This window comes from Nostoc sp., from assembly GCF_036917755.1.
Lineage (GTDB): Bacteria > Cyanobacteriota > Cyanobacteriia > Cyanobacteriales > Nostocaceae > Nostoc.
Map to the genome: position 1 here is coordinate 230,686 of NZ_JBALFC010000009.1, position 50,782 is coordinate 281,467.

General features: G+C 41.8%; 42 protein-coding genes and 2 pseudogenes (1 of these 44 cut by a window edge). 21 read left to right on the plus strand and 23 right to left on the minus strand.

The annotated features are described in order from the left end of the window. The 4 genes from V7L05_RS03320 to V7L05_RS03335 all read left to right on the plus strand — a co-directional run. A protein-coding gene (locus V7L05_RS03320; RefSeq protein WP_335161752.1) for a methyl-accepting chemotaxis protein crosses the window boundary here: on the plus strand, window positions 1-2,538 show its 3' portion. It extends 336 nt beyond the left edge of the window; the window shows 2,538 of its 2,874 coding nt (coding positions 337-2,874); the start codon falls outside the window, past its left edge; its stop codon occupies window positions 2,536-2,538. Window positions 2,539-2,814: 276 nt separating this feature from the next. Beyond that, on the plus strand, window positions 2,815-5,832 hold the full coding sequence (locus V7L05_RS03325) for a hybrid sensor histidine kinase/response regulator (RefSeq protein WP_335161754.1): 3,018 nt from the start codon (window positions 2,815-2,817) through the stop codon (window positions 5,830-5,832). A 201-nt stretch (window positions 5,833-6,033) separates the two neighbouring features. Beyond that, a complete protein-coding gene (locus tag V7L05_RS03330; RefSeq protein ID WP_335161755.1) occupies window positions 6,034-6,474 on the plus strand; it encodes a hypothetical protein in 441 nt (146 codons plus the stop codon). Window positions 6,475-6,543: 69 nt separating this feature from the next. Further along, window positions 6,544-9,462 carry a HEAT repeat domain-containing protein gene (locus tag V7L05_RS03335; protein WP_335161758.1) on the plus strand — a complete coding sequence of 973 codons (2,919 nt, stop codon included), beginning with the start codon at window positions 6,544-6,546 and terminating at the stop codon, window positions 9,460-9,462. Between the two features lie 549 nt (window positions 9,463-10,011). Here V7L05_RS03335 and V7L05_RS03340 read toward each other — a convergent pair. Together V7L05_RS03340 and V7L05_RS03345 are read right to left on the minus strand one after the other, a co-directional pair. Next, window positions 10,012-10,308, minus strand: a complete 297-nt coding sequence (locus V7L05_RS03340; RefSeq protein WP_335161760.1) for a DUF5615 family PIN-like protein — start codon at window positions 10,306-10,308, stop codon at window positions 10,012-10,014. Next, window positions 10,305-10,535 (minus strand): DUF433 domain-containing protein, encoded by a 231-nt coding sequence (locus V7L05_RS03345; protein WP_335161762.1) that lies wholly within the window; start codon window positions 10,533-10,535, stop codon window positions 10,305-10,307. The genes V7L05_RS03340 and V7L05_RS03345 overlap by 4 nt, the downstream gene beginning before the upstream one ends. A gap of 498 nt (window positions 10,536-11,033) precedes the next feature. On the opposite strand from V7L05_RS03345, the gene V7L05_RS03350 reads away from it, so the two are divergent. Further along, complete coding sequence (locus V7L05_RS03350; protein ID WP_335161764.1) at window positions 11,034-12,083, plus strand: PEP-CTERM sorting domain-containing protein; 1,050 nt, start codon at window positions 11,034-11,036, stop codon at window positions 12,081-12,083. A gap of 142 nt (window positions 12,084-12,225) precedes the next feature. Here V7L05_RS03350 and V7L05_RS03355 read toward each other — a convergent pair whose 3' ends face one another. After that, a complete protein-coding gene (locus V7L05_RS03355; RefSeq protein WP_335016871.1) occupies window positions 12,226-12,510 on the minus strand; it encodes a DUF427 domain-containing protein in 285 nt (94 codons plus the stop codon). A 481-nt stretch (window positions 12,511-12,991) separates the two neighbouring features. Here V7L05_RS03355 and V7L05_RS03360 point away from each other — a divergent pair, with 481 nt between their 5' ends. After that, a complete protein-coding gene (locus tag V7L05_RS03360; protein WP_335161766.1) occupies window positions 12,992-13,165 on the plus strand; it encodes a hypothetical protein in 174 nt (57 codons plus the stop codon). 187 nt (window positions 13,166-13,352) lie between these two features. Here V7L05_RS03360 and V7L05_RS03365 read toward each other — a convergent pair whose 3' ends face one another. Both V7L05_RS03365 and V7L05_RS03370 read right to left on the minus strand, forming a co-directional pair. Next, window positions 13,353-15,548: a lytic transglycosylase domain-containing protein gene (locus V7L05_RS03365; RefSeq protein ID WP_335161768.1), complete on the minus strand. Its 2,196-nt coding sequence runs from the start codon at window positions 15,546-15,548 to the stop codon at window positions 13,353-13,355. A 279-nt stretch (window positions 15,549-15,827) separates the two neighbouring features. Beyond that, window positions 15,828-16,061: a hypothetical protein gene (locus V7L05_RS03370; protein ID WP_335161769.1), complete on the minus strand. Its 234-nt coding sequence runs from the start codon at window positions 16,059-16,061 to the stop codon at window positions 15,828-15,830. A gap of 286 nt (window positions 16,062-16,347) precedes the next feature. On the opposite strand from V7L05_RS03370, the pseudogene V7L05_RS03375 reads away from it, so the two are divergent. Both V7L05_RS03375 and V7L05_RS03380 read left to right on the plus strand, forming a co-directional pair. Continuing rightward, window positions 16,348-17,148 (plus strand): annotated as a pseudogene (locus V7L05_RS03375) (RNA-guided endonuclease InsQ/TnpB family protein); the annotation flags it as partial. Window positions 17,149-17,256: 108 nt separating this feature from the next. Beyond that, on the plus strand, window positions 17,257-17,469 hold the full coding sequence (locus V7L05_RS03380) for a hypothetical protein (RefSeq protein WP_335161771.1): 213 nt from the start codon (window positions 17,257-17,259) through the stop codon (window positions 17,467-17,469). A 108-nt stretch (window positions 17,470-17,577) separates the two neighbouring features. On the opposite strand, the gene V7L05_RS03385 is transcribed toward V7L05_RS03380, so the two are convergent. The 7 genes and pseudogenes from V7L05_RS03385 to V7L05_RS03415 all read right to left on the minus strand — a co-directional run bounded on the left by V7L05_RS03385 (window position 17,578) and on the right by V7L05_RS03415 (window position 25,667). Further along, complete coding sequence (locus V7L05_RS03385) at window positions 17,578-19,569, minus strand: MASE1 domain-containing protein (protein WP_335161773.1); 1,992 nt, start codon at window positions 19,567-19,569, stop codon at window positions 17,578-17,580. A gap of 282 nt (window positions 19,570-19,851) precedes the next feature. Further along, on the minus strand, window positions 19,852-20,706 hold the full coding sequence (purU, locus tag V7L05_RS03390; RefSeq protein WP_335161775.1) for a formyltetrahydrofolate deformylase: 855 nt from the start codon (window positions 20,704-20,706) through the stop codon (window positions 19,852-19,854). Between the two features lie 26 nt (window positions 20,707-20,732). Then, on the minus strand, window positions 20,733-21,356 hold the full coding sequence (locus V7L05_RS03395; protein WP_335161777.1) for a DUF4340 domain-containing protein: 624 nt from the start codon (window positions 21,354-21,356) through the stop codon (window positions 20,733-20,735). 231 nt (window positions 21,357-21,587) lie between these two features. Continuing rightward, on the minus strand, window positions 21,588-23,297 hold the full coding sequence (locus V7L05_RS03400; protein WP_335161779.1) for a GldG family protein: 1,710 nt from the start codon (window positions 23,295-23,297) through the stop codon (window positions 21,588-21,590). A 64-nt stretch (window positions 23,298-23,361) separates the two neighbouring features. Then, window positions 23,362-23,735 (minus strand): annotated as a pseudogene (locus V7L05_RS03405) (four helix bundle protein). A 108-nt stretch (window positions 23,736-23,843) separates the two neighbouring features. Beyond that, on the minus strand, window positions 23,844-24,656 hold the full coding sequence (locus tag V7L05_RS03410) for an ABC transporter permease (RefSeq protein WP_335161781.1): 813 nt from the start codon (window positions 24,654-24,656) through the stop codon (window positions 23,844-23,846). After that, entirely contained in the window at window positions 24,657-25,667 is a 1,011-nt protein-coding gene (locus tag V7L05_RS03415; RefSeq protein ID WP_335161783.1) for an ABC transporter ATP-binding protein, read from the minus strand. A 255-nt stretch (window positions 25,668-25,922) separates the two neighbouring features. On the opposite strand from V7L05_RS03415, the gene V7L05_RS03420 reads away from it, so the two are divergent. After that, window positions 25,923-26,252, plus strand: coding sequence for a flavoredoxin (locus V7L05_RS03420; protein WP_335161785.1), 330 nt, complete (start codon window positions 25,923-25,925; stop codon window positions 26,250-26,252). A gap of 13 nt (window positions 26,253-26,265) precedes the next feature. Further along, window positions 26,266-26,526: a hypothetical protein gene (locus tag V7L05_RS03425; RefSeq protein ID WP_335161787.1), complete on the plus strand. Its 261-nt coding sequence runs from the start codon at window positions 26,266-26,268 to the stop codon at window positions 26,524-26,526. 526 nt (window positions 26,527-27,052) lie between these two features. Here the strand turns inward: V7L05_RS03425 and V7L05_RS03430 are convergent. From V7L05_RS03430 to V7L05_RS03450, 5 genes are all read right to left on the minus strand, one after another. After that, window positions 27,053-28,789 (minus strand): diflavin flavoprotein, encoded by a 1,737-nt coding sequence (locus V7L05_RS03430; protein WP_335161850.1) that lies wholly within the window; start codon window positions 28,787-28,789, stop codon window positions 27,053-27,055. After that, window positions 28,771-28,899, minus strand: coding sequence for a hypothetical protein (locus V7L05_RS03435; RefSeq protein WP_335161789.1), 129 nt, complete (start codon window positions 28,897-28,899; stop codon window positions 28,771-28,773). The genes V7L05_RS03430 and V7L05_RS03435 overlap by 19 nt, the downstream gene beginning before the upstream one ends. Window positions 28,900-28,964: 65 nt before the next feature. After that, window positions 28,965-29,477 (minus strand): phosphate-starvation-inducible PsiE family protein, encoded by a 513-nt coding sequence (locus V7L05_RS03440; RefSeq protein WP_292791117.1) that lies wholly within the window; start codon window positions 29,475-29,477, stop codon window positions 28,965-28,967. Between the two features lie 124 nt (window positions 29,478-29,601). Continuing rightward, window positions 29,602-29,724: a hypothetical protein gene (locus tag V7L05_RS03445; RefSeq protein ID WP_335161791.1), complete on the minus strand. Its 123-nt coding sequence runs from the start codon at window positions 29,722-29,724 to the stop codon at window positions 29,602-29,604. Between the two features lie 14 nt (window positions 29,725-29,738). After that, window positions 29,739-31,469: a diflavin flavoprotein gene (locus V7L05_RS03450; RefSeq protein WP_335161793.1), complete on the minus strand. Its 1,731-nt coding sequence runs from the start codon at window positions 31,467-31,469 to the stop codon at window positions 29,739-29,741. Between the two features lie 225 nt (window positions 31,470-31,694). Here V7L05_RS03450 and V7L05_RS03455 point away from each other — a divergent pair, with 225 nt between their 5' ends. The 3 genes from V7L05_RS03455 to acsF all read left to right on the plus strand — a co-directional run bounded on the left by V7L05_RS03455 (window position 31,695) and on the right by acsF (window position 35,950). After that, a complete protein-coding gene (locus V7L05_RS03455) occupies window positions 31,695-32,654 on the plus strand; it encodes a 1-aminocyclopropane-1-carboxylate deaminase/D-cysteine desulfhydrase (RefSeq protein WP_335161795.1) in 960 nt (319 codons plus the stop codon). 108 nt (window positions 32,655-32,762) lie between these two features. Beyond that, window positions 32,763-34,541 carry a GmrSD restriction endonuclease domain-containing protein gene (locus tag V7L05_RS03460; protein WP_335161797.1) on the plus strand — a complete coding sequence of 593 codons (1,779 nt, stop codon included), beginning with the start codon at window positions 32,763-32,765 and terminating at the stop codon, window positions 34,539-34,541. A gap of 353 nt (window positions 34,542-34,894) precedes the next feature. Then, complete coding sequence (acsF, locus tag V7L05_RS03465) at window positions 34,895-35,950, plus strand: magnesium-protoporphyrin IX monomethyl ester (oxidative) cyclase (protein ID WP_335161799.1); 1,056 nt, start codon at window positions 34,895-34,897, stop codon at window positions 35,948-35,950. Window positions 35,951-36,109: 159 nt separating this feature from the next. Here the strand turns inward: acsF and V7L05_RS03470 are convergent, their stop codons facing one another. The 3 genes from V7L05_RS03470 to V7L05_RS03480 form a co-directional block, all read right to left on the minus strand. Continuing rightward, on the minus strand, window positions 36,110-36,472 hold the full coding sequence (locus tag V7L05_RS03470) for a hypothetical protein (RefSeq protein ID WP_335161800.1): 363 nt from the start codon (window positions 36,470-36,472) through the stop codon (window positions 36,110-36,112). 327 nt (window positions 36,473-36,799) lie between these two features. Then, entirely contained in the window at window positions 36,800-37,513 is a 714-nt protein-coding gene (hetL, locus tag V7L05_RS03475; protein WP_335161802.1) for a heterocyst differentiation pentapeptide repeat protein HetL, read from the minus strand. Between the two features lie 87 nt (window positions 37,514-37,600). Next, on the minus strand, window positions 37,601-38,347 hold the full coding sequence (locus V7L05_RS03480; protein ID WP_335161804.1) for an NAD(P)H-dependent flavin oxidoreductase: 747 nt from the start codon (window positions 38,345-38,347) through the stop codon (window positions 37,601-37,603). 528 nt (window positions 38,348-38,875) lie between these two features. On the opposite strand from V7L05_RS03480, the gene V7L05_RS03485 reads away from it, so the two are divergent. The 3 genes from V7L05_RS03485 to V7L05_RS03495 all read left to right on the plus strand — a co-directional run bounded on the left by V7L05_RS03485 (window position 38,876) and on the right by V7L05_RS03495 (window position 42,109). Next, entirely contained in the window at window positions 38,876-39,913 is a 1,038-nt protein-coding gene (locus tag V7L05_RS03485) for an NADP(H)-dependent aldo-keto reductase (RefSeq protein WP_335161806.1), read from the plus strand. A 335-nt stretch (window positions 39,914-40,248) separates the two neighbouring features. Next, window positions 40,249-41,370 (plus strand): aryl-sulfate sulfotransferase, encoded by a 1,122-nt coding sequence (locus tag V7L05_RS03490; RefSeq protein ID WP_335161808.1) that lies wholly within the window; start codon window positions 40,249-40,251, stop codon window positions 41,368-41,370. A gap of 73 nt (window positions 41,371-41,443) precedes the next feature. Further along, complete coding sequence (locus V7L05_RS03495) at window positions 41,444-42,109, plus strand: glutathione S-transferase family protein (protein WP_335161810.1); 666 nt, start codon at window positions 41,444-41,446, stop codon at window positions 42,107-42,109. Between the two features lie 189 nt (window positions 42,110-42,298). Here V7L05_RS03495 and V7L05_RS03500 read toward each other — a convergent pair whose 3' ends face one another. After that, complete coding sequence (locus tag V7L05_RS03500; RefSeq protein WP_335161812.1) at window positions 42,299-43,885, minus strand: NCS2 family permease; 1,587 nt, start codon at window positions 43,883-43,885, stop codon at window positions 42,299-42,301. Window positions 43,886-43,996: 111 nt separating this feature from the next. Beyond that, the gene (locus V7L05_RS03505) at window positions 43,997-44,908 is read right to left on the minus strand and encodes a LysR family transcriptional regulator (protein ID WP_335161814.1); all 912 of its coding nucleotides are present in this window, start codon (window positions 44,906-44,908) and stop codon (window positions 43,997-43,999) included. 155 nt (window positions 44,909-45,063) lie between these two features. On the opposite strand from V7L05_RS03505, the gene V7L05_RS03510 reads away from it, so the two are divergent. The 3 genes from V7L05_RS03510 to V7L05_RS03520 are packed head-to-tail and all read left to right on the plus strand — an operon-like array spanning window position 45,064 to window position 46,622. After that, window positions 45,064-45,840, plus strand: coding sequence for a class I SAM-dependent methyltransferase (locus V7L05_RS03510; protein ID WP_335161816.1), 777 nt, complete (start codon window positions 45,064-45,066; stop codon window positions 45,838-45,840). 55 nt (window positions 45,841-45,895) lie between these two features. Next, on the plus strand, window positions 45,896-46,444 hold the full coding sequence (locus V7L05_RS03515) for a hypothetical protein (RefSeq protein ID WP_335161818.1): 549 nt from the start codon (window positions 45,896-45,898) through the stop codon (window positions 46,442-46,444). A 10-nt stretch (window positions 46,445-46,454) separates the two neighbouring features. Next, window positions 46,455-46,622, plus strand: coding sequence for a histidine kinase (locus V7L05_RS03520; protein WP_335161820.1), 168 nt, complete (start codon window positions 46,455-46,457; stop codon window positions 46,620-46,622). On the opposite strand, the gene V7L05_RS03525 is transcribed toward V7L05_RS03520, so the two are convergent. Then, a complete protein-coding gene (locus V7L05_RS03525; RefSeq protein ID WP_335161822.1) occupies window positions 46,612-47,790 on the minus strand; it encodes an extracellular solute-binding protein in 1,179 nt (392 codons plus the stop codon). The two genes, V7L05_RS03520 and V7L05_RS03525, sit on opposite strands and share 11 nt — an antisense overlap. 357 nt (window positions 47,791-48,147) lie before the next feature. Between V7L05_RS03525 and V7L05_RS03530 the strand changes: the two genes are divergently transcribed. Next, complete coding sequence (locus V7L05_RS03530) at window positions 48,148-48,519, plus strand: hypothetical protein (RefSeq protein WP_335161824.1); 372 nt, start codon at window positions 48,148-48,150, stop codon at window positions 48,517-48,519. A 376-nt stretch (window positions 48,520-48,895) separates the two neighbouring features. After that, window positions 48,896-50,728: a hypothetical protein gene (locus V7L05_RS03535; RefSeq protein ID WP_335161826.1), complete on the plus strand. Its 1,833-nt coding sequence runs from the start codon at window positions 48,896-48,898 to the stop codon at window positions 50,726-50,728. Window positions 50,729-50,782: the final 54 nt, after the last annotated feature.

The following is a 50,782-nucleotide window of genomic DNA, read 5'->3' on the forward strand; positions in this document are numbered from 1 at the left end:
TTGGAACGCTACGGGGATATTCGGGTAATATCAAATTTGCCATTTCTGACAAGTCCCCAAGCTAGTATCAGTACCACTACTCAAGAAAAGCAAGCAGTCCTAAATCGCGTTGTTGAAGCTTACAAAGCTTATGACAGCGTTGCTGTTTTTAATCGCCAAGGTAACTTGATTGTGCAATCTACAGGCGAACCTCTGGACAATCAAAAAGACCGTAACTATTTTCAAGATGTTTTGCAAAAAGATGCTCCGATAATCAGCAAACCGGAAGCAGCAAAAAAGACTGGTGTAGTGAGTATATATATCGCTGCACCCGTGAAAGAGTCCAGGACAGGGCAAACTATTGGCGTGGTACAAGCACGTATGCCCGTAAAATCTTTAGAGGAAGTAATCAAAAACTACGTAGCCAATGGACAACAATATTATTTGCTCGATGCTTCGGGAACAGTTTTTTTGAGTCCCCAAAAGCAATTATTGGAGAAAGAAGCAAAGGGAGAGTATTCTAGTTTACCTAAACTGCTGGCAGCCAAGAAGGTAGATAGTTTTATAGAAGTAGCCAAAACTGACAAAAAACAAAAATTAGTTAGTTACGTACCAGCTAGTAAGTTAGATGGCTTGCCTGATTTAAACTGGCAGGTACTTTTATCTACAGACACAGCAATTGTATTTGAGCCGCAAAGACAATTATTGTGGACTATAGCCATCGGCACAGCACTGACAGCATTTATTGTCGGCGCGATCGCATCTCGGTTAGCTAAACTGACTACACAGCCAATTCTGAATGCAAATGCGGCATTAGCGAAGCTAGGTCAAGGTAAATTTAATACCCGTCTGGAAATCGAAACAGAAGACGAATTAGGGTTATTGAGTGCAAATATCAACCAGATGGCCGAACAATTGCAGGTCTTAGTTAAGGAACAAGAACTGGACTTTGAAGGGGCAAAAATACTGGCAGATATTACCTTACGAATTCGGAAAATACTCAAAACTGAAGATATTTATCACGCAGCAGTGAGGGAAGTTCAGCGATCGCTAAAAACAGACCGGGTAATCATTTATAGTCTGAATCCAAATACTTGGGATGGCGTTGTCGTTGCGGAATCGGTAACTGATAATTGGCCGAAAATGCTCGGTGTGCAAATTGACGATCGCTATTTTCGGGAACGTTATATAGAAACTTATCACGATGGACAGGTGCAAGCGATCGGCAAAGTCCTTGCCGTTGGCGAAGCCTCTCGTAGAGAAGGCATCGCCAATATTTCTCAAGACGAAAGTCTGAAAAATGCCGACGGTTACATCAAATTGCTGGAAAAATTTGCTGTTAAAGCTAATTTAATCGTACCGATTTTTGCCCAAGAACAACTTTTAGGCTTATTAATTGCTCATCAGTGCGAAAGTCCTCGTATTTGGCAACAGCCGGAAATTGACTTGTTTCAACAGATAGCAACTCAAATCGGTTATGCCTTAGAACAAGCCAAGTTATTAGAAGAGATTGAAAAATCTAGAAATGTTGGCGTAATCGGTTCAGACGAAGAACGGCAACAAAAAGAAACTCTGCAACAGCAACTTTTAGAACTGCTCAGTGATGTAGAAGGTGCCGCTAGAGGCGACTTGACAGTGCGTGCAGACGTGACTCCTGGGGAAATAGGCACTGTTGCCGACTTTTTCAACTCCATTGTGGAAAGCCTCCGGGATATTGTTACCCAAGTTAAACAAGCTGCTACCCAGGTGAATACTGCCATTGGCTCTAACGAAGGAGCCATCCGCGACTTAGCAGAGTCAGCACTCACACAAGCTGCCGAAATCAACCGCACCCTTGATGCTGTTGACCAAATGACCCAATCCATGCAGGCTGTAGCCCAAAGTGCCGAAAAAGCTGCCTTGATTGCCAACCATGCGACTCACACCGCTACCAAGAGTGGACACGCGATGGATTTGACAGTCCAAAATATCCTGTCTTTGCGAGAAACCGTTGGTGAAACTGCTAAAAAAGTCAAACGTTTGGGAGAGTCTTCTCAACAAATTTCCCGCGTGGTATCCTTGATTAACCAAATCGCCATTCAAACCAACTTATTAGCTATTAACGCTGGCATTGAAGCAGCGCGTGCAGGTGAAGAAGGTCAAGGTTTTGCCGTAGTTGCTGAAGAAGTCGGCGAATTAGCAGTACGCAGTGCCGCAGCAACCGAAGAAATTGAACAAATTGTTGAAAATATCCAACGAGAAACCAGTGAAGTGGTGCAGGCGATGGAAATAGGAACCACCCAAGTAGTAGAAGGTACTCAGATTGTGGAGGAAGCTAAACAAAGTCTGAGTGAAATTTTGGATGTATCCCGTCAAATTGACTCCTTAGTACAGTCTATTTCCACTGCAACTGCATCTCAGGTAGAAACATCGCAAAGTGTTAGCCAATTGATGAAAGATATTGCAGCTGTATCAAAACGTACCAGCGATTCTTCTCGCCAAGTTTCTGAATCTCTGCAACAAACTGTGGAGATTTCCCAGCAGTTGCAAGAGACTGTTGAGACTTTCAAAGTTAGTTAAGTTTGCCATTTGTCATTTGTCTTTTGTCCTTTGTTAATGACTAATGATGAATGACTTTTGTTAACGTGAGTTGATGAACCTCTCCCTCTCCGAAACGGAAAGGGAGGAGCAACGAAAAATTCAGCTTTTTGCTCCCCTCTCCGCGTCGGAGAGGGGCTGGGGGAGAGGTCAAATAAAACTTGTCGAACTCACGTTTTGTTATTTGTCCGTTGTCATTTGTCTTTTGTCCTTTTACTAATGACTAATGACCCATAACCAATGACTAAGGAAAAAACTATGTTAGAAGACAAAGAATTAGAAATCCAGATGCAGTTTCTGGAAGAAGCAACTGATTACTTGAATACTCTAGAAGGGGTATTGCTGGAAATCGATACTACTAACCGCATCGATTTAGATAAAATTAATGCTGCACTCCGGGCGACTCATTCTATCAAAGGTGGCGCGGGGATGATGGGATTTAGATCGTTAAGTGATTTAGCTCACCGTCTGGAAGATTCCTTTAAAGTTTTAAAAACTAAAAAAAATTCTCTAGAAATTGATACTCAGTTGCAAAGTTTATTGCTATCTGGAGTTGACTGGCTGCGTCAGATTGTCGAATTGCTTGCAGAAGGAAATGTTGTTGAAGATCAGTGGTTAGAAACCTTTTGTTACCCCATTTTTGAGGAGTTGCACGATCGCTTGGGCGACCCCAACCCGGAAGATGCATCAACCATGCTATCCCCAGAAGATGGACAAAACGTTATCCCCTTGCTATTTGAAACAGAGGTAGAAGAGTGTTTGCAGCGTCTAGAATCTATATTGGCAGATAGCGAACAGCCCGGATTGCATGAAGAAATTGTGATGATGGCAGCTGAATTGGGCGGTTTGGGGGAAATGCTCCAATTGGCAGCTTTTACCAAGCTTTGTGAGTCAGTAACGCAGCAATTGGAAACTGTTAGCAACAATCGCATTCCCGAAATTGCCCAGTTAGCATTGCAAGCATGGCGGCGATCGCAAGCTTTGATACTGACAAATCAACTAGATAACTTGCCTACAGAAATTGACTTCAGTAGTTATACGCAATCCCAGCCACGATTGCAAGCAGAAGTAATACCACAATTTAGCGCCACAGATACAGCTGATACAGAAGTAGCGTCAACATCTATTTGGCAACCAAAAATAACTCCAGAAACTTGGACTAAAGATGAAGCGATCGCAGCTAATTTTACATTTGTGGATGCTGAAGTTACAAATGATGTAAATACTGTCAATGTCACCGAGCAAAATCCAATATTTGCTAGAGAAAATAATCCTAAAGATGTCAGACTTGGCGAAAGTAAAGTCGAGGCAGTTGGCGTTGGTAAAGAACGGGATATTCATGAAAATAGCGTCCGAGTTCCTAGCAAACAACTAGAGCAAATTAATGATTTATTTGGTGAACTTATTGTTCAGAGGAATGGTTTAAACTCGCAACTAGAAAAATTACGCAAACTCGTTCGGAACCTCAACCAGCGAGTCCAAGTTCTCGACCGAGAAAACCAGGAACTACGTACAGCCTACAAGAGAATTTCTCCTCAACCTGGTGTGCGCGTGCGATCGCAAGCTGAAAATGGCCACCAAAGCCAAGATACAGAGAGCAAAATTGATGCCTTAGAAATGGAACGCTATAACGAATTAAACCTGCGATCGCAGGAAGTTATGGAAACCATTGTTCAGGTACAGGAAGTCACAACTGATGTGCAACTCAGTGTAGATGATACAGACCAAATTGCTCGTAAACTAAACAAAACATCGAAACAGTTACAGACTAAACTAAATCATATTCGGATGCGGCCTCTGTCCGATTTAATCGAACGTTTTCCTAGAGCTTTGCGCGATTTAAATGTAGAGTATGGAAAAAATGTTCAGTTAAAAATTGAAGGTGGTAACACTTTAATTGAACGCAGCATTTTAGAAGCATTAAACGAACCTTTAATGCACCTGTTAAGGAATGCCTTCGATCATGGTATCGAAGATTCAGCCACCCGCCGCCTTTTGGGTAAACCAGAACAAGGATTAATTGAAATTAAAGCTACCCACCGCAGTAATCGTACCCTAATTACCATACGTGATGATGGTTGGGGCATTTCTCTGGAGAAAATTCGCATCCGCGCCCTAGCTATGGGATTGGATGCTTCTCTACTTGCTAATGCTAGTGATGAAGAACTATTATCACTAATTTTTGAACCAGGTTTTACCACCTCCGAGCATGTGACAGCATTATCTGGTCGCGGTGTCGGTATGGATGTAGTTCGTAACAACCTGAAACTGATTCGAGGTGATGTGAAAGTTGATACAGAACCAGGAGTTGGTACTACTTTCACCCTATCAGTACCATTTACACTTTCTGTTGCGCGAGTTCTGCTAGTAGAAATTAACAAAATGGTATTGGCATTTCCCACAGATGTCATTTCAGAAATATCTTTACTTCAAAACGATCAAATTTTCCAAATGGCAGGTAGCGAAGTTTTAAATTGGCAAGGAACCATGCTGCCACTGATTCGCCTGACTCGTTATTTAGAGTTTAATTGCCTGCGCTACGATAACCCAGAATTGGAAAGATCGCCAGCAATTAATACTAGCAGCGTGTTAGTAGTCAAAGGTAATAATCAGCCAGTAGCAATCCCAATAGACCGTTGCTGGGGTGAACAAGAAGTTGCTATTCGCCAAGTCGAGGGAAATATACCTTTACCTGAAGGCTTCAGCAACTGCACAATTCTCGGTGATGGTCGAGTAGTGCCACTAGTTAATGTCAATGAGTTGCTGTATTGGGTTGCTACGAATCGGCGGAGTCCCAAAGGTACTCAATTACCATCAGCAAGGTTAAAAACACCGTTCCTCATATTTGATGAAGACAAAATATCAGCAGCGTCTGTTAAGCAGAAAGGCACAATTTTGATTGTCGATGACTCGATTAATGTTCGCCGCTTTTTAGCGTTGACTCTTGAAAAAGGAGGATATCAAGTAGAACAAGCTAAAGATGGTCAAGATGCTTTAGAAAAACTCCATAGTGGATTGAGAGTTGAGGCAGTAATTTGCGATATTGAAATGCCTCGCCTTGATGGTTATGGCTTTTTAGGTAAGGTAAATTCAGACGCGGATACAAAAAATATCCCAGTTGCGATGCTGACTTCTCGTAGCAGCAGTAAGCATCGGCAACTGGCTATGCAATTGGGTGCTAGGGCTTACTTTTCTAAACCTTATAACGAGCAAGAGTTACTGCAAACGCTGGAGGAAATAATTCATCCTGTAGCAGGAAAGGGCGCGTCTAATTGAATTCATAATTAGGTTTCAGATATTTTCGTAGGGTGCGTTAGCAAGTGCCTTGGCGATTAGAAATCGCGGCTATACAAACAAAACCCGCCTGCGCGGGTTAAAACGACTGAGTTATATTCAGTAATAATTGCCTAGCTTTTGCGTCATACTATTTGTGTCAATTGAAATAATTTCTACATAAACTCAATTTATAGTGAATTTATGGTAACTGTAACACTGACGGCTGTTGCTACTGCGATCGCAACTACACTTTGGACTAAAGCACAAGAGAAAATCGGCGAAAACATTGGTGGTGCTTTATGGACGGCTCCTGGTAAGTTAATCGGATTACTCCGCCAGAAGAATAAATCGCCATTACTCACCAGTGCTGTTGAGGGAAATGAACCGCAGCGATTAGATTATGGTCAAGCAGTGCTGGAACTAAAAGCAGCAGCAGACCAAGACCCAGAAATTGCTCAAGCTGTTGTGGAAGTGGAAGCAGCAGCAAAAGCAGAACCAAAACTCACTCAAAAAATTCAAGAAATAGAAAATACTCTCAAGTCTCAACAGCCAACCATTCAAAATCTGACGCAGCTAGCAGAAAAAATTGGGGTTGTAAATCAAGGACAGATAAATAACCAAACTAATAACTTCACCTTTTGACTACAGCCGTCTCAAGGGGAGGATGAGACAAAGTTAACTCCTGATGACTGGCGTAAAGTCTGCCGTGAAATGCTGACAGAACGGCAAAAGCTGACTACAAATCCTCTGACATCAACTGAAGGGGTAGCCTTGCAAGTTGATGATGTTTACGTACCATTGGGATTAGTTGAGCGTAAAAAACAATCTAAGCGTCAAGGTGATATTTCTCCAGAACAGGGTTCAGAACTGTACAAGGAGACAGAAATCACCAAAACATTTGAGCATGATGCTTTTCTTGAAGAAGTTCTCAAACAAAAGAACACGCCTAAAAGTCAAGGTAAGCGAATTGCAATTATTGGCGAACCAGGAGCAGGAAAGACAACACTATTACAGCAGATTGCTGATTGGGTATCTCGTGAGATTCACCAGTCGATTGTCATTTGGGTATCTTTAGCAGATTTGCGAGAGAAGGAACTAAAATCTTATCTGTCTGAGACTTGGTTAACTCAGGTAGCGGAGAAAACAGGTAAAGCTGAAGCCACTAAGCAACTGAAGGATAATTTTGTTGCTCTATTTAATCAAAATAATGTGTGGCTGCTGCTAGATGGGTTAGATGAAATGTCCGCATCTTCAGGTAATCCTCTAACAGAAATTGCCAAGCAATTCCGTGAAGCAGGGTTAATTTCTCAAGCGCGGATTGTGCTGACCTGTCGGGTTAATCTGTGGGATGGCAGCAGTAATGCACTTAATAATTTTGATATCTATCGCACCTTAGATTTTTCTTATCCAAAAAATGTAGAGAGATTTATTAATAAATGGTTCAATAAAATTGAAATTCCCGAAACAGGGAAGCGGTTATGCATTGCGTTGAAAGAATCAGGTAATAAACGGATTCAGGATTTAGTAAAAAATCCTCTGCGGTTGACGCTGCTGTGCTTGAATTGGCAATCAGGAGATGGCAAATTACCGGATACTCAAGCGGGACTCTATCAGCAATTTGTTGATGACTTCTACAAGTGGAAAAAAGAGGAAATTGCTACAAACTATAACCAGCGTCAGCAACTCAATGTCAAATTGGGGGAATTAGCTAAAGAAGCAATAGACAAAGAAGCAACCCGTTTTCGCTTGCGGCAGGATTTTGTTACTCAGTTCTTGGGTGATGCTGATGATGAAAATTCGCTGCTGAAACTGGCACTAAATCGCGGCTGGCTGAACTGTGTAGGGATAGATACAAATAGAAAACCTTTTTACGCTTTCTTTCATGCCTCGTTTCAAGAGTACTTTGCGGCTAAAGCAATTGATCACTGGCAATTCTTTCTCAAGCACAATCCTAAAAATCCCAGTCAAGGAACTTATCGCATCTTTGAACCACAATGGAAGCAAACAATATTACTTTGGTTAGGACGAGATGAAGAAAACCTCAAACAGCAAAAGCAAAAGTTTATTGATGCTTTGGTGAACTTTAAAGATGGATGTGGTAAGTGGGATAGAGAAGATATAGATAAAGGCTTTTATGAATATCGCGCCTATTTTTTAGCTGCCGCAGGAATTGCAGAGTTTAAAGGTTATTCTAGAGCCGATGAAATAGTTAAGCAAATTGTCAAATGGACAATTGGTTTAAGTTCAATCAGAGAGGAAGCTAGGTCAGCACTGCAACAGACAGACCGTATAAAAGCGATCGCCGCCTTGGTGCAACTGCTGCAATCAACTAATCTGGATGACTACACCCGTTGGCAGGTAGCAGAGAGCTTAGGGAAAATCGACCCAGGCAATGAAATTGCGGTCGCCGCCTTGGTGCAACTGCTGCAATCAACTAATCTGGATAACGACACCCGTAGGTGGGTAGCAAAGAGCTTAGGGAAAATCGGCACAGGCAATGAAATTGCGATCGCCGCCTTGGTGCAACTGCTGCAATCAACTAATCTGGATAACCACACCCGTTGGTGGGTAGCAGAGAGCTTAGGGGAAATCAACCCAAGCAATGAAATTGCGATCACCGCCTTGGTGCAACTGCTGCAATCAACTAATCTGGATAACCACACCCGTAGGTGGGTAGCAGAGAGCTTAGGGAAAATCGGCACAGGCAATGAAATTGCGATCGCCGCCTTGGTGCAACTACTGCAATCAAGTAATCTGGATGACTTCATCCGTAGGTGGGTAGCAGAGAGCTTAGGGAAAATCGGCACAGGCAATGAAATTGCGATCGCCGCCTTGGTGCAACTGCTGCAATCAACTAATCAGGATAACGACACCCGTAGGTGGGTAGCAGAGAGCTTAGGGGAAATCAACCCAGGCAATGAAATTGCCTGTGCCGCCTTGGTGCAAATGCTGCAATCAACTAATCTGGATGACTTCATCCGTAGGTGGGTAGCAGAGAGCTTAGGGAAAATCGACCCAGGCAATGAAATTGCGATCGCCGCCTTGGTGCAAATGCTGCAATCAACTAATCTGGATAACGACACCCGTTGGTGGGTAGCAGAGAGCTTGGGGGAAATCAACCCAGGCAATGAAATTGCGATCGCCGCCTTGGTGCAACTGCTGCAATCAACTAATCTAGATAACGAAACCCGTTGGTGGGTAGCAGAGAGCTTAGGGGAAATCAACCCAGGCAATGAAATTGCGATCGCCGCCTTGGTGCAACTGCTGCAATCAACTAATCTGGATAACGACAACCGTTGGCGGGTAGCAGAGAGCTTAGGGAAAATCGGCACAGGCAATGAAATTGCGATCGCCGCCTTGGTGCAACTGCTGCAATCAACTAATCTGGATAACGACAACCGTTGGCGAGCAGCATATAGCTTAGAAAAAATTCTACAAAATAATAAGCATCGCTTTGCGGTAGCCAAAGCTTTAAGTGGTTATTGGCGATTGAATAATGATTACTACGATTTAGCTTGGGAATGTGCCCAAAATATGCCTTACCCCGATTTCTATCAAGCTTGGCATCAGCATAATGTTGCTACTCGTGTGATGCAAAGCTTAGTGAAAATCCTCTTTACAAAAATTTGAGCAATTTTGCAGCACCAACGTTACAAATTAAGTTGCCGTGATAACAACAGCTTGTCCACTCGTTACAAAGACAGACGCAGACTTTACAAATATTTGTCTGTTAGCAACAACAGCTTAAGCATTTATTATAAATGGATACTCATTTGCTGCGATCGCGTACTCATCCATAACTAATGCTTAAAATTTAAGCTAACAAATTAAGCATTTATTATAAATGGCTACTCATTTGTAGCGATCGCTGTCTCATTCATAACTAATGCTTAAAATTTAAGCTAACAAATTAAGTATTAATTATAAATGGCTACTCATTTGTAGCGATCGCATACTCATTTGTAGCAATTGCGTACTCAGTTATAGCGATCGCTTATGTATTTGTTATGAATGCTTGCACCTTAGTAACGACAGCTTGTTTATTTGTAGCAAATGCTTATGTTGTTATCAACAAGCAATAAACGCCAGAATCAAAGCTCCTGACTATTCACGTATAATTGGTAAAATACGCACCCTCGATTGAGCTTGGTCAATAGTGACCAATGCGCCTGACTCTAGTTAAGACTCAAACTGATTCAGCGTTGAAATAACTAGATTTTCGATAGTGTTCGGCAAAATATCCTGAGTGCGAACTTGAATTACACTGGGGGTATCAGCACCTGTTGCAGCTAACAAGGAGCCGAAGTCTAAATCGTGAGTAAAAACGATATAACCATTAGTACTCGCCCACTCCATAATTATTGAATCCTTCTCACGGGGGTCGCCAATGGTAGACCAGTGGACAGATGAAATACTGTTCCTCTCAAAAACTGCAACCCAATCAGGGGAAAGGTTCATATCAATTAAAATTTTCATGCACTTCTTAGAGGCACTTCAATTTCTTCAACTCGCCATGCAGCATAGGCAAGCGCCTCATAAATATCAGCTTCTTCGAGGTAGGGATATGCTTTGAGGATATCGCTATTGCTGTGTCCAGATGCCATTAAACCAATGATAGTACCAACAGTGACACGCATTCCTCGAATACAGGGTTTGCCGCCCATCACTTCTGGATTGCGGGTAATTCTGGTGATATTTTGCATGGTTGTTGCCTCGCTATGTGGGTTTACCTACTTTAAGTAACTACAGCTTGTCCATTCATTACAAAAATAGAAGCCGTTGTTACAAATGCTTGAACCTTAGTAACAATTGTTTGTTTATTTCCAGCAAATGCTTATACCTTTGTTGCAAATGCTTAACCAAAGCTTATCAATACAGAAGTTATCGTCACAAATGGTGCTACTTGTTTTTTTAGGTCATGCCTTTTGCTTGTTAGCTTTAATTATCCTGTAGCAGTAGGGTGTATTACGGCTTTGCTATTACGCACCATGTTACAGCGATCACACAATTTTGCTGCTTATTGAAGCCTTTTTAGGAAGACAGGCAAGATTTCACAGCCTTTTGAAAATTCTTCAATTAAGTTTTGAATCTGTGAATTATCAAAACCCGCTTTGCGGATTAAATTTGAATATTATGATGTATTTATAAACTGTACAAGTGGCTTTTTTTATTTTTTAAAAAATTAATACGAGGAGTTTTAAGTGACAAAAAACAATAAAAAAAAGGCTGTCGCTCAAGCTATTTCCACAGCCGTTGCTCTGGGCTGGGTAATAATGCAAGTGGAATCAGCACAAGCTGCTACCTTGGCGGTTAACAATCTCAATGACAGTGGGGTTGGCTCATTGCGAGATACTATCAACATTGCAACTAGCAATGACGTGGTAGAGTTCTTATTGGGAAGTCATCCTAGTACAATTAACCTGACGAGTGGGGCACTTGCGATCGCTAAAAACCTAACTATTAATGGCCCAGGCGCTAACTTACTTACCATCAGTGGCAATAATCAATTTCCTGTGTTTGACATTAACGCCGCCGATGTTACACTTTCTGGGCTAGCGATCGCTGGTGATATCTCTGGGCTAGCGATCGCTGGTAATATCAAGGCTTACAATTCTAGTAACCTAACGTTTACTAATAGCACCATCAACGGCCACTATGTGAATATAGATAGTAACCTAACACTTATCAATAGCACTATCAACAGCCAGGATTTGGAGATCAATGGTGGACTAACAGGAATCGATGATAGTAATGTAACGGCTCTCAGTAGGATCACCATTGGCGGCAATTTAACTAGTCCTAGCGGCAATTTAACTATCTCTACTGGTAGCCTGTATATTAACGGTGGTAACATTATTAATTTAAAAGCAGGAGGCAACATAACTGTTACAGCCGATAGCCTTGTCGTCACAGGTGGTAGTCAGGTAACGATTCCTAATAGCACTAGCGGCAATTCTGGGCAAATTAACGGTGGTAGCAATAGTTCAGGAGCAGGAGGCAACATAACTGTTACAGCCAGTGACATTTTACTGAGAAGAGTACCCGAACCAAGTGCGATCGCTGATGATAGTAATAATTCAGGACTAGGAGGCAACATAACTATCAACTCTGGCCCTTTGATATTGAGACCCGGTGCTATTATATCAAAACCAGTACCCGAACCAAGTGCGATCGCTGGTAGTATACTTGCTGGTAGTCTGGCTTGGCTGGCGAAAAGAAAGCAAGCAGCATTTCGCAAGGCGAAGGTATAATTACGCCTTAGAATAAATTTGCTAAATTGTTTAAATACGAAGCCCGCTCAGACATCTGTCTGCGCGGACTAATTATTTTATGGGCAATTAGGCGAACATAATATTAATGTCCCTGAAACTAAAATACTTCCAGGAACCTTTATTAAGCCTCAACTTTTACACCCTTCCAGAAGGCCACATAACCTTCAATATTCTTAGCCTTCTCCTTGGCGCTGGGATAGTACCAAGCAGCGTCTTTATTGATTTGCCCATCAACGTCAATACTGTAGTAGCTAGCGACGCCTTTCCAAGGACAAGTGGTGTGGGTGTTACTTTCTGTGAAGTACTGCTTGTTAATGGTGTCAACAGGGAAATAATGGTTGCCTTCCACAACTACGGTATTATCACTCTCGGCTAAAACTGTTCCATTCCAAATTGCTTTCGGCATAAATGACTTTGTAAATAAACTATACACATAACATTTTGACACTATCAGCTTATTTGTAGTGAATTTATGGAATATGTGACGCTGACGGGTGTTGTAACTGCGATACCTGCGGTGGACTGCGCCAACGCTACCATCTGAGAGTGCTAAGTAAGCTCAAAAGCATTAATTACAATCACTTTTATTTATGTATTTAAGAAACAAAAACATTTGCTTCTATCAGAAATACTTTCTAGCATATTGGTATGCAAACTTAATTAGCCAAATTCCCAATTTATAATATTTCGTTTAATTGGATTCAGCCGTTTGTGTAATTAACAAATAAAGCGTTCAGATGAACTGAGTATAGGATATTGAGATTTATAAAACAGTGGACTCTCTTCTAGAGATCATTGACTAATTGTACTTTGTTCTAGTTGAGGATAACTCTATGAAACTTACAAACTTGATAAATTCTGCACATATTGTTCCTTGGATTAATTCTATGTCTAAAATCATTAGCCTTCATACAGCTAAAAATAACAATAGTGGCACATCGATAAATACAGCCGTCAACTCTGACGTTTTACCTAGTGATTCCACGAATGTTAATTACCTCAAACCCTTTGATACTGCTTTTATTGCTTATCACATGATGGGTCTTAGTAATTTTGAATGATCTAAATTACCTCTGTGCTTTTGAGTTGTATTTTCAGGTAAATAGACCACGCGGGTAGGGGCACAGCAGTGCTGTGCCCCTACGACGGATGTGGTTCAAATACATGAAAACTGCTGTAACGTGAGTTGTGAACTTGGAATTAAAAAATTGCTTTAATTCAACACTCACAACTCATAACTTTCTCAGATTATCGCGCCGGTAGTTGTGGGTGTGTAGTCGAGTACTTTGTCACTATGCCAGAAATCTCAGGGTTATAAAGCCTCAGATAATTCCAGTAGTTGCCAAATACTTGCCGCACATAATTTTTGGTTTCATCAAAGGGAATTTCTTCAACAAACTCATCTGGATCTTGTGTAGCTTGAGTTTGCAACCATTTGGAAACATTGCCAGGGCCAGCATTATAACTGGCGATCGCGAGCAGCGAGTTATTGTTATATTGCTGATGAGTATGATCCAAATACCATGTACCCAGCATGATGTTATCGTTGGGATTTTCTAAGTTTATGGTTTTGATATCCACCTTGATTTGTGGGGCAATCCATTGAGCTGTACTCGGCAACAGCTGCATTAAACCAGTGGCGTTAGCAACGGATTTGATTTTTGGCTCAAACCGTGACTCCTGACGGATTAAGGCAGTGACTAACAGAGGATTGAGTTTACGCTCAGTAGACCACTTTTCAATCTCCCGGAGATAGGGAAATGGATAACGGGCTTGCCAGTAGATGATTTGCTTGCTTAAAGTTTGATATTGGGCAAGTTCAGCTGGTATTTCCCGATCTTCCAATTTAGAAATTTTGTCAATTCCGATGAGATTTTCGCCCTTAGCCTGCCGTACCAATCCTTCAGTAAATTGCTCTGCTACCGTTGGCTGAATTTTGTTCTGAAATTCTGTTTGCCATTGTAACCAAGCATCGCGGTCTTGACCCAGCAGATATAATTCTTTGAAAGTCTCAGAACCAGCAGGTGGTAATGGACGCTCTTGTGCGATTACTTCGGGGTTCATCACGCGCACATTGTCAAAGTTGCCAACATTTAGTCCCAGCATCGTCGCGGCTCGCCATGCATAGTAAGAGTAAGGAAACTGGCTAATCACATACTCATAAGCAGTTTGAGATTGCTGCTGTTTCCCTAGCAAAGCTGCCCATTTTCCTACCCAAAAGCCTGCTCTCGGAGCCAAAATACTGTTGGGATTGTTGGTGATAATTGGTTCTGCCCATTGCCAAGCACCGACGTAATCTTTAGCTTTGGCTTTGTCTTGGGCGATTTTCCAGCGATACTCTGCCGCCTCGTCAGAATTGCCGTATTTGGCTATGAGTAATTGCCACGCTTGGCTAGCTGACTTTTGATTATTCGTGGCTTGGAGAATTTTGGCTTTTTGTGCCAGTGCAGTACCAGCTTGTTTCGGAAATTTACTAATTACCTGCTCAAGATAGGGTAAGCCGTCTTTAGGTGTTTTTGCAATTTCTGCTAAACGCAGTAGTGCATTCCCAGTTTCTTCGCTATTTGGAAATTGCTGCACTAATTGTTTATAGGTGGCGACCGCTTTTTCTTTATCTTTGCCTCCTACCTGTAACCCCCGTGCGGTGCGGTAGAGATTGCGCGATGTTTTCGGTGCGTTGGCATAAGCATTCGCCGCCTTGAGAAATTGATTATTTTCCCAATAGCTTGTACCAATAAGTTCCCAGTCTTCGGCTTTCAGGGTAGGCTCTTTTACTAACTGATCCAAAACGCCCACTATCCCTGGTTGGTCATAGGCATATTTAGCCAAAATCAATTGTAATTGTGGCTGATTGGGATTTTCTTGCAAGCGTTTACGGATAATTTCCCAAGTCAGAGGATTAGAAGGAAATTGAGCGATCGCGGTTTCTTGTTGCTTGGGTTGAGCAATCAGATATAGTGCTTTCACGCTGGCCGCTTCTTTGGGATACTGTTTTAGCACGCTTTGCCTGAGATCCGAAGCTTTGCCATCCTCGCCTAGTATATCTTCTGCCTGCGCCTGTTTCAGCAAAATGTAGGGCGCGAGAATGGAATAGTCTTTCTCTAATCCGTCGAGTAAAACCAGCGCTTTTTTTCCTTGGGTTCTTTCAATATAATCACTCGCCAAAAGATAACGAGCGCGATTTCGGTCTGGCGAACTGGACTGTGCTGCGATCGCTGCTAGTTTTGCCGCCCGTTCTGGCAGCGATTCTGATACCAGAGGAAAGACGGCTGATTGGGCAATGTTACCCTCTGATGTTTGCTCTGCTTGATTTTGACTCAGTTTGAGCCATTTCCCCAGAGACTTGCCAATCTCAGGTGCTGATACCATTGCCCCAGCTAAAAAGGCAAACAGTGCTGCACCCGCAATGATCGAAATTTGCTTTTTCTGTAGTTTCTTCAGCATGAATACCCGCTGAAAAGTTCCGGTGAGTTTCTTGAAACTCTAGCACTCCTAACCATCTGTGTTACCAATTTTTAATTTTAGATTTTTAATTTTATGTAGAAAAATCCTAATTTTCAATCCTACGTTTAGCAGTATTGAGTAAATAGCACATTTTAGATACTATTACATCTATCTTGGGTACTTGATAAGATTCAGATTGCTGGATGCAAATAATCTCTGCGACTCATCTGACCATATTGGGATGTTCCGGTGCAGCGACTTGCTATCCAATGAATGCATTTACCCCACAGCCAGCAATTCATTCAGCTTGCTTTTCAAGTCTGGCGATGTCATTAGCGGTTTATAGACTTCACCTTCATAGAGTTTCCAAACATATCTAGGGCTGAATGGTCTAAACGCTGAAGATGAGCCAACTGCTTGCCAAACTGTTTCAGCTAAAACCAATCCCGGAAATGCCAAAGTAGAAGACTCTTCAATCAATTCGCTATAAGTTCTAAACTCATCTACTTCCACGCCCACCAAGGCATATCAAAAAAGTGGAGCAGACTGTAAACGTTGATACAGCAAAATACCCAGTTCCGTCATCAGATAAGCGCTTTCTGGTGTATCAGTTCCAATCTCACTAATACCACTCGGACAAACTCGACACCACCAGTTCTCCTCTATGTCCTGAAAAATTGATGTCCGACATTGGGACTGTTTACCGTTTGAGAGAACCCAGGAAATTTGATCAAAATGCTGGGCAAATCGCTCTGCTCCAGCTTGCTCTACTCCACATTCAGCCGATAAGGTAAACGTCCAGGTTAGAATTTTACCAAGAAACAGATGCTTTTATGCTGAGTTTGTCTACAAAAAAGACACAACAAAAGTTTCGCTTGATAAGTCTAATGTATTAGGAATTGACCACGGAATAGATAACTGGTTGACTTGTGTATCAAATACTGGAACATCTTTTATCGTTGACGGATTGCATCTCAAAAGCATTAATCAGTGGTACAACAAGTCAGTTGCCAACATCAAAGAAGGAAAACCGCTTTCTTTTTGGTCAAGTCGACTTGCAGTAATTACAGAAAAACGTAATCGTAAAATGCGAGATGCTGTAAACAAAGCTGCAAGAATTGTAATTAACCATTGCATAGAGAATAAAATCGGCACTATCGTTTTTGGATGGAATGACGGGCAAAAAGACGGCGCTGACATGGGTAAAAAGAACAATCAAAAGTTTGTTCAGATTCCCACAGCTAAACTAAAAGACCGTATTGAACAACTGTGTAAACAATACGGAATAGATTTTATCGAAACCGAAGAAAGCTATACCTCTAAGACATCGTTCCCAGATAATGATGTTCTACCTACAATCGGTGCAAAACCCGACGGGTGGAAAAGCAGTGGTATTAGAATCAGCAGAGGTTTGTTTAAAACAGCAAGCGGAATCAAAATAAACGCGGACTGTAACGGAGCCGCGAATATTATTCGCAAAGTAGCGATGATAGCTAAATTTAATTTGGCTGGAATCAGTAGAGGTTGTTTAAGTCAACCTAAGAAAGTTCTTTTATGGACTCTTCAGAAATCCCCGCGTCTTCAGACCGGGGAAGCTTAAACCCTCAGATCCTTGAAAATTGATCGTATATTATCCTAGCAAAAAGTAGGGTGGGCATTTGCTTACCACATCTGAGTGAGGCGATCGCTTCCAAAAGGCTACTATGCGTTGGCGAAGCCCGCCGTAGGCATCGCCGATATAGCAAATAAGGTCGCCGAAATAGCAAATGCGTTGGCGAAGCTCACCGTAGGTATCGCCGATATAGCAAATGGAGTCGCCGATATAACAAATGGAGTCGCCGATATAACAAATGAGGTCGCCGATATAACAAATGAGGTCGCCGATATAACAAACGGCCTCACAGAAGCAACAAATGCTTAAGGGAAGCCCGCCGTAAGCATCGCTTCTCGAAATTCTCCTTGCCCCATGCCCCATGCCCCATGCCCAATGCCCAATGCCCAATGCCCCATGCCCCATGCCCAATAATATTTAAGCAATTCTCTGAGCTTTTACAGGAATCTCAATCACAAACTTTGTGCCTTGCCCCAGTGTGGACTCACACCAAAGATTACCGCCATGATTCTCAGTTACAATTTGATAGCTGATAAACAAACCCAAACCAGTGCCTTTGCCAACGGGCTTGGTGGTGAAAAAAGGATCGAATAGTTTAGAGCGAATCTCTTCTGAAATGCCCATTCCATTGTCAGAAATCATAATCATCACTTGGTTTGTATCGATTTGACGAGTCTGAATCCAGATGGCATTGGGGTTGGCTGAAATGTCTGGGAACGAACGCCCCTGATTAGATTCTTCTAATGCATCAACAGCATTGCTCAAAAGATTCATAAACACTTGATTAAGGGAGCCAGCATTACATTCAATCAGTGGTAACTGACCATACTCTTTAATAACCTGGATCTGTGGGCGAGTGGCTGTTCCTTGCAATCGATGTTGCAAAATCACCAAGGTACTATCAATCCCTTGGTGAATGTCTACCGCTTTCAATTCTGCTTCATCCAAGCGCGAGAAGTTCCGCAGCGATAACACAATAGTAGATATACGCTCAGTACCAATTTCCATCGACTGAAGAATGTTGGTCAAATCTGACTGTAAAAAGTCCAGTTCAAGTTTATCCAATTCTGCGTGTAGAGCTTCAGGTGGATTAGGATAGTGCTGTTGGTAAGCTTGCAATGCTCTCAACAAGTCTTGCATATACTCAGAAACATAAGTCAAGTTGCCATGAATGAAATTAACCGGGTTATTGATTTCATGGGCAACCCCTGCCACCATCTGTCCTAATGCAGACATTTTTTCACTCTGAATCATCTGCAATTGAGTGCGTTTGAGTGTTTGTAAGGCTTGGTTCAGAGTTGTATTGTTTTGATTCAATTCTTCAGTTCTCTGCTGAACTCGAACTTCTAGAGTTTCATTGGTTTTAGCTAATTCGGCAAAAGCTAAACGCAGTTTGGTTTCTGCTTGTGTTCGTTCGGCGATCGTTGCTGTCAACACCAGAATGGTCAGTGTAATCACGCCAATGAACGATTGCAGTTGCATCAAAGATTCGTTCAGATCCGCAGTCACAAAACCACCTTTGCCATTGACGGTTGCAATCACTGCGATCGCAGCCACAATAAAAGTTAACAGCGTTGCACCCGGTTGCCCTAGTCGAAAGGCAGACCAGATCAACGTCGGAATTAACATATACTCTAAGTGATATCCCTTACCAAAAGCAACTTTGGCGATCAGAATGACCAACCCCATCAGGATAACTGGCTCTACGATTAACCAGAATCTTAAAGGGTGTGAGTTTGCTCTTGAGTGTCGAAGATGAGGGGGATTTTCAGAATCCTCTGAAGTTGAACTCAGGGATAACCATTGCCAGATTGGATGTCGGTTTTTTTGAATGAATTGCCCCCAACTAAGCAGAATCGGAGTGACGATAAAAATTCCCGAAACATTAGAAATCCACCAGGTTAACCAGACTGTCCCATATGCTGTCCAGGGAACTTTACCACTCAACGCCAAGGAAGCCACTCCAACAGTTGCATTGACGATTGGCCCCACCATGCCGGTTAAGATCAAAAATTTGAATACGTTGGTGACACGTTCTAAGGGATAGTGATGGTTGGTAGTTTTCCGCAGCAGGAAGGCACCCAACAGAGTCCCCAGGGTTGTTCCGATCGCAATTAACAGAACTGGCAGCGTTGAAATCACCAGCGATAAGAAACTTGTGGGATCTTGGAACGCCCAGAAGTTGGCGAGAAATGAACCCAGCAAAACACCGTAGCCAATCCAGTTACCAAACAGCAGAACAGCCCCAGTAGCAATTCCATCCGGCGGCCAAACTGGAGTCACATTCTGGGGTGTGGAGGCAAGCCGCCGTGAAATTTCAGCCATTCCATAATAGGCGATCGCTAAAACAATGATGCCTCCGATTTGCCTTAGCCGATGAGGGAATATAAAGGATTTTTGTGGAATCATCTGTTTAGTGGCTGCTTGATATCAAGGTTCCTTGTCTTTACATAGAATGCCCTTTTCCCTTAAGGTCGGAACATAAAGCAGCCATAAAAGTAGTTTACAAAAAGAATTCAGAATTCTAACTTTAGGAGGATGATTTTATACCCTGGCTCTTAACGGTAGTGGAAAAGCTGTCCGCAGTCAGCTAAAACAGCTACGGCAATTCGGGAAATAACTATTTTTATAAAGTCCTCCGACTCGGACTTTGTTTGTATAGCTGCGAATTACATTCGTTAGGATATAAAATCACTCAAATACTACTGTTCTATTGCCATATACTAATACACGATTTTGCAAGTGCGATCGCACTGCTCTTGCTAATACAACTCTCTCCAAATCTTTGCCCTTTCTAACCAGATCATCAACTTCATCACGGTGACTGACTCGCACCACATCCTGTTCAATAATTGGCCCTGCATCTAAATTAGCAGTGGCATAATGAGCCGTTGCACCAATAATTTTTACCCCACGTTCAAAAGCTCGGTGATAGGGATTTGCTCCGATAAAAGCTGGTAAAAATGAATGATGAATATTGATAATTTGCGGAAATTGACTAATAAAATCTGCACTAATAATCTGCATATATTTTGCCAATACAACTAAATCTATTTTGTACTGGCGTAGTAATTCTAATTGTTGGGCTTCTTGTTCTGATTTATTGTCTTTAGTGATAGGGATATGCTGGAAGTCGATATTAAATTGCTCTGCAATTACCTTTAAATTAGAATGGTTACTAATAATTAAAGGAATTTCAGCAATAAATTCTTTAGCGCGTTGTCGCCAAATTAAGTCAAATAGACAATGGTCTTGCCGACTTACCCAAATAGCAATGCGTGGTACTGTATCAGAAAAACGTATTTCCCACTTAGCGCCTACAGGTTGAGCAATTGCATTAAATGCAGGGGCAATAAATTCTCGCGGTAAATTGAACCCATCTAATTGCCATTCAATGCGGGTAAGGAATAACCCAGCAGCAAAATCTGTATGCTGATCTGCATGGATAATATTACCACCATTAGAATAGATGAAATTGGCAAATTTCGCCACCAGTCCGCGTTGATCGGGGCAGGAAATCAGCAATGTTGCTGTCGGATTTGTCATAATAATATCGCCATATTTTTAATTAATTATTTGCTGTTTGTCGGACTCGGTTTAGGAATGGTGAGCGGAGGAAGTTTCTGACTATTATCTACAGGTTGCTTCCACTCTGATAGTTCCCGATTCACAGCATTTGCAAAATCTGTAGATATCAACAACACATTTATATTCCCATCGGGTTTAGTAGCAGGGTCAGCTTGAGCATACAAGAAACGACCGTTAAAGTTAGATTTACCCAAAATCAACTGATGGCTTTGTCGGTTTTTCAGGGTGATATTGATAGTTGCTTGGGGTTGAACTAAGGCAAATTCTCCAAGCTCTTTTGCTGGAGTTGATAAAGTGCTATCGCTCTTACCTTTGACCAACAAATCCATTAAATAAGAAACAATAGCATCATTTGCTGGTTCCGATACCGGAGATTTGATTAACCACTCCGGATTACTAGATTTAGGGTTACGTTCAAGATTTAGAGTGAGTTTTTTTGTCTTGACTGTTAAAGACTGCACATCATCTGCGGCAAAAGAGAAAATTTGCTGCTTTTGCTCCTTAATTTCTTCTCGCACAGTCGCACCTCTAATTTCATAGAAGTAAACAAAACCACCTAAACCTAGCGCTAGCAGTATCAAAATTAAAGTCGTTCGCGGCAATTTCATTTTTTAATCATTTGTCATTTGTCATTTGTCATTTGGCATTTGTCATTTGTCATTTGGCATTTGTCATTTGTCATTTGTCATTTGGCATTAGTCATTAGTCATTAGTCATTTGTCATTTGTCATTTGGCATTAGTGAAGAGTTAATATTTATAACTCCAAACTCCACACTTCTAACTTCTAACTCCTAACTTCTAACTTCTAACTCCTAACTCCTAACTCCTAACTCCCTTCTTACCGTCGTTTCCACCAGATAATAACTGCCGCCGCCAACCCAATTAAAGGTAAAACCAACAAAGACGACAATATTAAAAGATTGGCTTGCGTAGTAGTCAAGGTTATTCTACGGTTTTTCGGTTCTTTGGGGCGAATAGAAAGGGGTTGCTTCTCCTGTTGACTCAGCCAAGTAACTGAGTTGAGAAATACATCTCCATTTAATTGCTGTTGAAACAAGCCATCGGTGGCGAAGCTAGAATTTCCTAAAACCACTAACCGGGATTCGGTGGCTGTTTGAGATGGGGGAGATGAGGAAGTAGGGGGAGATGGGGGAGATGAGGGAGATGGGGGAGATGGGGGAGATGGGGGAGATGAGGGAGATGAGGGAGAGGGGGAAGTTTTGCTTTGAGTGGTTGGTGATGGTAGGGGTGAAGGTGTCGGTGAAGCTTGGGGAGTGGAAGTAGATTTGGTTGGTAGTTTTCTTGTTAAGGCTACGCCCAAGGTTAGAGGGCCTTTGAGGTCTTTGTCTGCATTAAACTCCAATTTTTCGCTTTGGAGGTCGCTTTCTGCCCAGCTGCTGGGATAGGATTTGGTTCGCAGCAGTGGAGTAGCCTCAACACCAGGTACAGAGGTAATTTGCAGTGGTCGTGCAACCGGATAAAAAGAAATGCCGTTAGCGAAATCTTTGGTAATTGGATGTTGTCCGTATTCTGTCACTAAGGGCGCAGCCGGGCCAAGTCCCACGCTATCTTTTGAGACATCTACTGCTAAACGATTATCTAGACGAACACCCCACTCTTGTAGCAAGCTGTCAACTTTGGGATCGGTATTGGGATCAATCATCAGCAGTAAGTTACCGCCCCGATTAAGATATTCTTGCAAGGCTTTGACTTCACCCTCAAACAGCCCTCGCTTGGGGCCAGCTACTATTACGACAGCCGCATCTTGAGGAACTTTGGAAGTTTCTGCTAGATTCAGGGGTGCTGTTGTAAAACTTTTGTCACCTAATCCCTGAATCGCTTGTGATATTGCACCTTTACCAGCCGAAAGTTGGCGTTCGCCATGACCTTGGAGTAAGTAAACTTTGGCTGTGGTTGAATTTGTTAGTTGTTGCAGGCGACTAGTTAATCTAACTTCTGACAGGCGCTCATTTTCATTTACTGTTTGTACTAGTTGCCGTTTATCCCCAGATTGTAGGTAAACTTCCCCATAACCTTTGACGCCAAACTTTTCTGCAAGTCCTGGTCTAGCTTGGGGGTCGATGTACTCATATTTAAATTTTGAACTTTGCCTCTGATAATTTTCTAGCAGTTCTCGGTCTTGGGGATTCTGGCTAATATCAAACACCCACACTTTAACTGGCTGTGGTAAGACACTCACTAATTCCCGTGACTGGGGCGCAAGGGTAAACAATTGAGTTTCTGTTAAGTCTGTCCGCAAGTGATAGCGAGTTCCTAAAAAGTTAATCAATCCCAAAATTGCCAATACTGCCAGAGTTGCTACTAGGGCATTAGTTCCAGCTTGGGTAGAACGAAGCTTCCACCAGTTAGTTTGGTAGCTTTGCCATATTATCCACAACCCACTGATGACAATTCCCGTAATCAGAAATGCTAATGGAATTAATCCCCACTGTTCAGAGACTAATCCAACTGTTAAGCCAACAGTAATTAGGAACGGGCCAAACCAAAATAGATATTTCCACAGTTTCTTTTTTGCAATTATCTTCATATTATTTGTCATTTGTCATTAGTCATTTGTCATTTGTCATTTGTCATTTGTCATTTGTCATTTGTTATTTGTCATCTGGTACATTGCCAATTGAGTTTAGGTAGGAGTTTAATTTTGGTGCTAGTTCGTTAATGATTGTTTTGATTGTATTTATCTGCTCGGTAGTTAAAAGGTTGCGAGTGTAAGCCCGTCTTAACCAATGTTGAGTTTCATTCAAAGAGCCTCTCGCTATTTTTATGAAACGTCTATTGTCTTGAAAACTACCTCTTCCTAGACCTTCCGCTATATTCGCACCGATACTATCGGCTGAACGTACAATCTGTTTACCAATCGTATCTTTTGCAAAAAATTCCATCCTTCAACAATTTTCCAAATGTCATCTGCTAATTTTTCTGATAATTGATAAACCTGTAATTCTTGGAAACGCTTTGTTGCCATTTATTCAGTTGTCTTGCTGATTTCTAGTCACTCAATTTTCGTCCATATATTTTTACTTGCCACTATTTTTTGACAAATGACAAATGACAAATGACAAATGACAAATAACTATTGCCTTTGAAAGCGTAGTGCATCAATTGATTGAGCGGTGAGAAAAATGCCCAATAAAATGTAACTGGCGAATAAAATTAAGGCACTAGTATCAAAAATGCCTTGAATTAAGGTGTTGTAATGTTTTAGCAACGACAGATAACCTAATGCTTCGCCCACGGGGCCAGGGACAATTTTGCCGATTAAATCAATCAATAACAATAATAAGATTACTGCAAAGGTGAGAACGGCAGACAGAATTGTGCTGTCTGTTAATGAGGAAATAAACATTCCTACAGATAAAATTGCTGCTGCTAGCAAGATTAATCCCAAATGACCCAGCAAGGGAATTGAAAGCGCCATTGGTGGATTTGATCCGCTAATTGCGATCGCTTCCAACACTAGCATAGGTACAACCATTGTGGTAAAAAATGTGATCACGCCTAACAACTTACCTACAGCTACCGCCCAATTGGTGATTGGTGACGTGGCTAACAGTTCTAAAGTGCCCCGCTTACGTTCTTCGGCATAGAGTCCCATCGAGAGAATTGGCAGGATAAACAACAATAGCCACCCCATGCGATCCAAAAATGCCCGGATAAATTCGTAGGGGACATCTATCGGCGGTACTGGCACTCCCTGTTCTTGCCCTTGTAAATCTATTGCCGCAACTCCGGTCAAAATGCCATCTGGCCCTAGCAAAATCATCACGAAAAATAACCCCGCGATGAACCAAAATATGCCTGCGATCGCATAAGCCAAAGGTGATACAAAATAACTCTGTAACTCTCGGCGATAAATGGCAATAATATTACTCAGCACTATACCCATTTACGCTGCCTCTCCTTCGTTGTCTGCTGCTAAGTCTACCTCAGTATCGAAATTCTTTTCTTCTGTGGTCAGTTGCAAGAATACATCTTCTAAGGTGGCGTTAACACGCCGCAGTTCATGTAAACCGAATCCTGCACGCACTAATGTTGTGGCAATATCGCGCCCTGGTTCTTTTCCCGGTTGCGATATCACCCGCAGGTAAGCGCGGTTTTCCTGGGGTTGATGACTATGCATTCCGGCTGTCGGAATTGATTCTACCAGACTCACACCCGCGACTTTTTGCAATACCTGTTTCGCTAGGGCAGCTTCTCCTTCTATTTCCAATTCATATCCTGAACCGCCTGTCAACTGGGTCATCAGGTTTTCTGGTGTATTAGTTGCCACAACTTTACCGCGATTGATAATGGCGACGCGGCTACAAGTCATGCTCACTTCTGGCAGAATGTGCGTGGAAAGAATAATTGTGTGAGTCCCAGCGAGGCTTTTAATTAAATTCCGCACCTCAATTATTTGTCGAGGATCGAGTCCAACAGTGGGTTCATCCAAAATAATCGCTGGTGGATCGTGGACGATCGCTTGAGCAATTCCTACCCTTTGGCGATATCCTTTAGAGAGTTTGCGAATAATCACCCGCCGCTTATCTTCTAAATTACAGCGTTCGATGGCAGCTGTTACCTTGTTGGTGCGATCGCCTGCTGATACTCCCTTAATTCGGGCGACAAAATGTAAAAATCCCTCCACCGTCATTTCTGGATATAACGGCGGTGTTTCGGGTAAATAACCAATTCGTTGGCGTACAGCTAGGGAATTTTCATGGACATCATAGCCAGCAATCCGGGCATTTCCATTTGTTGCCGGTAAATAACCAGCCAGAATTCGCATAGTTGTGGTTTTACCAGCACCATTGGGCCCCAACAACCCTAAAATCTCCCCCGGTTCGACGCTAAAAGTGACATCAGTAATCGCTGGGGTGGAACCGTATATTTTACTTAGATGCTCAACTTCAATCATCGGTATAGTGGCGATCGCACTTTATAGGATACCCAACAATCTTAGATCACGATATTGGCTATGAAACATGAGACTAGAACCTAAAGCCAAGAACCTAGATTTTTCGTTTATTTCTTAGGACTTACGCAAAATATCTCTGAAACTCTGATTTCTCTGTGTACTCTGCGCCTCTGCGGTTCGTTATTCCGTAACTCATGCGTAAGTCCTATTTCTGGTAAAGTGTAGCGGTTATTGGATTCAAATAAATCTACACTTGTGGAAAAAATTCCAGATGAAGCTTTAGTGGTTCGAGGGGGTCGCAATCTTCCAGAAGATATTAAACGTGGAATAGGAACCCACCCCAGTGGCTTCACAGGAATTTCGGTGGAATGTGCAGTAGGATTGTCAGTAGCACAGTTGGCAGTATGCATTCCTCATGGGCTGGTTGGAGTCACAACAGTGGGTGAAATTCGCTCTTTAGGTGGAGATGTAATCCGAACATCTGGCAGAAGTCCAAATCATGCCACCTTAATTGGCTTAAGTCCAGAGCAAATTAACAGTCTCCTGACGCCTACAATTGCTAACCCAGCAAGGCAAAATTCATAATCGCAAGAAACACATGAGTAGACTCAGAGTCTTTGCAGATTTTCATAATGCTGATATCGAAGGTCGCTTACGTCTGAATTGCATCGGTACTATTGAGGACTTGGCTAGTCAAGGTATTGAGTTGCAAGACGGTCAGTTACTCACTTTTTACAGCGAAGATTTGGAGGTAGATGGAATAGTGAAGTATTCTCATGAGGAAACTATGTGGGTTGCTGTTATTGACTGGAATGAAATTAGGCAAGTAGAAGATTTGGCAATTCAAGCAAAGAGCTAAACATTTTTATCAGCTTGCCAACAAGATGGGTAACTCAATAGTCTAAGGGGTATTTGCCTTAACCAAATACTTGCGATCGCTCTCAAAATTCCGAACTTGAGTTTCAGAACTTTCAATGTGATTTTCAAAGATTTACGAACAAAAAGATCCCCGACTTCTTGAAGAAGTCGGGGATCTGAGTCTGTCGGTGTAAGATTGCTATATATCTTAATTATTTCATAAAAATAACTACAACTAATTATTAAATATGTATATAAAATTAAAATTAATTATGACTTACGCAAAATATCTCTGAAACTCTGATTTCTCCGTGTACTCTGCGCCTGGAGCGGTTCGTTATTCCGTAACTCGTGCGTAAGTCCTATTAATAATTGCATCAGTTATGCTAATGCTAACAAGAAAGTAATTCATTGAAAGCGGCGGGAAACTCCATCCCAAGAGTGGGTGGAGTTTTTTATAATTGATATTAGTTGGGAACTGGATTCAACAAGCGTCCCCAGCCCCCACTATCCTTTACTGGTAACTGTTAATAATAGCTGCCAGATTTCCGATGCTCCAAAGCAGTGACACCATCATTTTCCAAGACTTCACCGTGATTGATGACGGCATAAATTAACCATCTATCGCCACATTCAAGCTGATTTTGCACGGTACATTCTAAATAGGCTAATGCCTCATTCAGAATCAAACAACCATTAAGAGCAGTTTTTGTGGCAAGATTTGCAAAGGGATTATCTCCTAAAGTGCTATGACGAGAAAAATAGCGTCGCACATTTCTTCCTTCTTTGAGGATATTCAGCACAAATTTATCACCAGGATGATGCATTAAATCTGCATTTTGCTCGTTAGCGATCGCAATCATAATCCCTGGCGGGTTAAAAGTTGCCTGCGATACCCAAGAAGTTAAAACGCCTTTGTGAGTTTCTTCATCACGAGTTGTCACAACACACAGAGAACCAATGATCCGCCCCACCGCTTGTTCGGTACGATCTACATGGGTTTCTGTCACAACCTGCCGGGAAGTACGCAGTTTTTTGGTTTTCTTCAAGTTTTGAGCAAAGGAAGCACCTGCTTCTTGACACTGCTGGAGAATCTCAGGAGTAGGACTGAAACGCACCCGAATTGTTTCAAATCCTAGTTGATAATTAGCATCTTTAAGCTTGCTTTCTAGTAAATCAATTGCCTCTCCACTCCAACCGTAAGAACCAAACACTCCTGCTAACTTAGTTTTAGCCGTCGCCGAGAGGACTATTCCTAAAGCAGTTTGAATTTGAGTCGGTGCATGTCCGCCTAAAGTGGGTGAACCGATAATAAAACCATCGCAGGTTTCTACAATGCGGTTAATCTCCGCAGAGTCTGCTAGTTCACAGTTAATTGATTCGACATTAATTCCATTTTGAATTAAACCTTGAGCGATCGCATTCGCCAGAATTGCTGTATTACCATAAGCAGAAGCATAGAGCAAAGCAACACGCAATTCTTGAGATTTTTGACCTTGACACCATTGACGGTAATCATAGGTAAAACGACTAAGGCTGTAACGAACAACCGGGCCGTGTGCTGGGGCGTAACATCTGGCTCCCAAAACCGACAATTTATCTAAAGCTACTTCAACTTGTTTGGCTTGGGGCGCATGGAGACATTCAAAATAGTAACGACGTTCCGCATCTAATCCCTTCCAATCTTCATCAAACAAGGTATCTTCGCAAATATGAGCGCCAAAAAGTTTGTCTGTGTAGATAATTTTTGTGGCGGTATCGTAGGTACAAAGTCCATCCGCCCACCGAGGAGTTGGTACGGTGATAAATGATAGATCATGTCCTTGTCCTAAATCTAGAGTATCCCCCGATCGCACCGCTTGAATACGTGATTCCCATTCAGGAAAAGCGGTTTTTAGAGCATTGGCCGCGGGGCGAGAACAAATTAGAGTAACTTGAGGAACTTGAGAAAACAATACTTGCAAGGTGGCTCTACGGTTGGGATTGACATGACCGAGAACAATATAATCTAGGGTAGTAAAATCTAGATGTTGCGCCAGTTGCTGAAGGTAAATTTCGGTAAAAGATTCACCAGGAGGGTCAATTAAAGCCTTTTTATCAGCTTGAATCAGATAAGAATTCGCCGTAGTTCCTTTTTGGCGGGAATACTCAACCTCAAATTTTAGTCTTTCCCAAGTCCGCGATCGCAAAATCAGAGTATTTTTACCAATTTCAGCAACCTGCACATCTCTAGGATGGCTGGTAGTTAAAGTATTTGCAGACATAATAACCTCATAATGGGGCATTGGGCATTGGGCATGGGGAATTGGGCATGGGGCATTGGGCATGGGGCATGGGGAATTGGGCATTGGGAATAGGGAAGAAATTTGTTCAATAATTCTCCCTCATCCCCCTCATCTCCCTCATCTCCCCCTACTCCCCACTCCCCACTCCCTACTCTTAATGACTATTGGTTTGTATTAATTCAGACTTGGCTTGGTTTCTATAGCGTTTAGATACTTCTTGTTCCGGGTCGATACCTTCAAAGGTTGGAGGTAGCCAAACTCGGAGGAACTGTAGTATTCCTAGCACTAATAAAAAGGCGCAAGTTGCTAAAACTTGACTCCAACTTGTTTCTAGAACACCTTTAACAATGACTTCTCGCAAGGCGGAAACGATAGAAACTTCAACAGCTACCCCAATAGATACTCGATGTTCCTGTAGGTAAATAATCAGTAGTCGGAATAACTCAACTAAGATGAGTAAAAAGAGAATATCGGCAGTAACAGCATGAAAATCTAGAGGTGGAAGTAAGGAGAGAAACATATCTTTCACCTGAAGCACCATGAAGCTAAATAAACCGATACACAAACAAATCACAATCACATCTTGAATAAATTCCAAGGTTCGCACGACGCGCGCTCGATTGATTTCGTACATGGTAATTGCGGTATTTTCAGCAGATTTATACATAGCTTTTTGTGAGTGGGGAGTGGGGAGTGGGGAGTAGGGGAGTGGGGGAGATGAGGGGGAATTCTTGAACAAGTTTCTTCCTTGTCTCTCAATACGGTTCGGATAAGGTTTTTAATGACACGTCCTAGATCGCAAAGACGCGATAAATCGCCGTCTTTACAATAATCAGTCCTTTGTAGAGACGGCGATTTATCGCGTCTCTTGCCTTAACCGAACCGTATTGCCTTGTCTCTTCCCAATGCCCCATGCCCCATGCCCCATTTAGTAATGATTGCCAATTTTGCGGTGATGGGTGGCGGTAAGTGCATTTAGCTTGGCAACTCTTCCAGTTTGGACTGTGCTATAAATTACCCAATGATCTCCACAATCCATGCGGCTAGTAATTTCACATTCCATATAAGCTAAAGCTTCAGCTAAAACCGGCGATTCATTGTTAGCTGGATATGTTTTCACTCCAGCAAAGCGGTCTGCACCAGGAGCAAAACGCTTCAGAAAATGTTTCATTAATCCTTGATATTTGCCTTCTTCTAAAACATTTAAAACAAAGCGATCGCCAACGTGCATCAAGGATTCAATTGCCCGATCTTTGGATACTGCGATCGCCACTCCTAAAGGCTCAAGACTCGCTTGTGTTACCCACGAAGCCAGCATTGCACTCTGAATTTCTCCTTTTTTGGCAGTGATAATATACAATCCTGTGCTAATACGTCCTAAAGCTTTTTCTAGCTCGGTATTGATAGATTTAATCTGTTTAATGGTGCGATCGCGGGTCAACCATTGACCCATATCTGTCCCCGCTTCATCACAAAGTTGTTCCGTTGCTTGGGTAGGAGTTTCTTTAACTAAAATAGGTGGAAAGGCTTCAATTAATCCCAGTTCTTGAAACTTATTGCGTAAGGGGTAAATAGGTTCATCTTCTCCCCCTCCTGACTCTAATAAACCAATTGTTTGTTTCTTGTGAACAGCAGCTAATATCGTACTTAAAGCAGCTTGAGCCACCACCGAAGATTGGGCTGGCATTCCAATTATTAAACCAGAAGCTTGTGCAACTAATTCTCGAACTTCTTGAGGCTCGGCACTATTAAGAGCTACTAATTCTACTGCCACCCCTGTTTTCGCACATCCATGTGCTATGGTGCTGACTAAATGCTCACTATAGCCGTAATCTTCAACATAAAGTAGAGCCACTAATGTCTCTGTTTTTGCTTGTTCTAAACTCCAGTTTTGATACCGTCCCAGCCATTCGGAGATATAGTGTTGCAATAAAGGGCCATGTCCGGTGGCAACTGTGACTATTTCTAACTTTTCAATCCGTTTTAAAGCTGCCAAAACAGACCGGGCATTAGGTCCCATGAGACAATCATAGTAATATTTAAAATCCTCCTCTATTGAGGTAATATTTTCATCATAAGTGTGGTCATCACAGTAGTGCATCCCAAATACATCACAGGTGTAGAGAGTGCAAGTTTTGTGGTCATAAGTCAAGATTGTGTCAGGCCAGTGTAAGTTAGGTGCAGAGATAAATTCTAATTCGTGTCCGTTGCCTAAATCTAATCGCTCTCCACTTTTCACCTGCATTGATTTAAAAGGCTGGTGAACCATATTTTCCAGAAATTGAATAGCTACCTTAGCACCGACAACAGTAATCGAGGGAGCTAATTGTAAAATATTTTTCACTAAGCCACTGTGGTCGGGTTCTGTATGGCTAATAATCAAGTAATCTATTTTAGTTGGATCAATTAATCCCACCAGTATCTCAAGATATAGTTGCTCAAACTTGCGGTGAGATGTGTCAATTAAGGCAACTTTTTGCCCCTGGATTAAGAAAGAATTATAGGTCGTTCCATTCCGTAAACCAAACTCGATATCAAAACGTTCTCTATCCCAGTCGAGACAACGGATAGCAGTCGTTTGAGGAGCAATTTCAACAGTTTGAATCGTCAAACGTCCTGGATTGGAAATAACTTGAGTAAGTTGTGTGAGTGCAATCATTTATTTTCTCCAAAAAAAATATTATTTGCTCTGGAGCAAGTGTTATGTTTCTTATATTTACCTGAAATACTCAATTAGTAAAATGCCAATTTATAAAGCTAACCATCAGAAATATTTATTCTTTATTTTGCTTGACTTACCATTGAATTACTCAATGTTTACCATTACTTTTATTTTCAATAATCAACGTGAGAGAATATAAATTCTAAGTTATAATGTTTACCGATGTCGTTAATATTTTTTCCTCCTCCTCTACAGCAAATCAACAGCGAAATCGCCCGTCACGCTGGTGTTGATCTGTATGTGCTACGCCTCGATCTCATGCACCCGTGGGTTAACGGCAACAAGTGGTTCAAGCTGAAATACAACCTTCTGGAGGCCAAGGAGAAAAATTTCACGACGCTGCTTACTTTTGGCGGCGCTTATTCCAATCACATCTATGCAACTGCGGCGGCTGGTAATCTTTTCGGTTTTCGCACCATTGGTGTAATTCGTGGCGAGGAGAGGCTACCACTCAACCCGACGCTGAGTTTTGCTGTACAACAGGGTATGCAGCTTGTGTACTTGAACCGCCAGACGTATCAACAGCGCAACACAGCAGCGCTACAGGAATATCTGCAACAACGCTTCGGTGAGGTGTTTATCATTCCTGAAGGTGGTAGTAATTTAAATGGTGTGCGCGGCTGCACAGAGATAGTTGGTAATGCGATGCCTACGGCTGGCTACGCCTACGCATTTGATCATATATGCGTAGCCTGCGGTACAGCTACCACACTGGCTGGTATTGCGCTATCGTTGGATCAAAAGCAAAGAGCGATCGCTTTTCCCGTTCTGAAAAATGGGGCATTTCTTGCACAAGAAATCGAAAATCTGCTGACAAATTATCTCGCCTCTAGTTTACCCGCACCATATAACTCTCCGGCTGACTGGGAATTAGCGTGTGATTACCACTTTGGCGGCTATGCAAAAGTAAACGACGAGTTGCTACAGTTCAGCCACCAGTTCAGGGAGGAACATGGCATACCCCTCGATTACGTATATACCGCCAAAATGTTTTACGGAGTGATGGATTTACTAAAGCAGGGATTTTTTAGTAGAGGCGATTCATTGCTACTGGTACACACAGGAGGCTTACAGGGCAACGTTGGGATAGAACAAAGGTTGCAGAAGTTTTCTAAAATCTGAGTTGCCACTTAATTAAATATCAGTTAGCTTGGTATGGAATTTTACGAATATTAGTTAAATTCGCACATCAATCTTGATATTTACTCAAAGTTAGGTAAGGTTAATTCAATGTTTACATCTACTGAACGCATTAAGCCAGATGCTCAGAGTATTGCTCTCTATTTGGAAAATCTTCTATCAAATAAGTATCAAATTCCGACCTTTCAACGAGATGTTGTCTGGGAGAAAGGGAATGTTAAAAAACTTTGGGATAGTATTTATAAGTTTTACCCTTTAGGAAGTATTCTAATTTGGAAAACTAATACCAAGCTAGAAAGTCATAGGGAAATAGGTGGTATCAAGTTTGCTGATGATTTTCACTCTAATGAATACCAATACATTTTAGATGGACAACAAAGAACAACTTCTCTACTAACATCAATATATGGTGGTAAGATTGCTAAAAATGAAAATTTTAATCCAACACTATATATAGATTTGACTATTGAACTTACTGATGCTACTGATGATACAAGCTATGTAAAAAGGTTCTTATTTTGGGACGAAATCGATGATAGAGATGGTCAGCTAAAAGCAAATATTGGTAAAAAACAACGTTATCAAGATAAACTAATTATCAAGTTAATAGATGTAATTAAAGATTATGGAAAAATAGAAAACAATATTTATGTAAGTGTTAATGGAGAATACGATCATCCTTATATGCAACAATTGAGAAGAATTAGGGAGGTTTTTGCTAATTACAAAATTTCCTTTATTGAGTTAAGAGGTATTGAAGTTGCGGAAGTGTGTCAAATATTTGAGCGGATTAATCAAGCTGGCAAACCCTTGGATATCTTTGATATTGTGGTTGCTAAGACTTTTCGTTCTGACAATAAGACAAATAATATCTCTGGGTTCTATCTTCGTGAATTATTTGATAAATTTAAAACAACTATTTCTGGTAGTCAATATGCCAGTATTGATAATTGGACATTGCTCCAGATGCTAGCTGTAGTAGTAAAACTTGAATTTCCCGAAGCCGGGATACAAAATATTACTGACAAGTATCTTAATGAGCTAAAAACAGAGCATATTGAAGCTGTATGGTCTGATTTTAAAATAGCAGTTGCTAAAACTTTTGATTTTTTTGATAATATTTTGCATATTAAGGGTGGAAGATTAATTCCTTACCGATATTTATATCTGACTATCACGGCATATTTTTATCGGAATGATAAACCAGATTATAATTTTCTAAATAAGTATTTTTGGTATTATAGTTTTCATAATGCAGATTTACTAACAAACACTACTCACCTTTGGCAACATATAGACTTTGTTAATCAACAAAAGGCTAATAGTACTTACTCATTCAATCAATTTGATATTGATAAGAATTCGCTCAGAAAATCTTTTTACAGTTATAGAGGTCGCTTATCCAGAGCGATACTATCACTTTATGCAAACCATAAGCCGCAAGATTGGGCAAAACCTCATAGAGATGTTTTGGCTGATGTTTATTATCAGCTAACAGATAAGCCTAACTTGCACCATATATTTCCAGTTAACTTTATTAAACAGAGTGGTATTGCTAGTCAAATAGAATCTGACAGCTTGATGAATATTGCCTATCTATCCCAAATAACTAATCTTAAAATTAGCGATAAAAATCCATTAGATTATCTCAAAGAATATGACGAGCCTGGTTTAGAGGCAGTCCTACGCTCTCATCTTATACCTACGATTATTCTTGAATGGTCAAGAGCCGATGCACTTCCTGAACACGCCCTGACTATTTTTATTCAAGAAAGGGTAAACCTCTTATTAGAGACTTTGAGGCTAAAGTTAGACGGAATTGAATTTAATGTTTTTGATAAGCATGAATTGCTGCGATCGCACCCGTGAATCCTGGGGTATCGTGTTGGTAGGTGATGTCAGCAATGTTGGGTGATTTCTAGATTCTTGCAGAGAATTATCGGAATGACGACCCATGTTAAAACCTCTGAAACTTTCACTAGGGGTACTCAAATTAACTATATAATCATAGAGCGATGTAAGTGATTTAGTCTAGAGAAGTTTCAAAACTTAATACATTATTTAAGCCCAAGTCCTGAAATGCTTTGGGTTTGTACTTTAGTGCCATTCGGACATGGTGAATTTTCTCCTTTACTGAAGGATTGTAAAGAGGTCTAGACAAAGAACCACATTTGGTATAGCTTAATAGTTATATAGCTATTAGTATCATCGCCGCATTACTCATGGTTAATACCCTACCTAAGCCCGAAATTAAAACCCCCAGCAAAGAAACTGTACTCACCCCACGGTTTTATACTACAGATTTTGAAACCGCAGCTAACCTAGATTTATCTGCCCAGGAAACAGAATTAAAGTCAATGTTGGCAGAAATGCGGACAGACTACAACCGTCATCATTTTGTTCGGGATGAGGTGTTTAACCAATCTTGGGAACACATTGAAGGTGAAGCAAGGCAGGCGTTTATTGAGTATTTGGAACGCTCTTGCATTTCTGAGTTTTCCGGCTTCTTGCTATTCAAAGAATTATCCCGCAAGCTGAAAAATCGCAGTCCAGTGCTAGCGGAAATATTTCAACTGATGGCGCGTGATGAAGCCCGCCACGCCGGATTTCTCAACAAAGCAATGGCTGATTTTAAACTCTCCCTGGATTTAGGCACTGTTACTAAAACCCGCACCTATACGTTTTTCCCAATTGAGTGGGTACTTTACACCGTTTACCTATCAGAAAAAATCGGCTACTGGCGTTACATTATTATTTTCAGACATCTAGAAAAGCACCCGGAAAACCAGTTTTACCCTATCTTCCGCTATTTTGAGAGTTGGTGTCAGGACGAAAACCGCCACGGGGATATATTCAAGGCGCTTTTACGTTCTCAACCGCAACTGTGGAACAACTGGAAAGCTAGGCTGTGGAGTCGCTTTTTCTTGTTATCGGTATTTGCTACGCACACCCTGACAGTTCATGAACGGGCTGGTTTTTACAAGTCATTGGGACTTGATGCGACGGAATTTGATCTCCAAGTTGTCCGCAACACCAATGAAACTGCGGGACGGGCTTTTCCTGTGATGTTGAATACCGAACATCCCAAATTTTTCCCACGCCTACAACGCTGTGCAGGTTACAACTTGAAAATTGCCGAGATTGAGGAAAGTTCTCTGCCTAAAGTTGTGAAATTGATTCGCAAACTACCTTTGATTGCAGCAATTGTTTGGAATCTACTGTTGGTTTACCTGATCAAACCCATTGATTCTGAGGCTTTGCGGGGAACCGTGCGTTAGATTTGGAGACTGATGCCTACGGTGGTAAACTACGCATTTTGTGGAATCATGGAATGCGATCAGTCTCTAAATTTACCAATATATTTCTTCTGCCTCTGTCTTGATTGACAAAACTCAGTGTTGAGTGAAGAAAAACACTCTGTACTGAATGGCACTAAGTTATGATACAGCCCTTACCCTGACTGGTTCCCAGCCTCCAGGCTGGGAACCCACTCTGGGAGGCTCCGCCTCCTTTTCTTGACCAGAGGCAGCAGCCCTCTGGGAATACATTCCCAGTCTTGAGACTGGGAACGAGGTTACACAAGCCTTATTAGCAAAGTCGCGGCGTAAATGTACACCTTGGAAAGCAATAGTCAGACCAATATAGTTTTCTACAATGTTGACTAAACGCTGTTCACTTCCCCAGCTAAAGAAATCTGGTAAATCTGTAACCGTAAAAATCTGCGGATAGGCTGGATTTTCTAGACTACCAAAGTTTTTCTGACTCTGGCGATCGCCTTTAGCAGATAAAGCTACTTCCATATTAGCTAACTGGCTTTCAGCAGCTTTGAGTAGTGTTGATATTTTGGGTAGCCCTAATTCTTGCAGAGAAGTAATGAAAACTCCTTATAGCAATAAATAAAACAGGAGTCAGAATACAGAATTGAGAATTGGTGAATACTCTACCCATAAAGGAATAGAGTTTTAAGGCGAGAATATTTTAATTTTTTTCGCCCACAATTCGGCTTGGTTTTAAACCAATATTCATTACCCAGTCGGACTCCAATTCAATTCTGAATTCTGACGCCAAGCCGCAGAGCGTCTCCGGCTCCGCTCCTGACTCCTGACTCCTGAGTTCTGAATTCTTCTTCAATCATGAACCGTACCATCAGGCATGATTGCTCCCTGGAGATCGGTATTTGTGAGAATTGCCCCTGTTAAGTCTGCACCTTGCAGATTCGCTTTTCGCAGAATGGCACTATCTAGATTTGCATAACTCAAGTCTGCACCTTGCAAACTAGCCCCACTCAAATCCGCCGCTAAGTTACCCCACTGTATTGTTTTAGACAGATTAGCGCGACATAATTTTGCTTTATCTAAGTTGGCGTGATGCATGGAAACGGCTCTAAGATCAGCATAACTCAAATCTGCCCCACTCAAAACCACATATCCCAAATCTGTACGCTGGTCAGAACTGGGGCGTAAGTCTGCTTGAAATAACAGAGAACGAGATAAGTTTGCACCATGCAAATTAGCGCCACATAAACTAGCTTTGATTAAATTTGTTTCTTCTAAGTGTGTCTTGACTAGTTTTGCAGCCGTTAAATCAGCTTCTCGGAGAACAGCACGATATAAGTCTGCTTCACTCAAATCTATGCCCCAAAGGATAGATTCACTCAAGTCTGCTTCGCGTAAGGAAGCTTGGCTAAGATTAGTTTTACCAAGTCGTGCTTGACGTAAATCAGCATAGCTAAAATCTGCGCCTATGAGGTTGGCATTTGTTAATTCTACTTCTTGCAGATTCAGTCTTTGAAAGCTTCTTGTTCCAGCAGCATAAGATTTAAGAATTTCATTTATATCCATGTTAAAAATTTTAAGTTCAGGAGAGGGTTTTTCATGCGATCGCGGTGTGATTCTTCATACGGGGTTTTGGGATGCCGTTGGTTAACCCTAACGCCCTAGACTTTGGCAGTCAAATCTGCCATCAGTTCTGCAAGTTAACATTTGATCAATATCGTGGCGATCGCTAATTCCACCAGTGACAATCAACGGTATCCTCACACCCATATTTTCGGCTAAATAATCCCCCACTTGCAAAATCACCCACCCAATTGAAAATTCGGGAACGTTGATTTGTTCACATTGGGGAAAATGCCCTCCCACCTTCTGATAATTTTCCACAATTAAGGCATCGGGTAGGCGATCGTATCGACTTTTCCAAGTCTGGCAAATCAACAGTGCTGCGTCTACGTTAGCTACAGTCGCTACAAGTGCTACATCAGGATAATTGGCAGTGTACTCTGGTAAAGTTAAAGGCAATCCTGCCCCTGTAACGATCAGATTTGCTCCCTCAGCAGCTGCCGTCTTCGCCAACACAGGGTAATCTTTAGTCCCGACAAGAATATTTACACCAATTACCCCATCAGGGCTAATACTCCTGGCTCTGGTCAATTCATCGATTAAAGCGAGTCGGTTGGCTGTAAAAAAACTACTACGTTTACGTTCATTAAAGTAGGGAGAATCTAAACCTAGTCCTAGAGAGGCAATCATCCCCACTCCTCCAGCATTGGCAACTGCTCCAGCCAACTTCGCGCCAGATACTCGCACCGCCATTGCAGCTTGCACAATTGGATAGCGGGCAATATGTTTACCAATCCGCAAGGGACGGAGGATAGAGTTGATCGCAGAATTGCTCATTTATTAACTAAATAACTGAGCAGTAATCTTATCATCTCAGTGTGACTTTTACAGCAGTTTTCATGTATTTGAACGACATCTGTCGTAGGGGCACAGCAATGCTGTGCCCCTACCGCCTGGTCTATTTACCTGAAAATAGCTGTAATGTATCCCGACATCAACAGCAGAAGTGGCAACCAAGAGAACTTAATGATTATCATTACTATGAGGCTGAACATTTAATTTGCTGAAAGTCATATCTGATTGCAAAGAGGCGTGCATTCTACTCTGATTCAGGCTCGTCAATATTTAGATGCGATCGCTCAGGGCGATCGCTAGCCTTAGTCAAGTATTTAGACAAAGTATTTTGAGTATAAATTTGTAAATTTTATTTAAATACGGTAATTTGATGCAAATACCGTAGTATTATCTAAATAATTCTGATTATTTCTGTAAACAACAATAACTTACTGAACAAGGAGTAATTTATCTTCTAATATCAATTGCATAAAAATCTTGTCAACTTAAGAACAAACACAAACCATAAATATGCGGTACAATCAGCTAGGTAATAGTGATCTAAAAGTTTCCGAAATTTGCCTTGGCACAATGACTTATGGGCAGCAAAACACTATTGAAGAAGCCCATCAGCAGCTAAATTATGCGACTAAACAGGGAATTAACTTCATTGATGCGGCTGAGATGTACCCAGTACCAACCAGTGCTGAAACCTATGGCTTAACCGAAACTTATATTGGAGAATGGTTAAAACACCAGCAGCGAGATCAACTAATAGTTGCTACTAAAATTGCGGGGCCTGGTCGCGGCTTTAAATGGGTACGGGGTGGAGCTAAATCCATTGATCGGGATAATATCAAACAAGCTGTAGATGATAGTCTGAAAAGATTGCAGACAGACTATATTGATTTATATCAAATCCATTGGCCAGATCGTTATGTACCACGTTTTGGACAAACAGTTTTTGACCCAGATCAGGTAGGAGAAACAGTTACCATCACTGAACAACTAGAAGTTTTTGCTGATGTCATTAATGCCGGGAAAATTCGCTATATTGGCTTAAGTAATGAAACCCCTTGGGGTGTTACACAATTTAGTCAAGCAGCTAAACAATTAGGATTACCAAAAGTCGTCTCGATTCAAAATGCCTATAATTTACTCAATCGAATTTTTGATGGCGCACTTGCAGAAGCAGTTTATTACGAAAACGTTCCTTTACTAGCTTACAGCCCTTTAGGATTTGGCTATTTAACTGGTAAATACCTCAACGGTAAACCAGAGAAAGCAAGAGTTACTTTGTTTGAAAACTTTGGTCAGCGATATTTGAAACCAAATGTTAGCCAAGCAGTAGCAGCTTATGTAGAAATTGCCAAACGCCATCAACTAAATCCTGCACAATTAGCGATCGCATTCGTGCGGAGTCGTTGGTTTGTCGCTAGTACAATTATTGGTGCTACGACACTAGAACAACTCAAAGAAAATATAGACAGTATCAACGTAGTTCTTGATCAAGATATCTTGGCTGAATTGGATTCAGTTCATACTCAATATCCAAATCCAGCACCATAGGAGTGATGTTAGCGTAGCGAGGCGTTAGCCCGTGCTAAGTTTTGAGTGCAGAAAAGTAGGTTGGGTTAAGCGCAGCGCAACCCAACAAAGCAACGTAAATTTTGGGTTTGAAAACAGTCTCTAGCCCTTATACCATTTCTTTGTAAAGCTGCGCCAAACCCTTTTAACTTCTTTCTTTCTTTCTTTCTTTCTTTCTTTCTTTCTTCGCGTCCTTCGCGTCCTTTGCGGTTCGTTTTTCTTTCTTGTACTTAAATATGGTTTAGCGCATCTTCATACAGAATTGGTATTAATCCCTAATCCCTTATTTACACAATTCATGATAGCCATTTAAAACTATGACGATCGCAACAGCATCAGTTGAGCAAAATACTATTCGTCGCCGTGGTACTGGTTTAAGAGCTTATAATCCTGACAAAGTATTCAAAGGTTATACACTTTTTACACCACTTACAGGTAAAGGAGAAGTATATCTTCTGAATCTAGAAGGAGAAGTAGTACATCAATGGAATCTGCCATATTCACCGGGTTTATATGGTTATCTTTTACCCAATGGCAACCTTTTTTATAATGGTAAGACGCTCGATATTCCGCCACATTTTCCTTTGTGGGCTGCCTTTAAAGGTGGCGTTGTCTTAGAGGCAGATCCCAAAGGAAATATTATTTGGGAGTATAAACATCCATACCATCATCACGACGGACGCAGACTACGCAACGGTAACACGATTTTATTAGCCATTGAAAAGATACCTCAGTCTTTGATTCCCCGTATCAAAGGCGGTGTACCGGGAACGGAAGCAGACGGTGATATCTATGCTGATGTACTTTATGAAGTTACCCCTGCGGGTGAGATTGTTTGGACTTGGCATGCTCACGAACATCTAAATCCAGATATTTTTACTATCACTCCCCAAGATCAACGACATGAATGGACTCATGGTAATACTGTAGGCGAACTCGCTGACGGCAATATTATAGTCAGCTTTCGTAACATCTCTACCGTCATAATTGTCCATCGCCAAACAGGAGAGATTATCTGGACACTTGGAGATGACGTATTAGCACAGCAGCACTTTCCTAACGAATTAGCTAACAACAATATCCTAATTTTTGATAATGGCGCACATCGTCGTCACACTGCTCTCAATTTCTCTCGTGTGATTGAAGTCAGCCGTCAAACTAAAGAGATAGTTTGGGAGTACACTGACAACCCACCTCAAAACTTCTTCAGTTCGTATATATCAGGCGCACAGCGTCTAGCTAATGGCAACACTTTAATTACAGAAGGTGCTTTCGGTCGCATATTTGAGGTGACAGCTACAGGAGAAATTGTTTGGGAATATGTCAATCCTCATTTTGCGGTTCGGAATCTTGGTGAGAAATCAGCAATAGCTAGTGGGGAGCAAAATTCAGTCTTCCGCGCCTTTCGTTATGCACCTGAAGAAGTGCCTTGGCTCTAGTTCAATTTTAGATTTTGGATTGAATTAATTGCCAAAACTAATAAACCAATCATATTTATACAGGAACATCAACATGGCTGAAATCAAGATATATAGCGCAGTCGTTTGCCCTTATGCTCACCGTTCGCGTTTAGTACTTCAAGAAAAAGGCATCGACTTTGACTTAATTGAGATTGATTTGCAGAACAAGCCGCAGGGATTTACAGATATTTCTCCTTATGGAAAAGTGCCTGCGATCGCACATAATCATCACCGAGTTTGGGAATCGGCAGTAATTAACGAATATCTCAATGAGGTATTTTCTAATCCGCCGCTTTTACCCAGTAGTCCCATTGCTAAAGCCCAGGCTCGCATCTGGATTGATTTTGCTAATACTCGATTCGTTCCGGCTTTTTCTGCTCTCTTGCGTAGTCCCGATATTCAACAGCAAGAAGCAGCTAAACAAGAACTATACAAACATCTGGAATTTATCGAGAATGAAGCTTTAGCGAAGTTATCAGAAGAAGGTCCTTACTGGTTTGGTGAATCCGTCAGCCTAGTTGATTTCACCTTTTACCCCTGGTTTGAGCGTTGGTCTGCACTGAAGCACTATCGAGGCTTGGCGATACCAGAGGAATTTACTCGTCTACATCGGTGGAAAAAGGCTTTAAAACAACGTGATTCTGTGGTGGCGATCGCTAATAGCAAGGAGTTCTACATAGAGCGCTATGCTAGATTCGCTACTCCTGTTGCTGCCTAGCACTGCTTTTTGGTAGTCAAAAGAATTTTATCTTTCCCTAAGTTTTCGCCGCGCAAAATCTTTTTGAGTGGCGAAAAACTAAAAAAAATTGCCTCGCTAATGCTTACAGTAAAAGAACTAGAGGGGATAAAGCTGATAATTTAGAGCAAGCGATCGCCTATTACCAAGAAGCTCTAAAACTCTCTGGGATCAAGCCTTACGTCTTTCTTGCCAATCGACATAGAAAAAGAGAATTGCAAGCATTATATAGCCAATAGCCCAAGGCGAACCAGTTCCCCAGCCGAAATTAACAACTGTATCTGCGACAGTCCAACGATAACTGTGCATCAATCCAATCCAGGAAATTACAGCAGCGATCATAGACCAATAGGCAGCTTGGCGAAACTTTCGCTCAATAATGTAAACTGTAATACCAGCTAAAATCATCGCTGAAAAAATAAACCCTTGCTCAAGAGCAAAAGCGCCATCAATATAGGTATCGCTCAACCGAAACTGCTCAATCAAGGTTGGTGTGAAAGGTCTTTCTGGTGTACCCAAACCTGCTGCCCGGAGTGCATTTTTCGCAATTAGCGCACCCCAACCAGCAATGCCGGGTAACAGACCAACAACCACAGCAGGTGCATGGTGCGATGGGGTGGCTGTAAAGCTTTGAGCGACAATCACAATCCCAATCCACAACACAATTGCCATCCCAGCTTCAATCGGCACAAAGTAAGCCAGCATTGCCACAGTTCCAGTTAGGCACAGCAAGCCCATGATTATCCCATTGAGAATAGAGTAACCGACTCTTGCTCCCAAAGCTTTCCAGCCAGGATGACCAATATAAATAGTAGTCGGAAAACAGGAACCACAAATAGCAGCAACCAATGTACCAATACCATTTACCGCCAGACACGGAGCAGTAGGATAAGTATCACCAGCAGCTTCTGCACTTTCTAAATTCTGGAGACTACCAACAAGATTAAATAACCCCATTGGTAGAATGATGCTGAAATATTCGACCAAGACTGAACGACCGCTCCACAATTCTCCCAGCCACAACGAAGGTAGATAGAGCCTTATTGGTTCCAAGGCAGCAGCAAACTTGGCATTATCCCAACTTACCAAACCTGTTCCCCAGGCAAGGGCAATTCCCAACAGAACAGCCAACAAGCCGCCGGGGATGCCAAATCGGACTCCTCCAAAATAAGTCAGCAGAATCACACCTAAAGGCACTAAGCCAACTACGGGATTGGCAAAGGTACGAAATAGAAAACCAATGGCAATAAAAGTGATGGCAATACCGCCCAAAGTGGAAAGCAGTGCCGCACGGGGGGCGAGGCTGCGGAGTCTCTCGCCAACAATAGCCCCGGCAAGTTCTATCAAACCAGAACCAAAGCAAGCCACCAGTCCTGCTTGCCAAGCTAATTCAGCAGCTTGTTCACTAGATGCACCACCAGAAATTGCCGCCAATCTTACAGGCAACATGACGAGAAAAATATAAGCAAAAAGGCTGACGGTGTTAATACCATAGGGTAAAGCAGTAATATCATCTCGCTGTTCACGTTTGCCTTGCTCTTTGGCTAGCCTTGCGTAATAGAAGTTGCCGACAATCAAACTTATTGCAACTCCTGGCAAAATGCGTTCGTAGACTAACGAGGCCGGAAAGCTTAGCACTCCTTGGCACAAACTGACAATCAATAAAATTTGAATAAAATTATCAAGCGCCAGCCCAAATAAACCATCAATGTCTCTGCGAACGAACCAACGGGGTACTGTGGTTGTAGCGATTTCCATTGTTTTACTTTTGCTTTGCCAATTTTCTGGCAATGGTGTTGCCGCTTTCAGAATACCAGCAATGGTATTAAAGGTGATATGTTAACGCTCAGATTGATCAAGCTGTTACACTTACCATTCTTGGGCAGCTTGTTTAACTATCTCCAGAAACCTCAGCACGGTTGGGGATATCTCGTTTTTTCGCCAAATTATCGCGATCGCTACGCCAACATCTGCAACGATCGCTACTTTTAGCGTAGGTTCTTGTAAAGTTTTATAAACTACCCCAATCCGTTGCAGGTTTTGCAAAGATGCTGGCACGATCGCAACGCCCATATCGGCTGCTACTAGGCTGACAATCGTTTGCATCTGGATAGCTTCTTGGGCAACCTTGGGACTAAAGCCTGCTTGCTGGCAAAGACTGATAATTAAGTCATAAAGTCCTGGTGCTAATATCCTGGGAAATAAAATAAACGGTTCATTGGCAAGGGATGTTAAACAAACATTAGATTGACTTGCTAGTAAATGTGCTTCAGGTAATGCCACCATTAGCGGCTCTTGAAAAATTGTTTCGCAACTAAATCTATTTTCTTCAACAGGTGGACGGAGGAATCCCACATCCATTCGACCTTCTCGTAACCACTCTAACTGTTGATCTGTAGTCAGTTCATGCAACTCGATGCTCACACCAGGAACGGAACTACGAAAAGTTCGCAGAATAGTTGGCAAAATATTATACGCCGCAGAACTGACAAAGCCGACCACCAACTGTCCAATTTCGCCGCGACTGGTTTGCCGCCCAACTTGGATTGCCTGTTGTAATTGCCTCAGAATTTGCTGAACTTCACCCAGAAACACTTGCCCCGCTTCTGTTAACTGTACATTTCGTTTCGTGCGGTGAAACAGTTCAAAACCCAATTCCTTCTCTAGCTGCCGAATTTGTTGACTTAGGGGAGGTTGGGCAATGTGCAATCGTTCTGCTGCCCGTCCAAAGTGTAGTTCCTCTGCCAAGGTGACAAAGTAGCGCAAGTGTCGTAGTTCCATCTGTTACCTGAATTAATATCTTTAAAATATTAGTTAAGGTGAAAATATATATTGGACATAATTAAAAATCTTTTTTACTGTGATGAATAGGCGGTAATCAACCCAAGGCACATGGTTGATTATCGGAAAATTAACACCCTGTAATTTCACCACTTATGAACAATCTTTCAATACCTAATAATTATTGGGATACTTCCCTTTACGAAGATAAACACGCCTTTGTTTGGCAGTATGGTGAGGACTTACTAAAATTCCTCAACCCTCAGCCAGGAGAATCGATTTTGGATCTTGGTTGTGGTACTGGACAACTCACAGAAAAAATTGCCCAAGCTGGGGCCCAAGTAATGGGAGTTGATCATGCATCCACGATGATCGAAAAGGCCAGACAAAACTATCCCCATATCCGCTTTGATGTTGCTGATGCTACGAACTTTCAAGTAGACAAGCCATTGGATGCTGTGTTTTCCAACGCCGTACTACATTGGGTGAAAGAAGCAGATAGTGCGATCGCATCCATACATCAATCACTAAAACCAGGGGGACGTTTTGTGGCAGAATTTGGTAGTAAAGGGAATGTAGAGGCGATCGTCACAGCTTTATCCAGTGCCTTAGAAGCATTTAATATTTCTGCACAAACCCTAAATCCTTGGTACTTTCCTAGCATTGGTGAGTACGCCACCCTACTAGAACAGCAAGGCTTTGATGTAATTTATGCCATCCTATTTCCTCGTCCAACTCCTTTGGCAGAAGGAGAAGCAGGTATGGCAAACTGGATTCAGATGTTCGCCAGCAGTTTTTTAGCAGAGCTTTCTGGTGAGCAGCATACACAAGTAATTCACGCCGTGGAGGAGCAACTCAAACCGACACTGTATCAACAGGGAACTTGGACAGCAGACTATCGAAGAATTCGCATAGTTGCCATTAAACCTTAAATTGTGCGAGTTTTGACTTGTGCCTTAATTACGAATTACGAATTACGAATTAGTTATGCATATACCCAAATTGTGCGATGCCTGCGGCGGGCGCAGCCAACGCCAGACATCATTTTCATTACTACTAACCATTTGCCTCAGCACTTTAGTCGTCCCCCCCTCACTAGCGCAACCCCCCCCAATACCGTTGCCTTCTAGTGCGCCTCTGGAACTAGACTTATTAACCAAGCCAAAAGACTATGTAATCACAGCTAACACCATAAACCCAGAACGATTAACCGTTCCCAGTTTATGGTGGGCACAACAAAACTCTGAGAAAAAGCTATTGGATAATTGGATAGCATATCCAGCTTCTGACAAAGAACCTGCACGAGTAGACTTAATCGTGAATCAGCAAATTTGGAGCTTACTAGAGTATGTAGAGCGCTACGACTTCGTAAATCGCTTGGGTAGTGCTGCACGGAACTTTGGTTACAATGTCCGGGTATTTAATTATCAAAAAGAACCCTTGGCAACCTACACTTGCAACTTTAATACAAGTCCAGCTTTATGCAATATCCAAACGACTGTTAAGAACAAGATAGGGTTACTGCGTTCTTTGTAGGGAGTGGGGAGTGGGGAGTGGGGAGTGGGGAGATGAGGGAGATGAGGGAGATGAGGGAGATGAGGGAGACAAGGGGATGAAGAAAGTGTTTTCCCAATGCCCAATGCCCAATGCCCAATGCCCAATGCCCAATGCCCAATGCCCAATGCCCAATGCCCAATGCCTAATTAAATTTTAATTTTGGTAAATAAAGACTCGTATTGTTTTATTGTTGATGGGGGTAAGGGAAGCAAAAATTCACTTTTATCGAAAACTTCGCGTAGGCGTAGCCCGTCGGAGACATCGCTTTGCAAAAGACTCCGTAATGACTCTTGGATATCGGAAGCAGCAATATTTGTAGAAATTGGCGAATTACTTTTAGTCAGCACTGAAATTTGTTTAGCTATGCTTGGTTGCCAACAAAAATCAATCCATTGATCTGATAAAGTACCCTTAGTAACACCTGCGGGACGTACCCACAAGTCTGCCCAGATTGCTGTTCCTGACTGGGGAATAACTGCGGCAAGTTGTGGATAACGTCCCAGAACTGGCAGTACATCGCTTGACCAACCAACGGCTAGCCAAGTGTCTTCCATAATTAGAGGTTCCAAGTAGTTATTGGAACTGTAGAACTTCACCTGTTGATTTAATGTCTGTAATTCCTTTTCTAAGTCTGGTACTTGGTCAAGATTGTCTGTATTATAAGATTTTCCTAGCTTTTTTAAGACCAGACCAATAACTTCTCGTGGTTGATTGAGTAGGGAAATGCGCTGATGCACTCCATCTCGCCACAAATCACTCCAATCTTTGGGCATCCATCCCAATTTTTGCAACTTGTCACGGTTATAAACAATCACCGTGCTACCCCAACGGTAAGGCGCACCCCACACCTTCCCTTGAGTATCCAAGTTACCTTGGTCGTTGCGCGTTACCAGTTGTTTCCATCTTTGCTCTAAAGCAGACCACTGCTTTAATTGGTTTCCCTCTACCTCTTGGAGTGGTTGAATCAATTTCTGCTCAATAGCCGCTTTTAGCCAGTAATCTCCCAATGTTACTAGGTCTGCGTCAGCCGTTTTTTGATCTTGCCTAAAAGGTATAAAGCGACTCCATCCCTGCTCATCAGTGGCTTTTGGTTTCTGCTGCCAATTTTGTAATTGCTGAAATAAATCCTGTATTTGCTCAACTGGAGCAAACTTTAACTGCACCTGTTGCTGCAAACTTTTGTGGAACTGATTAACTACCTGACCAGGTATAGAACCTTTTAATAACTGTACTTTTAGTTGCGTCTGGTTGTTTCCACCACAGCCAAAAAGCAGTTGTGAAAGTGCCAGTGTACTTGTACTTAGCAAAAAAGACCGTCGATCCATTGATTTTGGATTTGAGATTTTTGATTATACCTAATATTAAGCAGAGATTCACCAGAGACTGACTAGCTGAAAAAGTGGAGTTGGAAAATTATCGGTATTTTTTCTTGGTAATATCGATAAATTTGAATATTTGACTCAAATTAGCGATTTTTTCGGCAAATAACTCCCAAAAGATTAACTTTTCTCCATAAATTTCCTTAGTGTGTACTTATGGTTCAACTTTACTTATATTAATAATTAATGATTTAAATGTCACATTTCCACCAAAAATTATCAATACTTAAATAATCCCTAAGTATAATTAAGGTTGCGAGTAAATTGAATAACATAAAGAAAATGTACGGATGAGGGTATTAAATGGAGCTATTACAGCAGCAGATCCTGACTTTAAGCGGAAAACTGGATGCCCTATGCCAAGTAATTGAGCAGCTTGATGCTAAAGTCACTCAAGCTTTCTCAGAGTGTTCTTTAGCGAATACACAAGCAAAGGATAATTATCAGGAAAATGGCGCGGCTGGGGGCTACCAGTTCAAAGGACGTAACAGTTTAAATCCAGAAATGGCACACAAGGATGTATTGACAGATGGCATTTATCTAGATATGCATCGTCAAGGTGGAGACCACATAACACCAGAAATTCAAATACAACGACTGACAGCGCAATTAACAGCAGCATACAATCGCATTGCTGCTTTAGAAGAACAATTACTTAGAGAGAGAATTCATTAAATTTAACCTGAGTTGAATGAATTAAAAAAATGGCTGGAGGTAGGAAGGCAAGCCTTTAGGTTCAATGTCGAGCGATCGCTTTATGGGCAGATATATAAGTATAAGCAACTAATTCAGCCATCAAATTGATAAAAAACTTAAACACGCTATTACATATATCTACGTAAGAGTGTGATATATCTACCTATAGGCTTTTAGTCACTACCTCACTATGAAACAAAAAAACAACAACCCTAAGACTGGTGTCTTTAGGGTTTTGTATCGTTCAAAAACCAAGATTTTCTTATTAATCTGCGTTTTTATCATTAGTGTTTTTGGCATCTTGTTATCAAATTGGTTGATCACAAGCCAGACAGCTTTCGCAAAAATTGATTTTTTGCAACCTGCTCCGACTCAACCGCTAGGCTATTACGACTATTTCGGCAAACTGCTGAGTCCTCAAGAAGCATCACAACTGGTTGTAAATAAGGGACTCAATCCTAATAACCCTATTTCCTATCAACGGGTAGGAGCAGTCAAAATTACTCAGGAATTAATCGCGCAAGGTGAAGATATATTCTTGAACCGTAAGATTGGCGACACATTTGGTTTGCAAGGAGTATTCGGTTTTGGACTTGGCATTGCTAGAATTTTGCCAGAATTAAAGACAGCAATAGTTAAATTGCAAGGTCAGCCGACAAAGAACTTACAAATTATTCTTGAGAAGAATATAACACTAGGTAGTCGAACTTTTCCCCAAGGAACTGTCATTAATACAGGCTTAAAAATGGAAAAGGGAGGGACTTTTCCCATTGGGCTGGGAATCACACCTAAGATTGATGTTAGCTGTGCTGCTTGCCATGTATCTCTTTCAAATAAGGGTGAACGTCTTTTGGGTGTACCTAACGGCGAAATTGCTACGCCCCTGTTGGTTGCCTTATCACCAAATACAGCCGCAGGATTTGCACGATTAAACTTCAATCCTCTAGATCCACAATACAGAGGCAATGGGAAAATTATTCTAGACAGTAAAGGTAATAAAGTAGAATTACCTGATCCTGAAAAGTTTGAAAAAGCTTTCGACGATGCAGTATTGGATGTGCCTTTTGGTAATTTTGAGAGTTCATCAGATAGTATCAACGATACTACTCAAATTCCCAGTATGTTCACATTTAAGAATCATCCTTATTTCCTTGATGGACAGTTTGCTGTGGGGCCGTTTGCAGGACTCAGCGCTGTCAGCAATGGTGTTCATTCTTCAGAAAACAATCTGTTGGCAGCTGCTCAACTCAGTGCAGAAACCCTTGGCATTGACCGAGAAGTTTATATTGGTACATTTCTTCAGAATGCTGCCACTCCCAGCCTACGTTTACCAGAAGGAGTGATAGTAAAACCCTCAGAATGGCTGCGGAAGATCGCACCAAATCCTACACAAGCAGAATTAGAAGACCAAATTCCTGCCCCTGGCACAGGAACTTACCCAAACCTAAGACCCAGTTTGTTTACTTACAACGGTTTGGTTTTCAGCCCAAATACTGGAAACCCCAGTGATATTGCTAGCGGCACTTTCTTATTTGCTGACAATGCCATGTCTGCTTTCCAAAATAGCTTAGTACCACCTGCGAACCAGACTTCGGACAACTGGCAAGCGTTGAACAGCAATTCTGTTAAGCGTGGCGCAAAAATATTTGAGAAAGCCAATTGTGCAACTTGCCATATTCCACCCTTCTTTACTGACAACAAAATTCATCCACTTGATGAAATTCATACTAACCCCGCTCGTGCCCAGTCTCGCTTGGGGCTGAATAAATTGTTAGTACCACCCAAGCTATACACTTTTAACACTCCAGTTCCCATACCTGCGAATGCTGAAGTGCTGGATTTACCAACGCAGGGTATCTCCGATACTCCCACGACTCTACCCAAAGGTATATTGCCAAAAGGCGGTTACAAAACTACTTCCTTGCGTGGTCTTTATGTAAGCGCACCATATTTGCATGATGGTGGTGCAGCAGTACGGGCAGGAAGCCTAAAAGTTAACTCAAATGGGATCACGGTTGTTAACAAGAGTGGCTTAGGGCTTTCTGGCACTCTAAGCCTTGGTATACCCGCCGATGCAGCTAGCAGCTTGCGTGCCTTGGTTGATCGCGATCTTCGTGCCTTAGTTGTGAAAGCCAATAAAGCTAACCCTAGCTTAGTACACGTCACCGCAAAAAGGGGTCGGAAATAGAGGAAAATATTTTTTGTAGGGTGGCAGGAGAAACCAGAATATGCAGGGACGTAT

What these genes read in the sequence shown, in the direction of transcription:
- V7L05_RS03325 (WP_335161754.1), top strand. Translation starts at nt 2,815, where the DNA reads ATGTTAGAAGACAAAGAATTAGAAATCCAGATGCAGTTTCTGGAAGAA.
- V7L05_RS03330 (WP_335161755.1), top strand. Translation starts at nt 6,034, where the DNA reads ATGGTAACTGTAACACTGACGGCTGTTGCTACTGCGATCGCAACTACA.
- V7L05_RS03335 (WP_335161758.1), top strand. Translation starts at nt 6,544, where the DNA reads ATGCTGACAGAACGGCAAAAGCTGACTACAAATCCTCTGACATCAACT.
- V7L05_RS03340 (WP_335161760.1), bottom strand. Translation starts at nt 10,308, where the DNA reads ATGAAAATTTTAATTGATATGAACCTTTCCCCTGATTGGGTTGCAGTT.
- V7L05_RS03345 (WP_335161762.1), bottom strand. Translation starts at nt 10,535, where the DNA reads ATGCAAAATATCACCAGAATTACCCGCAATCCAGAAGTGATGGGCGGC.
- V7L05_RS03355 (WP_335016871.1), bottom strand. Translation starts at nt 12,510, where the DNA reads ATGCCGAAAGCAATTTGGAATGGAACAGTTTTAGCCGAGAGTGATAAT.
- V7L05_RS03360 (WP_335161766.1), top strand. Translation starts at nt 12,992, where the DNA reads ATGTCTAAAATCATTAGCCTTCATACAGCTAAAAATAACAATAGTGGC.
- V7L05_RS03365 (WP_335161768.1), bottom strand. Translation starts at nt 15,548, where the DNA reads ATGCTGAAGAAACTACAGAAAAAGCAAATTTCGATCATTGCGGGTGCA.
- V7L05_RS03385 (WP_335161773.1), bottom strand. Translation starts at nt 19,569, where the DNA reads ATGATTCCACAAAAATCCTTTATATTCCCTCATCGGCTAAGGCAAATC.
- purU (WP_335161775.1), bottom strand. Translation starts at nt 20,706, where the DNA reads ATGACAAATCCGACAGCAACATTGCTGATTTCCTGCCCCGATCAACGC.
- V7L05_RS03395 (WP_335161777.1), bottom strand. Translation starts at nt 21,356, where the DNA reads ATGAAATTGCCGCGAACGACTTTAATTTTGATACTGCTAGCGCTAGGT.
- V7L05_RS03400 (WP_335161779.1), bottom strand. Translation starts at nt 23,297, where the DNA reads ATGAAGATAATTGCAAAAAAGAAACTGTGGAAATATCTATTTTGGTTT.
- V7L05_RS03410 (WP_335161781.1), bottom strand. Translation starts at nt 24,656, where the DNA reads ATGGGTATAGTGCTGAGTAATATTATTGCCATTTATCGCCGAGAGTTA.
- V7L05_RS03415 (WP_335161783.1), bottom strand. Translation starts at nt 25,667, where the DNA reads ATGATTGAAGTTGAGCATCTAAGTAAAATATACGGTTCCACCCCAGCG.
- V7L05_RS03425 (WP_335161787.1), top strand. Translation starts at nt 26,266, where the DNA reads ATGAGTAGACTCAGAGTCTTTGCAGATTTTCATAATGCTGATATCGAA.
- V7L05_RS03430 (WP_335161850.1), bottom strand. Translation starts at nt 28,789, where the DNA reads ATGTCTGCAAATACTTTAACTACCAGCCATCCTAGAGATGTGCAGGTT.
- V7L05_RS03440 (WP_292791117.1), bottom strand. Translation starts at nt 29,477, where the DNA reads ATGTATAAATCTGCTGAAAATACCGCAATTACCATGTACGAAATCAAT.
- V7L05_RS03445 (WP_335161791.1), bottom strand. Translation starts at nt 29,724, where the DNA reads ATGGGGCATTGGGAAGAGACAAGGCAATACGGTTCGGTTAAGGCAAGA.
- V7L05_RS03450 (WP_335161793.1), bottom strand. Translation starts at nt 31,469, where the DNA reads ATGATTGCACTCACACAACTTACTCAAGTTATTTCCAATCCAGGACGT.
- V7L05_RS03455 (WP_335161795.1), top strand. Translation starts at nt 31,695, where the DNA reads ATGTCGTTAATATTTTTTCCTCCTCCTCTACAGCAAATCAACAGCGAA.
- V7L05_RS03460 (WP_335161797.1), top strand. Translation starts at nt 32,763, where the DNA reads ATGTTTACATCTACTGAACGCATTAAGCCAGATGCTCAGAGTATTGCT.
- acsF (WP_335161799.1), top strand. Translation starts at nt 34,895, where the DNA reads ATGGTTAATACCCTACCTAAGCCCGAAATTAAAACCCCCAGCAAAGAA.
- V7L05_RS03470 (WP_335161800.1), bottom strand. Translation starts at nt 36,472, where the DNA reads ATGGAAGTAGCTTTATCTGCTAAAGGCGATCGCCAGAGTCAGAAAAAC.
- hetL (WP_335161802.1), bottom strand. Translation starts at nt 37,513, where the DNA reads ATGGATATAAATGAAATTCTTAAATCTTATGCTGCTGGAACAAGAAGC.
- V7L05_RS03480 (WP_335161804.1), bottom strand. Translation starts at nt 38,347, where the DNA reads ATGAGCAATTCTGCGATCAACTCTATCCTCCGTCCCTTGCGGATTGGT.
- V7L05_RS03485 (WP_335161806.1), top strand. Translation starts at nt 38,876, where the DNA reads ATGCGGTACAATCAGCTAGGTAATAGTGATCTAAAAGTTTCCGAAATT.
- V7L05_RS03490 (WP_335161808.1), top strand. Translation starts at nt 40,249, where the DNA reads ATGACGATCGCAACAGCATCAGTTGAGCAAAATACTATTCGTCGCCGT.
- V7L05_RS03495 (WP_335161810.1), top strand. Translation starts at nt 41,444, where the DNA reads ATGGCTGAAATCAAGATATATAGCGCAGTCGTTTGCCCTTATGCTCAC.
- V7L05_RS03500 (WP_335161812.1), bottom strand. Translation starts at nt 43,885, where the DNA reads ATGGAAATCGCTACAACCACAGTACCCCGTTGGTTCGTTCGCAGAGAC.
- V7L05_RS03505 (WP_335161814.1), bottom strand. Translation starts at nt 44,908, where the DNA reads ATGGAACTACGACACTTGCGCTACTTTGTCACCTTGGCAGAGGAACTA.
- V7L05_RS03510 (WP_335161816.1), top strand. Translation starts at nt 45,064, where the DNA reads ATGAACAATCTTTCAATACCTAATAATTATTGGGATACTTCCCTTTAC.
- V7L05_RS03515 (WP_335161818.1), top strand. Translation starts at nt 45,896, where the DNA reads ATGCATATACCCAAATTGTGCGATGCCTGCGGCGGGCGCAGCCAACGC.
- V7L05_RS03525 (WP_335161822.1), bottom strand. Translation starts at nt 47,790, where the DNA reads ATGGATCGACGGTCTTTTTTGCTAAGTACAAGTACACTGGCACTTTCA.
- V7L05_RS03530 (WP_335161824.1), top strand. Translation starts at nt 48,148, where the DNA reads ATGGAGCTATTACAGCAGCAGATCCTGACTTTAAGCGGAAAACTGGAT.